The 57,067-nt window shown below is 61.2% G+C and carries 52 protein-coding genes (2 of these 52 running past the window's edge); 27 read left to right on the top strand and 25 right to left on the bottom strand.

Annotation, left to right across the window (positions count from 1 at the left end; all coding sequences use genetic code 11):
- The 13 genes from HDE80_RS04750 to HDE80_RS04690 all read right to left on the bottom strand — a co-directional run.
- Positions 1-1,055, bottom strand: partial view of a DegT/DnrJ/EryC1/StrS family aminotransferase gene (locus HDE80_RS04750; protein ID WP_184668373.1) — the 5' portion only. It extends 157 nt beyond the left edge of the window; the window shows 1,055 of its 1,212 coding nt (coding positions 1-1,055); its start codon is at positions 1,053-1,055; its stop codon lies beyond the left edge, outside the window.
- Positions 1,056-1,078: 23 nt separating this feature from the next.
- Positions 1,079-1,504 (bottom strand): DMT family transporter, encoded by a 426-nt coding sequence (locus tag HDE80_RS04745; RefSeq protein ID WP_184668371.1) that lies wholly within the window; start codon positions 1,502-1,504, stop codon positions 1,079-1,081.
- On the bottom strand, positions 1,501-1,878 hold the full coding sequence (locus tag HDE80_RS04740; protein WP_184604948.1) for an EamA family transporter: 378 nt from the start codon (positions 1,876-1,878) through the stop codon (positions 1,501-1,503). The genes HDE80_RS04745 and HDE80_RS04740 overlap by 4 nt, the downstream gene beginning before the upstream one ends.
- A gap of 31 nt (positions 1,879-1,909) precedes the next feature.
- Positions 1,910-2,746 (bottom strand): alpha/beta fold hydrolase, encoded by an 837-nt coding sequence (locus HDE80_RS04735; protein WP_184604950.1) that lies wholly within the window; start codon positions 2,744-2,746, stop codon positions 1,910-1,912.
- 81 nt (positions 2,747-2,827) lie between these two features.
- Complete coding sequence (locus tag HDE80_RS04730) at positions 2,828-3,835, bottom strand: biotin/lipoyl-binding protein (protein ID WP_184668370.1); 1,008 nt, start codon at positions 3,833-3,835, stop codon at positions 2,828-2,830.
- On the bottom strand, positions 3,832-4,596 hold the full coding sequence (locus HDE80_RS04725) for an ABC transporter ATP-binding protein (protein ID WP_184668368.1): 765 nt from the start codon (positions 4,594-4,596) through the stop codon (positions 3,832-3,834). The genes HDE80_RS04730 and HDE80_RS04725 overlap by 4 nt, the downstream gene beginning before the upstream one ends.
- A 5-nt stretch (positions 4,597-4,601) precedes the next feature.
- Positions 4,602-5,732, bottom strand: coding sequence for an ABC transporter permease (locus HDE80_RS04720; RefSeq protein ID WP_184604955.1), 1,131 nt, complete (start codon positions 5,730-5,732; stop codon positions 4,602-4,604).
- Positions 5,732-7,177 (bottom strand): TolC family protein, encoded by a 1,446-nt coding sequence (locus HDE80_RS04715; protein WP_255483580.1) that lies wholly within the window; start codon positions 7,175-7,177, stop codon positions 5,732-5,734. Before HDE80_RS04715 ends, HDE80_RS04720 begins: the two co-directional genes overlap by 1 nt.
- A gap of 188 nt (positions 7,178-7,365) precedes the next feature.
- Positions 7,366-8,775 carry a sensor histidine kinase gene (locus HDE80_RS04710; RefSeq protein WP_184668364.1) on the bottom strand — a complete coding sequence of 470 codons (1,410 nt, stop codon included), beginning with the start codon at positions 8,773-8,775 and terminating at the stop codon, positions 7,366-7,368.
- Entirely contained in the window at positions 8,772-9,461 is a 690-nt protein-coding gene (locus HDE80_RS04705; RefSeq protein ID WP_184604960.1) for a response regulator, read from the bottom strand. Before HDE80_RS04705 ends, HDE80_RS04710 begins: the two co-directional genes overlap by 4 nt.
- A 332-nt stretch (positions 9,462-9,793) precedes the next feature.
- The gene (locus tag HDE80_RS04700) at positions 9,794-10,333 is read right to left on the bottom strand and encodes a GNAT family N-acetyltransferase (RefSeq protein ID WP_184604962.1); all 540 of its coding nucleotides are present in this window, start codon (positions 10,331-10,333) and stop codon (positions 9,794-9,796) included.
- On the bottom strand, positions 10,326-10,811 hold the full coding sequence (locus HDE80_RS04695; protein WP_184668362.1) for an SET domain-containing protein: 486 nt from the start codon (positions 10,809-10,811) through the stop codon (positions 10,326-10,328). The genes HDE80_RS04700 and HDE80_RS04695 overlap by 8 nt, the downstream gene beginning before the upstream one ends.
- Before the next feature lie 135 nt (positions 10,812-10,946).
- A complete protein-coding gene (locus HDE80_RS04690; RefSeq protein WP_184668355.1) occupies positions 10,947-11,321 on the bottom strand; it encodes a helix-hairpin-helix domain-containing protein in 375 nt (124 codons plus the stop codon).
- A gap of 244 nt (positions 11,322-11,565) precedes the next feature.
- Here HDE80_RS04690 and HDE80_RS04685 point away from each other — a divergent pair, with 244 nt between their 5' ends.
- From HDE80_RS04685 to HDE80_RS04670, 4 genes are all read left to right on the top strand, one after another.
- Positions 11,566-12,990 (top strand): M20 family metallopeptidase, encoded by a 1,425-nt coding sequence (locus HDE80_RS04685; protein ID WP_184668886.1) that lies wholly within the window; start codon positions 11,566-11,568, stop codon positions 12,988-12,990.
- 16 nt (positions 12,991-13,006) lie between these two features.
- Positions 13,007-13,717: a YggS family pyridoxal phosphate-dependent enzyme gene (locus tag HDE80_RS04680; protein ID WP_184668353.1), complete on the top strand. Its 711-nt coding sequence runs from the start codon at positions 13,007-13,009 to the stop codon at positions 13,715-13,717.
- Between the two features lie 241 nt (positions 13,718-13,958).
- Positions 13,959-14,672 (top strand): C40 family peptidase, encoded by a 714-nt coding sequence (locus tag HDE80_RS04675; protein WP_184604972.1) that lies wholly within the window; start codon positions 13,959-13,961, stop codon positions 14,670-14,672.
- 206 nt (positions 14,673-14,878) lie between these two features.
- Complete coding sequence (locus HDE80_RS04670; RefSeq protein ID WP_184668351.1) at positions 14,879-15,544, top strand: rhomboid family intramembrane serine protease; 666 nt, start codon at positions 14,879-14,881, stop codon at positions 15,542-15,544.
- A 272-nt stretch (positions 15,545-15,816) separates the two neighbouring features.
- Here HDE80_RS04670 and rapA read toward each other — a convergent pair whose 3' ends face one another.
- On the bottom strand, positions 15,817-18,672 hold the full coding sequence (rapA, locus tag HDE80_RS04665; protein WP_184668350.1) for an RNA polymerase-associated protein RapA: 2,856 nt from the start codon (positions 18,670-18,672) through the stop codon (positions 15,817-15,819).
- Positions 18,673-18,934: 262 nt separating this feature from the next.
- Between rapA and HDE80_RS04660 the strand changes: the two genes are divergently transcribed.
- From HDE80_RS04660 to HDE80_RS04635, 6 genes are all read left to right on the top strand, one after another.
- Positions 18,935-19,585, top strand: a complete 651-nt coding sequence (locus tag HDE80_RS04660) for a GspH/FimT family pseudopilin (RefSeq protein WP_184668348.1) — start codon at positions 18,935-18,937, stop codon at positions 19,583-19,585.
- Positions 19,582-20,064, top strand: coding sequence for a type IV pilus modification protein PilV (pilV, locus tag HDE80_RS04655; protein ID WP_184668345.1), 483 nt, complete (start codon positions 19,582-19,584; stop codon positions 20,062-20,064). The genes HDE80_RS04660 and pilV overlap by 4 nt, the downstream gene beginning before the upstream one ends.
- Positions 20,061-21,128, top strand: a complete 1,068-nt coding sequence (locus HDE80_RS04650) for a PilW family protein (protein WP_184668343.1) — start codon at positions 20,061-20,063, stop codon at positions 21,126-21,128. Before pilV ends, HDE80_RS04650 begins: the two co-directional genes overlap by 4 nt.
- A 1-nt stretch (position 21,129) precedes the next feature.
- Positions 21,130-21,720, top strand: coding sequence for a PilX N-terminal domain-containing pilus assembly protein (locus HDE80_RS04645; protein WP_221437424.1), 591 nt, complete (start codon positions 21,130-21,132; stop codon positions 21,718-21,720).
- Between the two features lie 95 nt (positions 21,721-21,815).
- Positions 21,816-25,628 (top strand): PilC/PilY family type IV pilus protein, encoded by a 3,813-nt coding sequence (locus HDE80_RS04640; protein WP_184668341.1) that lies wholly within the window; start codon positions 21,816-21,818, stop codon positions 25,626-25,628.
- Positions 25,629-25,630: 2 nt separating this feature from the next.
- The gene (locus tag HDE80_RS04635; RefSeq protein ID WP_184668339.1) at positions 25,631-26,137 is read left to right on the top strand and encodes a type IV pilin protein; all 507 of its coding nucleotides are present in this window, start codon (positions 25,631-25,633) and stop codon (positions 26,135-26,137) included.
- 3 nt (positions 26,138-26,140) lie between these two features.
- Here HDE80_RS04635 and HDE80_RS04630 read toward each other — a convergent pair whose 3' ends face one another.
- The 5 genes from HDE80_RS04630 to HDE80_RS04610 form a co-directional block, all read right to left on the bottom strand.
- The gene (locus tag HDE80_RS04630; RefSeq protein ID WP_184668337.1) at positions 26,141-26,827 is read right to left on the bottom strand and encodes a Fe2+-dependent dioxygenase; all 687 of its coding nucleotides are present in this window, start codon (positions 26,825-26,827) and stop codon (positions 26,141-26,143) included.
- Positions 26,828-26,840: 13 nt separating this feature from the next.
- Positions 26,841-29,045 (bottom strand): TonB-dependent siderophore receptor, encoded by a 2,205-nt coding sequence (locus HDE80_RS04625; RefSeq protein ID WP_184668336.1) that lies wholly within the window; start codon positions 29,043-29,045, stop codon positions 26,841-26,843.
- Between the two features lie 382 nt (positions 29,046-29,427).
- On the bottom strand, positions 29,428-31,569 hold the full coding sequence (locus HDE80_RS04620; RefSeq protein ID WP_184668334.1) for a M13 family metallopeptidase: 2,142 nt from the start codon (positions 31,567-31,569) through the stop codon (positions 29,428-29,430).
- Positions 31,570-31,841: 272 nt separating this feature from the next.
- Positions 31,842-33,638, bottom strand: coding sequence for a M14 family metallopeptidase (locus tag HDE80_RS04615; protein ID WP_255483605.1), 1,797 nt, complete (start codon positions 33,636-33,638; stop codon positions 31,842-31,844).
- A 23-nt stretch (positions 33,639-33,661) separates the two neighbouring features.
- On the bottom strand, positions 33,662-34,339 hold the full coding sequence (locus HDE80_RS04610) for a DUF502 domain-containing protein (RefSeq protein ID WP_184604999.1): 678 nt from the start codon (positions 34,337-34,339) through the stop codon (positions 33,662-33,664).
- A gap of 195 nt (positions 34,340-34,534) precedes the next feature.
- Here HDE80_RS04610 and HDE80_RS04605 point away from each other — a divergent pair, with 195 nt between their 5' ends.
- From HDE80_RS04605 to HDE80_RS04595, 3 genes are all read left to right on the top strand, one after another.
- Positions 34,535-35,062: a sigma-70 family RNA polymerase sigma factor gene (locus tag HDE80_RS04605; RefSeq protein WP_184668330.1), complete on the top strand. Its 528-nt coding sequence runs from the start codon at positions 34,535-34,537 to the stop codon at positions 35,060-35,062.
- A gap of 2 nt (positions 35,063-35,064) precedes the next feature.
- Complete coding sequence (locus HDE80_RS04600) at positions 35,065-35,724, top strand: hypothetical protein (protein WP_184668328.1); 660 nt, start codon at positions 35,065-35,067, stop codon at positions 35,722-35,724.
- 115 nt (positions 35,725-35,839) lie between these two features.
- Positions 35,840-37,051, top strand: coding sequence for an acyltransferase family protein (locus HDE80_RS04595; protein ID WP_184668326.1), 1,212 nt, complete (start codon positions 35,840-35,842; stop codon positions 37,049-37,051).
- 6 nt (positions 37,052-37,057) lie between these two features.
- On the opposite strand, the gene HDE80_RS04590 is transcribed toward HDE80_RS04595, so the two are convergent.
- The gene (locus HDE80_RS04590) at positions 37,058-37,510 is read right to left on the bottom strand and encodes a DUF4442 domain-containing protein (RefSeq protein ID WP_184668324.1); all 453 of its coding nucleotides are present in this window, start codon (positions 37,508-37,510) and stop codon (positions 37,058-37,060) included.
- A 34-nt stretch (positions 37,511-37,544) separates the two neighbouring features.
- Positions 37,545-38,414 carry a thioredoxin gene (trxA, locus tag HDE80_RS04585; protein ID WP_184668323.1) on the bottom strand — a complete coding sequence of 290 codons (870 nt, stop codon included), beginning with the start codon at positions 38,412-38,414 and terminating at the stop codon, positions 37,545-37,547.
- A 169-nt stretch (positions 38,415-38,583) separates the two neighbouring features.
- On the opposite strand from trxA, the gene HDE80_RS04580 reads away from it, so the two are divergent.
- From HDE80_RS04580 to nadD, 8 genes are all read left to right on the top strand, one after another.
- Positions 38,584-39,201, top strand: a complete 618-nt coding sequence (locus HDE80_RS04580) for a paraquat-inducible protein A (protein ID WP_184668321.1) — start codon at positions 38,584-38,586, stop codon at positions 39,199-39,201.
- 14 nt (positions 39,202-39,215) lie between these two features.
- On the top strand, positions 39,216-39,845 hold the full coding sequence (locus HDE80_RS04575) for a paraquat-inducible protein A (RefSeq protein WP_184668882.1): 630 nt from the start codon (positions 39,216-39,218) through the stop codon (positions 39,843-39,845).
- Positions 39,838-41,529, top strand: coding sequence for an MlaD family protein (locus tag HDE80_RS04570; protein ID WP_184668319.1), 1,692 nt, complete (start codon positions 39,838-39,840; stop codon positions 41,527-41,529). Before HDE80_RS04575 ends, HDE80_RS04570 begins: the two co-directional genes overlap by 8 nt.
- Complete coding sequence (locus HDE80_RS04565; RefSeq protein ID WP_184668317.1) at positions 41,526-42,167, top strand: PqiC family protein; 642 nt, start codon at positions 41,526-41,528, stop codon at positions 42,165-42,167. The genes HDE80_RS04570 and HDE80_RS04565 overlap by 4 nt, the downstream gene beginning before the upstream one ends.
- 115 nt (positions 42,168-42,282) lie before the next feature.
- Positions 42,283-45,105: a leucine--tRNA ligase gene (gene leuS / locus HDE80_RS04560; protein WP_184668315.1), complete on the top strand. Its 2,823-nt coding sequence runs from the start codon at positions 42,283-42,285 to the stop codon at positions 45,103-45,105.
- 5 nt (positions 45,106-45,110) lie between these two features.
- Positions 45,111-45,704, top strand: a complete 594-nt coding sequence (gene lptE / locus HDE80_RS04555) for an LPS assembly lipoprotein LptE (RefSeq protein WP_184668309.1) — start codon at positions 45,111-45,113, stop codon at positions 45,702-45,704.
- Positions 45,704-46,726: a DNA polymerase III subunit delta gene (gene holA / locus HDE80_RS04550; protein WP_184668307.1), complete on the top strand. Its 1,023-nt coding sequence runs from the start codon at positions 45,704-45,706 to the stop codon at positions 46,724-46,726. The genes lptE and holA overlap by 1 nt, the downstream gene beginning before the upstream one ends.
- The gene (gene nadD, locus HDE80_RS04545; protein WP_184668305.1) at positions 46,726-47,364 is read left to right on the top strand and encodes a nicotinate-nucleotide adenylyltransferase; all 639 of its coding nucleotides are present in this window, start codon (positions 46,726-46,728) and stop codon (positions 47,362-47,364) included. The genes holA and nadD overlap by 1 nt, the downstream gene beginning before the upstream one ends.
- Before the next feature lie 82 nt (positions 47,365-47,446).
- Here nadD and msrB read toward each other — a convergent pair whose 3' ends face one another.
- Positions 47,447-47,923: a peptide-methionine (R)-S-oxide reductase MsrB gene (gene msrB / locus HDE80_RS04540; protein WP_184668304.1), complete on the bottom strand. Its 477-nt coding sequence runs from the start codon at positions 47,921-47,923 to the stop codon at positions 47,447-47,449.
- Positions 47,924-48,112: 189 nt separating this feature from the next.
- Positions 48,113-49,981: a 3'-5' exonuclease gene (locus HDE80_RS04535; protein WP_184668302.1), complete on the bottom strand. Its 1,869-nt coding sequence runs from the start codon at positions 49,979-49,981 to the stop codon at positions 48,113-48,115.
- A gap of 180 nt (positions 49,982-50,161) precedes the next feature.
- Here HDE80_RS04535 and HDE80_RS04530 point away from each other — a divergent pair, with 180 nt between their 5' ends.
- Positions 50,162-51,352 (top strand): GGDEF domain-containing protein, encoded by a 1,191-nt coding sequence (locus HDE80_RS04530; protein ID WP_184668300.1) that lies wholly within the window; start codon positions 50,162-50,164, stop codon positions 51,350-51,352.
- 8 nt (positions 51,353-51,360) lie between these two features.
- On the opposite strand, the gene HDE80_RS04525 is transcribed toward HDE80_RS04530, so the two are convergent.
- Positions 51,361-52,329, bottom strand: a complete 969-nt coding sequence (locus HDE80_RS04525; RefSeq protein ID WP_184668298.1) for an oxygenase MpaB family protein — start codon at positions 52,327-52,329, stop codon at positions 51,361-51,363.
- A gap of 453 nt (positions 52,330-52,782) precedes the next feature.
- Here HDE80_RS04525 and HDE80_RS04520 point away from each other — a divergent pair, with 453 nt between their 5' ends.
- Positions 52,783-53,871, top strand: coding sequence for a 3-deoxy-7-phosphoheptulonate synthase (locus tag HDE80_RS04520; RefSeq protein ID WP_184668297.1), 1,089 nt, complete (start codon positions 52,783-52,785; stop codon positions 53,869-53,871).
- Between the two features lie 67 nt (positions 53,872-53,938).
- Here the strand turns inward: HDE80_RS04520 and HDE80_RS04515 are convergent, their stop codons facing one another.
- Complete coding sequence (locus tag HDE80_RS04515) at positions 53,939-54,364, bottom strand: OsmC family protein (RefSeq protein WP_184605032.1); 426 nt, start codon at positions 54,362-54,364, stop codon at positions 53,939-53,941.
- 149 nt (positions 54,365-54,513) lie between these two features.
- Between HDE80_RS04515 and HDE80_RS04510 the strand changes: the two genes are divergently transcribed.
- From HDE80_RS04510 to HDE80_RS04495, 4 genes are all read left to right on the top strand, one after another.
- The gene (locus HDE80_RS04510) at positions 54,514-54,801 is read left to right on the top strand and encodes a GNAT family N-acetyltransferase (protein ID WP_184668295.1); all 288 of its coding nucleotides are present in this window, start codon (positions 54,514-54,516) and stop codon (positions 54,799-54,801) included.
- A 315-nt stretch (positions 54,802-55,116) separates the two neighbouring features.
- Entirely contained in the window at positions 55,117-55,719 is a 603-nt protein-coding gene (locus HDE80_RS04505) for a DUF1345 domain-containing protein (RefSeq protein ID WP_255483579.1), read from the top strand.
- A 271-nt stretch (positions 55,720-55,990) separates the two neighbouring features.
- Complete coding sequence (locus HDE80_RS04500; protein ID WP_184668291.1) at positions 55,991-56,299, top strand: pentapeptide MXKDX repeat protein; 309 nt, start codon at positions 55,991-55,993, stop codon at positions 56,297-56,299.
- A 139-nt stretch (positions 56,300-56,438) separates the two neighbouring features.
- Positions 56,439-57,067: the 5' portion of a nitronate monooxygenase gene (locus HDE80_RS04495; RefSeq protein ID WP_184668289.1), read on the top strand. It continues 442 nt past the right edge of the window; 629 of the gene's 1,071 nt are visible here — the first part of the coding sequence; its start codon is at positions 56,439-56,441; its stop codon lies off the right edge, out of view.

Raw genomic sequence — 57,067 nt, 5'->3', positions numbered from 1 at the left:
AGCGCATCGATGTACAGGCGGCTGACGCCCATGCCGGCTTGCCAAAGTTGTGTGAGTGCAGCGTCGCGGCGTTCCTGGTCGGGTAGCAATAACAGTAAAAATGGCCAGGTGCCTTTTGCGCCAACGGGGTCGTCGAGCACGTCGAGGCCGGCGATCTGGCGTAGTCGCGGCAGGCGTCGCTCGGCTTGAACACTCAATTGGTCGATGAAGGCAGGCAGTCGCATCGCCGCATGTGCACCGATCGCCTGACGCCAACGGCCGACGCGGTGCAATGGAATCGTAAGAGGGAACTCGTCGCCTACAGCGTTCACCGGATCACCGCGTTTCAGCGCGCGGCGCAATGGTTCACCGTAGGCGATGCGCAAACCGGCAGGGCGGTATAGCGCCGCGTAGCCAAGCAGTTCGAGAGTGCGACGGCATTCCCAGTCGAGGCGATGCGGCACGATGCGTTTGGACGTCTGGTCCAGATGTTTGCGCAGGCCGTGGTCGCGGACCAACAGCAGGCCACCTTCGTAGATCGACAGCCCTTTGCCGGCGGCAAGGCTGAAAAAGCCGACATCGCCAGTGAGGCCAATGCTTGCAGCGTTGCGGCGCCCACCCAGCGTCTGCGCGGCATCCTCGATCACGTAGGCACCGACGCTGTGTGCCACGGCGAGTGCGTCATCGACATCGGCGATGCGACCGGCCAGATGAGTCGGGATGATCGCGAGCGTCTGTTCATCGCAAGCAGCGCGCAGCGCTTCCGAGTCCATATCGAAATGACCGGGGCGTACATCGCAAAGCTGCAGCTCGAGCCCGGCCTGATGCACGGCGATGGCGACCAATGGGCAGGTGAAAGCGGGCACCACGACGCGACGGCGTTCGGGCCGCAACTCGCGCAGTGCAATCAGCGTGATCAGCAAACACGCGGTGCCGGAACACTCCAGCTGCAGTGCGGGCACGCCGATCTGAACGGCTATATCGGCGGCCAGCGTAGCGGCACCTGGGCGCAGATCGGCCAAGGTCAGCGGCAGGCCTGCGGTGGGAGGCAGTTCATGGCGGCGGAGTGGCAGCATGCGGGCAGGGTAACGCGGGTCCGTCAGTTTCGCGTGGCCGAGTTCGTCTCATCGGCGGCAGGCTCAGGCACATGTTCGCGGCTCTCGGCGAAACCAAGACAGACGATGCCCGCGAGGATGGCCAGCGCGCCCAGCACACGCCCAATCGTCAAGTGTTCGTTGAACAGCCAGACCGACAGCAGCATGACCGAGACCACTTCCAGATGCGACGCGGCGAAGGCCGGTCCGATCGGTGCGTGCTTGAGCAGGGTCATCCAGGTGAAAAAGGCACCGATATAGCCGATGACCGCGCCATAGACCCATGGATGCGTGAAGATGCGCAGCAGCCATGCCACGTTGGCTTCGACCGGCAATGCGTGATTGCCGGCGTATTTGAAACTGATGGCGCCGATGCTGTCGAACAGCATCAGCAGCAGAAAGCCGAGCAGGTAGAACGTGCCGCGCTTCATCCGGCCGCTCCGACAATGGCGACGCCGAGGGTTACCAGCACAATGCCACTCAGCCGCAACCGGGTCAGTTTTTCGCCAAACAGGAAATGACCGGCGACCATGATCGCGACAATGTTGATCGAGCCAAGCAGAATCGCTTCGGACAGCGGCAGCAGCGACAGGAACGCGATCCATATCAGGAATTCGAACACGTAGCTGCCGATGCCGAGCCAGATCCATGGGCGTCTGGCCATGTATATCCAACGGGCCAGGCCGTCGCCGGCGGCTTGGTCGCCGGCAGCTGCCTTGAAGGCGAGCTGGCCCACGGTATCGATCACCACGTTGAGCAGCCACAACACGGCAATCAGTGGGGAGATGGTGTTGGCGACAGACATCAGTGTGGGACCATCACGATTCGGACCGTCATCAGGCAGTGACGCATGGCACTGTCTCGCCAGCAGCAATGGATTCGAAAAAGGCTGCCGAGCGCTCGATCAGGGTGCGGCGTTCCTTGTCGATGGTGATCATGTGGTAGCTGTCTTTCAGCAGCAGCAGCTCGACCGGCGCGCTGACTTCGCGCATTACCAGCTCTGCATTTTTCACGCTCGCCACATCGTCTTCGCTGGCATGCGCGACCAGGCATGGTGCGATCACCTGCGAGAGTCGCTGGCGTACGTCGGCGGCCAGTTCGTACATGTCGGCCAGCGAATACCACGGATTGCCAGGCAGTCCGGCGGCCGCGCTGTCGCCACCCAGCATGGCCGCGCTGACCTGCGCGCGCAGGCGCTCATCGCGGATGCCGTACGGCGGCGCCTCCATGAAACTGCGGTTGCGGCCGATGCCCAGTTTCTTGAACAACGGCAGCAGAAACGACAGTCGCGCCACGGCCGGGATACTCCAGCCGTCATAGCGAAAGGTAGCGCCGTAAACGCCTACACCACACACTTGTTCTGGCCTTTCAGCGGCCAGCTTCAGCGCGAGCAAGGCGCCCATCGACAGGCCGCCGACAAACAGATGATCGACTTTCTCGCGCAACGCGTCGGCGGCTTTCTCGACGCTGGCGTACCAGTCGTGCCAGCCGGTGGCGAGCAGGTCTTCGACATCGCCGCAGTGGCCGGCCAATTGCATGCCGTGTACGGTGAAACCGGCGCGGTTCAGGCCTTTGCCGAGCAGCTTCATTTCCATCGGCGTGCCGGTCAGGCCATGGATAAGCAGCACGCCGCTGCGCCCGCCTTCAAAGAAAAAGTCAGTCTGCTGGATCACGCGATGGCCCTGTACCTGGCGAAGCGCGATGGTTCAACCGCCGCGATTCTTGATGTGGCAGTCTCACAGACCGCAGTTTCCTCAGTCTTTCGAGGCCGGGCTTTTCGTCGTATCGACAGGCGCAAAGCGCACCAGCACGCGCTGGCCGATGCGCAGGTTCCGGGTCTGATCGGAGTCGGGCTGGTCGAAGGCCAGCACACATTCGACCGTGCGCGAGTTGGCGCGCACCTGCGGATCGTTCTCGAGCGTCGCCGGACCGTAGACGCTGCCGATGCGCAGCACGTGAGCACTCCAGTGATTGTTGATGGCATCGTTATTGGCGGAAACCTCCGCATGCATGCCCGGCTGGATCACGCCGATGAAGCTCTCGTTGAGTTCGGCGCGCACGATGCGTGGCTTTATCGGCAGCAGCGTAAACAACGGGCCGGATGACGGCGACACGGTGGCGCCCGGCTGCGCCGATACCTCGACCACATCGGCATCGAACGGTGCGATCAGGCTGCGCTGCTTCAACTCGTAGCGAGCCTCGGCCAGTTTCTGGTTGGCCATGCTCACCGAGGCGCGATCGGTTTCCTGTTCGGCGTCGATCTGTGCAGCCGCTTCGCGGGCATCGTCGGCGCTCTGGCCATCGCCGGCGCCGGCTGCAACGGCCGCGGTCAAACGCTGCGCGCGCTGTTTGGCCGCCGCCTGTTTGACCGCGAGCAGCTTCAGCTGCGCTTGTGCCTGTTCGAGTTGTGCTTGCGCCGCGTCGATGGCCAGCGTGGCCGGCTCGGTATCCAGCGCAGCGAGCAGCTGGCCCTGCTTGACGTGGTCGCCTTCGTGCACGGCGACCTTGGCCAGCGTGCCCTCGCGCGGCATCGACAAGGTCAGCAGACCGCCTTCGATATCCACCTTGCCACGCGCCACGGCGGCGTAGGTCGATGTGGGTGCCGCCGGTGCCGGTGCATCGGCGGGTTTCGAGCAGGCGCCGAGCAACAATGACGCAGATAGCGCCAGACCGCCGAGCCGGGCGACCTGCGCAAGTCGGGCCGAACGCCCGCGCACTGCGATGCGCGCGCGCGCGGGGGAAGGGAGTACGAGCGGTTTCATGAGGAAATTCCCTTGCTGGCGCTGATCGGCGCATGGTTGCGCTGATCGCTGAGAATGCGGCCATCTTCCATCGCCAGCACGCGATCGGCGTGGACGACGAGACGGGGATCGTGACTGACGCACAGCACGGTAGTGCCGTGCGTGCGGGCGATGCGGTGCAGGATATCGATGATCATCTGGCCGTTGGCGGCATCGAGCGCGCTGGTCGGCTCATCGGCGAACAGCAGCTCCGGTTCCTTGGCCAGTGCGCGGGCAATCGCCACACGCTGCTTTTCACCGCCGGAGAGTTCCGATGGCCGCAGCTTCATCCGATGCGAGAGGCCGACTTCTTCCAGCGAGCTGCGCGCTCGCTCACGTGCCTCCTGACGCGATAGGCCCATGTGATTCAGCGGTAGCTCGACCTGCTCGAAAGCGCTGAGCGCGGGAAACAGGTTGAAGCCCTGGAACACGAAACCGGTATGTTGCAGGCGGAAGCGCTCCAGCGCGTGCAGATCCAGCTGGCCCAGCTCGCTGCCCAGCGCCAGCACGCGGCCGCCGTCGATTTTTTGCAAGCCACTGAGCACCGCAAGCAAGGTACTTTTGCCGCAGCCGGAGGGGCCGGAAATCAAGGTCAGCTCGCCGCTGTCGATATGCAGCGAAAGACCGTCCAGCACCTGCGTGCGCTGCTTGCCGGAGACGAAAGCCTTGCTGATGCTTTCGGCCTGCAGGGCAATCGTGGGCGCTGCAGCGGTCGACGGAGTAACGAGGTTGGCGGGATGCATCGCGGCTACCTCAACAATGTGGCTGGGTCGGCAGCGCGCAGACTGCGCATCGCGGCCAGGCCGGAAACCGCCGCCAGCCCCATCACCAGCACGATGCAGCCCAGGGCGGCCGGCAAGGTTAGTACCACGGGTACATTCTGGCTGCGTGCCAGCAATAGCAGCACGACGCCCAGCACGCTGGCGCCGAGCAGGCCAAGTGCGCCGACCCAGAAGGCCTGCTCCAGCACCACACGTCGTAACGCACCGACGCCCACGCCCAACGCGTTCAGCGTCGCGTACTCGCGCACCGAGCCGTTGACCGCAGCGATCAGGGTCTGACTGGTGATCACCGCACCGACCAGGAACACGATGCCGGCCAGAAACAGCACGCCAGCGCCGGCACCGGTGTCGAACATCCAGTAACGCACCGAGAGGCGGGCGAAATGATGGGCACTCCATGTGGTGTATGGACCGAATGCCGTATCACCACGCAGGCGTATGGCGACGGCGTCAGCCTGGGTCGGATCTCGCAGTTTGGCGACCAGATAGGTGGGACCAATATCTTCCGCATCGCTATCCAGACGGCGCGCGGTATCCAGCGAGCACAGCACATTGACGCCGCCCAGCGCCCGCAGCCCGCTGCTGATGCCGACCACGCGTACTTCATGACCGTTGATGGTGGCGGTTTGGCCGATACCGACGCCTAGTTGATCGAGATCGGAACGATCCACGACCACGGCATCGGGCTGGGCCAGGCGCGCGCGCAGGTCAGGCGGCAGCGCTTTCGAAAACATCAGGCCGTCGGCGCGTGGATCGATGCCGGAAACGAATACCGAAACACCGCCGGTTTCGGTGGTGCCACGCCAGTCGCCATCGACCCAGATGTAGGGCTCGACGCGTTGCACGGCGGGGTCCATCAGGATGCGGGATTCCACATCGCCATCGATCGATCGACCCTGGCCCACGCTCTGCGTACCGGGATAGCCAATCCAGACGTCAGCGGACGAGCCAGTGATATAGAGGCTGGTGCTGCCGAAGATGCCAAGCACCAGCGCGAGTTGCAGCAATTGCAGCAGCCCGGCAAAACCCACGGCCAGGATCGCCGGCAGGAAGCGTCGCCATTCGTAGACCAGCGTCTTGCGAGCCAAAGCCACCATTAGCGGAGTGTCCCGTCAGTGGTAGCGGGTGCGGCCGGGGTTTTCGGCGCGGCTGAGCCCAGTACAGCGGCCGACGGTAGTGGCGCGCCACCAAGCGCCTTGAACAGCGCGACATAGGCAAGACTGTGTTCGGCGCGGGCATCGACCAGTTGTGCGTCGGCCTGGTCGGCGGCGATCTGACTTTCTATCTGATCGAGTGGACTGTTCAGATGCAGTTGGACGCGACTTTGCACAGCATGATCGGCGCGTTGTAACGCCTGCCAGGCGATCGTGCTTTGCTGTTCACGGAGCTGCTGTTGCTGCAGCGTGCCGAGTGCGGTTTCCACTTCGGTAATGCCTTGCAGGACCGCCTGCCGATAGGCCAATACGCTGGCCTGCAGTTCGTGTCCCTTGGCGTGTGTCGCCGCGATGCGAATGCCCCAGTCGAACAGGGGGATGTTCAACAGCGGGCCGAGCGAAAAGATGCCGCCGGGTGTTTTCGAACGGGGCGAGGTGTCGTTGATGGTAGCCGCCCACACCAGCGAGGTGCCCAGGCCGATGCTGGGATACATGTCGGCATGGGTGAGCGCCAGTTCACCGGCCGTGCGCAGAACATCGGCTTGCGCGCGGGCAATTTCGGGCCGCGTGCGTAGCAGATCGACGGGCGCAGCATTGAGCTGGAATTCCCCCAAATCAGGCTGAGCGCCCGGCTCGAGCCAAGCCGAATCAGGCTGGTTTTGTCCTAGCAGCATGGCCAACTGCTGCGCGCTGGCATTGATCGCCTGGCGTGGCGCGGCTAGTGCGGCCTCGGATTGTGCGGACAGGGCCTGCGCCTGGTCCACTTCCGCTGGCGCCACCAGTTGCAGGCGCTGACGCACTTTCAGCAGTTGCCAGTTGTGCAGGTGTGCCTGGTTGATCTGCAGTAGCAGCCGCTCCTGCTGCTGCGCAGTGCGCAGCTCGATCCAGTCGCGCACCACCTCGGCGACCAGCGATACCTGTGCGATGCGCAAATCCGCCACGCTGGCGTCGAGTGCGCCCTGCGCCTCGCGACGCGTACCTTCGCTACGGCCAAATAATCCGAACTCCCAGTTGGCGTCGAAACCCGCAACGAAATATGAAGCATGGGCGTCCGGATCGATCGCATCGTCAGTGCGTCCCACCAGCGATGGCAGATACTTGGCACCGGCTCGACTGTGGATGGCTCGTGTGGCGAGCATACGTTCGACCGCCTGCGCCACATCGAGGTTGTTGGCCAGCGCGCGATCGACCAGTGCGTTGAGCTGTGGATCGTTGAAGGCATGCCACCAACCCTGCAGATCGCTGGGTTTGGCTGGATCAGCCGCCATCGCATGCTGCCATTGGGCGGGTAGCGGCGCTGCCACCTTGGGTACCGGCGCGGCGCAGCCGAGCAGCCCACTGAGCAAACAGCCGCACGCAAGATTGCGCAGGGCAGCACGATTCAGCATGCGGAACGGCATGATGCGTTTTGTCTCGTGGCAGTGGCCCGACGATGGTGCATGGAAGTATCCGGGGTAGTCATTGCCGCGATCGTCGCGGCAGCATCGGCGTATTGTGACGGCAAGGCGGCTTGCGCGATACCTGAATGGGCAGGGCGTACAGGTCGCATGCAGCCACCACTGTGGGGCTGAACGCTTTAATCTCGCTTAGTGGCCGGCGGGAAACGCACCTCGACGGTAAGGCCACGTTTTTCGCCGAGCTGATACACCACTTCGGCGTGATGTCGTTCCGCAATGCGCTGAACAATCGCCAATCCCAGCCCGCTGCCCTCCTCGTTGCTGCCGGGCGCCCGGAAAAAACGCTCGCTCAGGCGCGGCAGCAGTTCCGGTGGAACGCCGGGACCGTCGTCTTCCACGCTTAATCTTGCGCCACCGTCCGGCGAGGGTTGCAGATTGACGGTGACGGTACTGCCGCGGCCGGCGTAGCGAATGCTGTTGTCGATCAGATTGTCGAGCAGATCCTGCAAGCTGGCGACATCGCCGAGAATATACAGTGGCTGTCGTGAACCAGGCCCCTGATAGCCCAGGTCGACTCCAGCGCCGAGCGCCTCGTGCACTCGTAGCGACACGGCTTCGGGAATCAGTCGGGTCAGATCGAGCAGGGCGCGATCGACGGTGTCCACTGGCGATGCCTGCGCGCGGGTCAGTGCCAGCAATTGTGATGATGTGCGCGCAGCGCGCTGAGTCAGGCGACGGATGTGCGAAAGCGCATCGGCCATCGTCTCGGGCCGTGAATCGGCCAGCGCGCGATCGACGTGCAGGCTTAGTCCAGCCAGCGGCGTGCGCAACTGATGTGCGGCATCGGCGATAAAGCGATCGTGCAGGGCCAGCATGCTGCGCAGGCGTGCGAACAGCGCGTCGATCGTGCGGGTCAGCGGCAGAATTTCCTGCGGCACGTCGGCACCACCGATCGGCGTCAGCTCATGCGAGCGTCGGGCCAGACGTTCGGTCAGCGGGTTGAGCACGCGCAGCCCGTGGTTGACACCGAACCAGACCAGCGACAGCAGGCTGAGGATCAGCAGCGTCTGCATCACGGTGGCCAACACCAGAATTTCGCGCGCCTGTTGATGGCGATCACGAAAAGTCTCGGCAACCGTGATGGTCAGCGTGTCACTGGGATCGTTTTGCGATGTCCTCTGGACCGTTGCCGCGCGTACGTCGTGGTTGTCCAGTCGTGTGTTGTACAGCATCGGGCTGGCATCCGGTGCCATGGTCTGGTCGGGTGGTTCCAGTCGTCCGCTACCGGCAAGCATGCCGCGCTTCGCGCTGCGGACGCTGAAATAATCACGGTTCTCAGGGTCGTATTCGAGCAGAAATTTCGCCTGCGGCGAAAGCTCGCTGCCAAGCGCATCGTTGCTGAGCATCGTTGCCAGGGTCAGCGCATCATCGCTGAGATCACGGTCGTGTACGCGATTGGCGTACGACAACGCCACGCCGTAAGTCAGCATCGCATCGAGCAGCAACAGCGCCGCCATCGGGATCAGCAAAAAGATCAGCAGTCGACGGCGCAGGCTGGGCCGCAGCCGAACAATGCGCGGTGGGCTCATTCGGGATCGCCGTTGAATTCTTCAGCCTCTTCCAGCAGATAACCCAGCCCGCGGATCGTGCGCACGCCGGTGCCGCTGCCTTGCAGTTTGCGACGCAGGCGATGAATCGCGATGTCCAGGCCGTTATCGGTCAGCTCCTGATCCCAGTCGCACAGCGCTTCGATCAGCTGCGCGCGGCTGGTGACTCGATCGGGGCGCAGTGCCAGTGCTTCGAGCAGGCCGAATTCGCGGGCGGTAAGTTCCAATGCGGTGTCGTCGATCCATGCGCGATGTCCGGGCAGGTCCAGTCGCAAGCGGCCCAGCTGCAGCTCGGGCACGCCACGGCTGCTGGCCCGTCGCAGCAGGGCGCGAACGCGCGCTTCGAACTCGGACAGTGCGAAGGGCTTCACTAGATAATCGTCAGCGCCCAGATCGAGTACGCGAATGCGCTCTGGCAAACCATCGCGTGCGGTGACCACCAATACCGGCATGCCAGCGCCGCGACTGCGCAGGCGCTTCAGCACCTCGGTGCCATCCAGCGCGGGCAGCCCAAGATCCAGCACCAGCAGGTCGTACTCGTGATCGCGCAGCGCGACGTCGGCGAGACTGCCGCTGGCAACGTGATCCACCGCATGGCCGCCATGCCGCAGCGAGCCGCAGATGCCTTCGGCGATGGACGGATCATCCTCGGCGAGCAGGATGCGCATGATGAGTCCTTACGTTCGACAAGATGTGCAGAGCGGTTTCTTCACATCGAAGGCCGTTCGAGCATCCTGACTTTTCCATGGAGGGAAGAACAACGAATTCCCATTTTATCCCCCGTGAGATGAAGCGTATATGCGGCGGTCCGGCGTGCGACTTCGGAAGTCAGCCAAGGTGCGGTTTGATCAATTACGCATCAGAGCATTGTTGATGCCGGGGTCGTTGCTGCCTTTCTGATCGTATTTGGTGTGATTTTCTTCGGATCACAACTTGCGGAGCTGACACAACGCCGCCGGCTGGAGGCATGTTGTTCAACGGATTCAGCAACTCGTAACGCTCAGGCGGAAGCGCGGCTCAATGCAGCGCGCGGCGGGTAGTACGCGAAGACGTGGTTGTGACTGCCGTAGAAATCCATGTCGTCGATGTGTTCGCCGCCAAGACGTTCGGCGACACGATCGGATGCTTCGTTGCCGATGCGCACCAGACTGATGACGCGCGGCACATGGAGTTGGCGCCAGGCGAAATCAAGTACGGCGTTGCCGGCTTCCGTGGCGTATCCGTGGTGGCGATGTCCGGGCTTCAGCATCCAGCCCAACTCCAGATCGGGCCAGCCTTCGGGATACATCAAGCCGGCGCGGCCGATGAATTCACCCGTGGCTTTGAGTTCCAGCGCCCACATGCCGCAGTCGCGCAGCTGCCAATGGCCGAGCAGCATGGCCAGCGAGCGCCAGGCATTGGTGCGGTCCAGTGGTTGACCGTCGCCGATCCAGCGCGTGCTTTCGGCATCGCCCAGCATCGTGGCGTAATCGTTGAAGTGCTGTTCCGTCAGCGCTGTCAGGCGCAGACGCGCCGTTTCTAGGATGGGGATATCAGACATCACGATCGGCGTTGGTGGTATCCAGCAATTCGGCCAACGCTCGCGTACTGCTGGCGAGGCTATCGGACCAGGACAAGCCGGTGATTATCTCACCTGTCAGCGAATCTGCAAAATCCTCGCTTTCGCCGGGTGGCAGCAAGTGCCGGTAGTCCACCGTTATTTCGGTGCCGGGCGGCAGATCGGCCAGCGCAAATACAAAGCCCAGATGCCACAACCCATTGGGTGCGAAGCTGTGGTTGATATAGCACTCGTCCGGCCAGTCAGGCGAGAGGGTATAGCGGTCCTCGAACCACCGGGCGCTGGCGTGAAACTGGGCCTTGAGCTCCGGCGAAGTACTGATTTCGGCGTGCCGGAAGGTGCGGTCGATACCATCCGGCGCCGTGATGATGCGGCCCGCAACCACGGTTTCATCGAGAAACAGCCCTTTGCCGGCGCCTTTGATGGCGGAATCGGCAACGTGATAGCGGGGAAGGATCATGGCGACGTGGCGGCACGAGTATGGCGGCGCGCGAGTGTACCTCAGGCGGGCGCGACCATAATCTTGATGACAAGGTCGATCGCGCCCGCCGCATGGTCTCCCGCAGCATTGCTACCGAAGAAGGCTTCCGGATAATTATTCTTCGACGGCAGCCGCGGCCGCTTTTTTGCTCGCACGCCTGACTTTTTTGGCGGGTGCATCGGTCCTGGCGACGGCGGCGGCAGCTGTTCCGGGAGCCGCGTCGGCAAGCAGGATGGATGCGCGATTGCGTTCCAACGTGGCCTTGCCGATGCCTTTGACCTGGGCCAGATCGTCGGCGCTCTTGAACGGCCCGTTGGCATCACGCCAAGCCACGATGGCGTCCGCCTTCGATTGACCGATGCCATCGAGTGACTTGGCGATGGTGGAGGCGTCTGCCTTGTTGATATTGACCGGGCTGGCGGCGAAGGACAGCGCGGGAACGGCCAGAGCCAGCGCAAGGGCGATCCGTGCAGCGAGTTTGTGGAACATGGGTTTTCCTCCTGATCTTGATTTGAATGAGATGGCGGCGTCTGCAGGCCGCAATGAAAATGTGTCATGTGGCCATCGGCCGCGCAGTCGGTGTTGTCGCGGAGCCAGTGTGCGCAACGCGCGCCGATACGCGTGGGTACCGGCTGATGGCATGTCAGCGCAGGCGGTAGTAGGGGGTAAACGGCGCGTTACAATGTAAGAACCGATTTTCGCCGGAAGCTTGAAGATGGACATTGCACGCAAGATGGACACCGAACGCCTTTTCGATTTTGTCAGCGGTCTCTGGGACGCCGAAATCGTGCCGCAGCTGGTCGAGTACATTCGTATTCCCAACAAGTCGCCGATGTTCGACGCGAAATGGGCGGAGCACGGCTACATGGATGCGGCGGTCAAGCTGATGGAAGACTGGGCACGTTCCAAACTGAGCCAGTTGCCCGGTGCTACGCTCGAAGTGATCCAGCTTGAGGGCCGCACGCCGCTTATCTATATCGAAGTGCCGGGTGCCAGCGATGACACCGTCATGCTTTACGGCCACCTGGACAAGCAGCCGGAGATGACCGGTTGGGCCGACGATCTCGGCCCATGGAAGCCGGTGATCAAGGGCGACAAGCTTTACGGCCGCGGCGGTGCCGACGACGGTTACGCGATTTTCGGTTCACTGGCCGCATTGCTGGCGCTGCACGAGCAGGGCGTGCCGCACGCGCGCTGCGTCGTGATGATCGAGGCCTGTGAGGAATCAGGCAGCTACGATCTGCCTTACTACGTCGATCATCTGGCTCCGCGTATTGGTAACCCCTCACTCGTGGTCTGTCTCGACTCGGGTTGCGCCAACTACGACCAGCTATGGCTGACCACCTCGCTACGCGGCATGACCGGCGGCAACCTCACCGTGCAGGTGCTGGAAGAGGGCGTGCATTCGGGCGATGCCTCCGGCGTGGTGCCATCGAGTTTCCGGATTCTGCGCGAGCTGCTGTCGCGGCTGGAAGATCCGGTAACCGGCCAGATCAAGCCGAAGGAGCTTTACGTCGAGATTCCAGCGCAGCGGGTGGAGCAGGCGCGCGTATCGGCCGAGGTACTTGGCACGGATATCTACAATAAGTTCCCGTGGGTCGACGGCATGCAGCCGGTCACCAAGGATCTGGCCGAACTGGTACTCAACCGCACCTGGCGTCCGCAGCTTTCAGTGACCGGTGTGGGCGGCATGCCGCCGCTGGACAGCGCTGGCAACGTGCTGCGGCCGGAGACATCGGTAAAGCTGAGCGTGCGCGTGCCACCCACACTCAGCGGCGCCAAAGCCGGTGAGTTCATCAAGCAGCTGCTGGAGGCGGATCCACCCTACGGTGCCAAGGTCACTTTCAAGCTGGAGAAGGACGGCAGTGGCTGGAACGCACCGCAGCTGTCGCCGTGGTTGGAACAGGCGGTTGCCGACGCCTCACAGCATTATTTCGGTATGCCGGCGGCCTATATGGGCGAGGGCGGCAGCATCCCGTTCATGGGCATGCTGGGCGAGAAGTTCCCCAAGGCGCAGTTCCTGATTACGGGCGTGCTGGGTCCGCATTCCAACGCGCACGGCCCGAACGAGTTTTTGCATATTCCCACCGGCAAGAAGGTCACGATGGTGGTGGCCGAGGTCGTGGCCAGGCACTTCCAGGAAGGCAGCAAGGCGTGAGCTTCAGATTCCCGGCATGAGCATCGACACCGCTTATCTGGCCGCCAATTGGTTGCAAGTCCGTAGTCGTGTCGATCAGGCCTGCAGGGAAGCCGGGCGCGATCCTGCATCGGTAAATATTCTGCCGGTCAGCAAGACCTTCAGCCCCGAGCTGATCCGCGCAGCGGTGGGGCTGGGCTTGCACCGCTTTGGCGAAAACAAGGCGCAGGAAGTGCGTGAAAAATCTCCAGCCCTGGCCGACTGCGGCATCGACTGGGTGATGATCGGCCATTTGCAGACCAACAAGGCCAAGGATGTCGCCCGGCTGGCCAGCGAAGTGCAATCGCTGGACCGGCTCGAACTGGCCGAGGCGCTGCATCGGCGGCTTCAGCACGAAGGTCGGATCATTGATGTTCTGGTGCAGGTCAAGACCTCCGATGAGCCCAGCAAATACGGTCTGGCGCCCGACCAGCTGCCAGCGTTCCTCGAGACCCTGCGCGGCCTCGATACGCTGCGTGTGCGCGGTCTGATGACGCTGGCTGTGCAGTCCGACCAGGTGGATGAGGTGCGTAGCTGTTTCCGGGCGCTGCGCGAGCTGCGCGACCAGGCCACGGCACGGGGGCACGATTTGCCGAGGCTGTCGATGGGCATGAGCGGTGATTTCGCACTGGCTATTGCCGAAGGAGCGACCGAGGTACGAATCGGCTCGGCAATCTTTGGCGTGAGGTCCTATCCGGCGACCGTTTGACGTAATTAATGCGTAAAAGCTTTTCACCGGCGCCGGATCAGATGGCGTGTCCTTTCTTTTAAATAAGATAAAAATCAGTAATTTATCGAATATTTTGCCGTTTTTGTGCATTTCTGGAACGACAGAGTTTAGTTAACCCCAATCGAACATATGGCCGGCCGCTTCTTGCTAACTTCACACATCGATCACGTCGCCGACTACGAAAGCGATGGATTTTGTGTATCAAAGGGGGATAACCCGAATGCCGACCAAACGATTGACCCTAGCTGCTGCGCTCGTTTCCGTACTGCTCATGTCCGGTCCACTGCAAGCCAGCCCCAGCGCAGCCAACGACACTTCGGTCATCGCTTCAGTCACTCCCCAGCTCCTCAATCAGATGTCGGCTTTCAGCCCGGCCGCCATGCTCGCCCAGTCGGCAGCTCCGTCCTACGCCGACATCGCTGGTAGCAACGATAAGTCCGCTGCCGTCATTGCCAAGAACAGCGGCGCAGCTGACGAAGGCAACTCGGGTAAACAGAATTCGGCTATTGCCAATCTCCAGAATATTTCCGACGTGCGCAAGGCGCTGATCGGTCTGGCGATGAATCTGCGTGATATCCGCTACGTTCGCGGCGGCCGTGATCCTTCAACCGGTTTCGATTGCAGTGGTTTTGTGCGTTACGTGTTCGCCCATGCGATCGGCATGCAGTTGCCGACCAATTCCGCCTCGCAGTTTCTGTCCGGCCTCAAAGTAGCTCGTGCGGACATGAAGCCAGGTGACCTGGTGTTTTTCCGCACGCACGGCAAGCGCAATATCTCGCACGTCGGTATCTATATCTCGAACGGCCAGTTCATCCATTCGCCGACTACCGGTCAGAGCGTGCAGGTTTCCAGTCTCGATGAGGCTTACTGGGCCAAGCACTTCGCCGGTGCCAAGCGTCCGGAAGCGATTGCGATGGTGGATCGCCACGGCTGAGGCGGTTGCGCGCATCCAGCCATACAGAGAGCCGCCGCAAGGCGGCTTTTATATGGGCAACCCAGGCTTGGCGCCAGCGCTGGATGAACGAAAAAGCCTAGTAGTAGTCTGATCGCTGCCCTTGTTTCAGCGACAGTTGAGTACAACTACTGACAACGAGAACGCAGCGTCATGGCTGGGTTCGCCACATTCTTCGGAACACCTGCATGCCTACCGATGTACCTGTCGTCACGCGCAACCTGCTGATCGCCAATATTGTCGTGTTTGCATTGCAGTACCTGCTGCACGATTCGACCACCTTTGCGCTCACCCAGCACTTTGCGCTCTGGCCATGGGGGCCGGACGTCAGCGGGGCGCTGGGTGATGGTCAGAGCGTGACAGTGGGGTTCCAGCCCTGGCAGGTGGTGACCTACGCTTTCATGCATGGCGGATTCCAGCACATCTTTTTCAACATGTTTGCGCTGTACATGTTTGGCGGCACGATCGAACGTACGTTTGGCACGCGCAATTTCATCATTTACTACTTTGTGTGTGCGATCGTCGCTGCGCTGGCGCAGTTGATCGTGGTGCAGTGGTTCACCCATGGCTTCTATCCTACGGTAGGCGCCTCCGGTGCGATCTTTGGAGTCCTGCTTGCCTTCGGCATGTTGTATCCGCACGAAAAAATGATGCTGATGTTTTTGCCTATACCCATGCCGGCCTGGTTGTTCGTCACCGGCTATGCGGTGATCGAGCTGGTCATGGGCGTGACTGGCACGCAGGCAGGCGTCGCCCACTTCGCGCATCTGGGCGGCATGGTGGGCGGTTACGCACTGATCCAGTACTGGCGCGGCAAATTGCCGATCAAGCCGAAGCGTTTGCTGCTGCGCTAATCTTTAGAGCCTGTTCACGATCTCAACGTAGCCCGCGCCGGGAGCGGTTCGCGCGCAGGCCAAGGAAGAGGGAGGGAGTGTACGTCGGTACACGACCGAGTGATGACGCTGGCATGGGGGCAAACCGACCCGGCCCGAAGGGTTGAGCTGTAGCGCCCGCCCGGCAGCGGCGCGCGGCTTGACCTGACAGCCAGTCAGGCGCTGCGCCACGCACCACCACCGAACGGGCGCTACAGCACAACGCGGGCCACGTTGAGATCGTGAACAGGCTCTTAGCGCAACACCAGAAAGTCCGCGCTGACGACAAAGCGCACGGCATCCAGCCGCAACCGTGACAACGGTAGTGCGGCAAGCAGGGCGGTGCGCTCGTCGGCGACGGCGCTGATCTCCGCTTCGCTGATCGACGGATTCACCGCATGCAGGGCGAGCAGACGGGAGAGTTCGGCGTCCAGTGTGCTCGTAGCGAGCGCCAGCGCCTCGCCGATGCTGGTTTGCCCATAGGCTGCGGCCAGCGTCTCGGCGCGGCTCAGCATCGGTGGCACCAGCTTGTTGAGAAATTTGCGGTAGCGGGCTACTTCGATCGTGCGTGATGCTGCCCGCCGCAACGAGGCTTCGCTGGGCTGGAAATCGACCCGCTCGGCCAGCTTGGTATCCACCGTCACCACAATCGGCAGCGTGGGCAGGAAGCGCTCGGCATCCAGCTTGCGGTCCGCCACGCATTCGAGCACGTAGACCGCTTGCAGCAGCGCTGAGCGGGGCGACAGTTCGTCGTCGACCATGAAAGCCGCGTTGCCCTGTTCGCCGGACAACGCCAGATCCATCGCGCCGGCCACCAGCGGGTGGTCGAGCCGCAGCAACGGCAGGTCCTCGCGCGCCAGTGCGACTTCGCGCGCGAAGGTCACCGACTGCGGGCCTTCGGCAAAGCCGGGCAGGGCATCAGTGGACAGATATTGCGGATCGAGCAGCAGCACCTGGCTGCTCAGTTCCTCGGCGTGGATGCCAAAGGCCTCCAGCAGGCGCTGGATAAAACCGTCACGGCCCGGGTCGCGATCCTCGCGGGAAAACGCCTGCTGTAATTCGTCGGCGTGCAGGTCGCGGCTCGCGGCCAGTTCCAGCAGGTGATCGCGACCGGCGCGGATCAGTTCGGCCATTTGCTCGTGGCTGCTGCGCGTTTCGGCGAGCAGCACGTCAAGCTCCTGGTCGCGGTTGTCGTCGCCACGGGCATGTTCGTCCGCCAGCTGGGCCAGCGGCTCGCCATAGCGGCGAAGCAGCTCGCGGCCGTCGGCTGGGCTGATCCGGAACGCATCCACGCCTTCGTCGTACCAGCGCGCCAGCACATGCTGGGCGCTGTCGGCGACCACCAGAATATGGATCTGAATATCGTGTTGCTGGCCAATGCGGTCGAGTCGGCCGATGCGCTGTTCGAGCAGGTCGGGATCGAGCGGCAGATCCCACAAGATCAGATGATGCGCGAACTGGAAGTTTCGCCCTTCCGAACCGATTTCCGAACAAAGCAGCAATCGCGCGCCGTCGGGCTGCGCAAAGTACGCCGCATTGCGGTCGCGCTGGATGATGCCCAGGCCTTCGTGGAAACGGGCGACGCCGACGCCACTTTTGGTGCGTAGTGCTTCTTCCAGCGCCAGCACCTTCGCCTGGGTGCGACAGATCAGCAGGAACTTGTCCTGCGGATGTTTTTCCAGCAGCGTGATCAGTGCATCAATACGCGGATCGTTCGCGTAGTTCACCTCGATCAACACCGGCGGCTGCTGGATGTCCGCATGGAATTCGGCCAGCAGCGATTGGCGCGTGCCTTCCTCGACCGTGTCGGCGTCGAGCACATGCCACTCGGGCACGCGATTGGGGAAACCACCGATGCCGGCGCGGCGATTGCGAAACATCGCGCGACCGGTGCCATGACGGTCGATCAGTGCGGCGAGCAGCTCGCGCGCGTGGGTCGGTTTGGTGGAGTCGTCCAGATAGGCAGTGAGCGTCTCGTCGCCGTGAAAGGCCTTGATCAAGGTATCGCGTTGCGCATCGTCCAATGCTTCAGCATCCAGCAACCGGTCGGCAATGGCCGACAGCGCCTGATAGTCATCCGCTTCCGCCAGATAGCCGTCCAGATCGTGATAGCGCTGCGGATCGAGCAGGCGCAAACGGGCGAAGTGACCGCTGCGGCCAAGCTGCTCCGGCGTCGCCGTGAGCAGGATCACGCCGGGAATGGCCGCAGCCAGTTTCTCGACCATCGCATAGCGGGGGCTGGTTGCTTCCGGTGACCACGCCAGATGATGCGCTTCGTCGACCACCAGCAAATCCCACGGCGCAGCCAACAACTGCGCCGCGTATTTCGGTGAATTTTCCAGAAAGCCAAAATCGGCGATGACCAGCTGCTCGTCTTCGAACGGATTGCCTTCGTCACCGGCAGCATCTTCAGTGGAGGATTGCAGCGCTTCGCAGCGCTCCTCGTCGTAGATCGCAAAGCTGAGATTGAAGCGGCGCAGCAGTTCGACAAACCACTGGTATACCAGCGTGTCAGGTAACAGCAGCAACACGCGCGAGGCGCGACCGGTGGCAAGCTGGCGGGCGATGATCATGCCTGCCTCGATCGTCTTGCCCAGCCCCACTTCATCGGCCAGCAGCACGCGCGGCGGTCGGCGCGCGGCGGCGATACCAGCGACGCGCAGCTGATGCGGCACCAGTCCGATACGCGCTGCGCCCAGACCCCACGCCGGCGATCGTCGTGCTTCGGCACGGCGCTGCAAACCTTCCAGCCTCAACTCGAACTGGGCGACGGAATCCGTGCGTCCACCGATCAGACGATCATCGGCCTGGCTGACGCTCTGCTCGTCGTCGAGCTGGCCTTCTTCCAGCTCGCGACCTTCGCCGCGATAGATCAGCAGCTCGTCGCGAATCTCGACGCGCTCCACCAGAAACGCAATGCCCTTGCCGGCAACGCGCTGGCCCGCACGGAACTCCGCGCGCAGCAGCGGAGCGGAATCGATCGCGTAGGGACGGAGGATGCCGGCCTTGGCAAACAGTACCTGCACACCGCGTCCTTCGACGCGTAAAACAGTGCCGAGCCCAAGCTCAGGTTCGGTAGAAGAGATCCAGCGTTGACCAGGTACGAACATTGCACAGCCGCTTAGCGTCGAAGGTCGTCGATTATCCGCTCCCCGCCACGGAGAGGAAACCTCTATCGCGTCAGGCGCGCCCGGGTCGGGTAGGTGACCGTGATCTCAGTCCGCCTGTGAAGACGCGCATATTTGGCACGATGCAGATAACCACTTATCGGAAAAATTCCGCCGCTAGTCAGAAAAGACTCGCATTTTGTGAGCCCAAGACTAGTAATGGTTACCTGGTTGAGCAGAATCAACGCCCAGGGGGAAACACTCCATGCACAGTTTTATCGCGCCAGCGAAGCATTGTGGTGGGCGTACCAGCGCAGCAGCGCGCTCGCGCGCTTTGCTGTACGGCCACGCGTCCGCGCCGTGCAGCCGCGGCTTCACCCTCATCGAGCTGATGATCACCATTGCCGTGGCAGCGATCCTGTTGATGATCGCCGTGCCGAGCTTTAGCTACATCATCAATTCCAACAGGCTCACGACTGCGGCAAACGCCTTGATCGGCTCGCTCAACACCGCGCGGATGGCGGCGATCCAACGCAACGCATCGGTCCAGTTCTGCAGCAATTCCGCGACCAGCAATACTACCGATGCTCTGGGCACAGCATGTGGCACGACCACTGGCGCAGTCCTTGCTCTGACCAGCCCCGGCGCCGCGACCACCACGCCGGTACTGACGGCACCGCCTGAACTGGGTATTTCCTCGATACAGATCCACGGCACGATCCAGGCGATCCGTTTCAACGGGCTTGGGCTGGGCCTCACTCCCGGCACAGCCACGCCTTTCGGCACCGGCACCGGGAGCCTAGTTGTGGATGTTTGTTCAACCGCGCTCAGTACCAACAACCACATCCAGGTGAATATGGCTGCCGGCAGCGTCATCACCACCACCACCAGCACCATCACCGGAGCCTGCCCATGATGCGGCGTTCGGGTTTTCGTAACGTACCGGTCAGCCAGCGTGGCGTGGGCCTGATCGAAGTGCTGGTCGCCGTGCTGGTGTTGTCCATCGGGTTCCTCGGCATGGCCGCGCTGCAGGCGCGTTCGCTGTCGATGAACAACAGCGCGATGGCACGCAGCATGGCTACCATGGACAGTTATTCCATCCTCGATGCCATGCGTGCGGATCTCGTTTCCGCCCAGAGCGGTACCTACAACGGCCTGGTCACGGCCAGCGCCTGCCCCACGGCTACCGGCACGCTGGCCGATGCGCAGCTCACCCAATGGTGTAGCCAGTTGGCTCTCAACCTTGGTGCGTCTGCCAGTACCACCGGCACGATCAACTGCGTAGGCAGCCAGGGCATCTGCACCGTTACCGTGACGTACGACGACAGCAAGTCGGTGTCCGCTGCCACGGATACCTCGGGCACGCAGACTGTCATCACCCAGGCTATGTTATGAATCGCCGCCCCACGAAAGCTGTTGCCGGCTTCACCCTCATCGAGTTGATGGTGGCCATGTTGCTCGGCCTGATCGTCATCGCTGGTGTCATCAGCGTTTTCCTTGCCAACCAGCAGGTCTATCGCACTAATGCCGCGCTAGGCGATGTGCAGGACGGCACGCGCATGTCGTTCGAGATGCTGGCGCAGAACATTCGCGAAGCAGGGCTGACAGGTTGCGGCAATATCGGCCAGGTAGCCAACCTGCTGCCGGAAGGTCCCAATGGCTCCAGTTACAATGCTGTCACAGACTGGTGGACCAACTGGAGCAACGCCCTGGTGGGTTATGGCACGGGCACTTCGACCGCCAACCCGGCGCTTACCGTAGGCACTGCAATTGGGAACCAGGTGTCGGGCACCGATTCGCTGATGATCCTGAGCGCGGCGGATGTCGGTCTGAGCGTCAAAACCCAAACCACTTCAGCCACCACGTTCACCCTCAACGGCACCAGCAGCGACCTTGCCGCCAACACGGTCATGATCGTGTGCGATCCGTGGCTTGCTACCATTTTTCGCGCCAGCAGCTACATCGCGGGCACCAACCCCGTCATCGGTTATGGCAGCCCGGCCAATTTCTCCACCAATTTGAGCTACGGTTACGCCCTCCCTGTGGGGGTCAGCAATTACACCTACGTTGCCAACGCGCCCATCGCGACCTTGGCGGCGGGTGTGTGGTACATCGGCTACAACCCGCTCTTGAACAAAAGCACTTCGCTGTATCTGGCCAGCGTAAACACGACCACAAACCCGGCCACGGTCACGCAGCAGGAGATGGTGCGTGGCGTCACAGCCATGCACATTACCTACAACATGGCCAACGCGACGAGTTTCGTGGCGGCATCCGCGGTGACCAGTTGGTCTTCGGTTGCGGCGGTGCAGGTTAGCCTGACTGTGCAGCAGACCGGCGCCGCGAACGCGGGCGTCAGCACAAACGCGGGTACCTACACCGGCGCTACTTCCGCTGCTGCTGCGCCGATCCAGCGCATTTACACCGTTACCTCCACCGTGCGCAACCGGGTGCAATGACATGAGCCGATTTTCCGTGCGTGGCTTGCCCACCCGACTCCCTCAGCGCTCCCGCCAGCGTGGTGTGGCGCTGGTCGTGGCGCTGCTCCTGCTGTTCGTGATCACTCTCGTTGGCCTTGCCGCCGTGAGCGGAACCTTCATGCAGCAGAAGATGTCCGCCAATTTCTACGACCGCCAAATCGCTTTCCAGGCGACCGAGGCGGCGATGCGTCAGGCGGCGTTGGCCATCCAGGCCAGTACGACGGCGGCGCCAGCCGGCTATGACGATTGCTCGCCTACGGCGTCCACTCTCATAAATTGCCAGTCCAATCCGTTCACCGATACCGGTCATTCGTTTAGCCCCACTAGCGTTAAAGGGACCACGTTCACCGGCACTCTGCAGGCCAGTGCACCGCAGTACATCATCCAATACATGGGCAATTTCCAGGTGCCCGTACCCAATGTGAAGCAAACCAGCTGCCCACCGGGGCAGTACGGATGCAAAACGGCCACGCAAACAGCGGATTTCTACCGCATCACCGCGCGCAGCGGCGACCCGACAGCAATCAGTGGTCGCGCCTACGTGTTGCTGCAATCGATGTTCCGGAATTGAGCGATGCAAACAGTCAGCCAACCTGATTCATCTGCGCATGGAATGAGCGTGCCCGCGCGTATCGGGTGCTTGAAAGTCTTGAGGGGGGCATACCCATGAACAAACACATCAGCGTGGTCCTGTTTGCGTTGGCTGCCATGTTGGCAGGCGCCAACGTGTTTGCCCAAAGCAGCTCCAGTTCTTCGTCCACTACGACCACCACCTGTGGACAGGCGGGTGGCACGTGCAGTGAAGACTTCACGGGCAAGTCAGCCAGTTTGCAATGGACGACCTTGGGAACGAACAACGGAAGTGCGTCGTCCAATGCTTGCCTTACGGCGGGTACCGGCTCCGGTTCCATACAGGCATGCCCAAGCACGCTTGCTGGCTACACGATTCCGACGAATGAAACAACGACGGGGCAGGGTGCCTTGTTGCTCACGCCGCCGGAAAATGATCAGACCGGTGCCATCCTCTCGGCATTCGCTCCGTTCCCGTTGAGCCAAGGCATCAATATCACCTTCACCACCTATACATTTGGCGGCAGCGGTGATGGTATAGCCAGCAACGGTGCGGACGGCATAGTGTTCTTCATGACCTCCGCACAGAATGCGGGCAGCTCCACCATCAATCCCACACCCACCACGACTGGCGCGGAAGGTGGCAGCATGGGTTACGACTGCTCCAACGGCAACGGCGTGTACGACGGTGTTGCCAATGGCTACCTTGGCTTGGGTATCGACGAATACGGCAACTTCCTCAATACGGGTGACAACGGTAGCGTTGGTATCTACAACTCCAACGATCCCAATGGCAGCACGGCTAACGGGACGAACGGCTACTACACCAGCAACGGTGGGACCATTGCGGCGGGTACCGGGCCGCAGTACCAGCCGGAACGAATGGGTTTGCGTGGTGCGGGTAACACCAATTGGGCATGGCTGACAGCAAACGGCGATCCTACTTATTACACGGGGGCGTCCAGTGCGAGCTTGGTGCAGGCGGCTTGCTCGAGCGGGACGTATGTTTCAAGCCACACAACAACAACAACAACTAATAAGTATGGCCAAACGACGACGAATACGACATGGAACTACTCACCCATCCCTTACAACTACAACGCCATCGCCGGCGGCTATGCAGTGCTGCCTGGCAGCCTTGTATGCACAGCAACCAATAAAAGAGGTAGCTGTACTGCCTATGGCTATGCGCCGGGTAGCGAGCCGATTGCGAACAACTCCAAAAGCGCCACCCGCAACCCGACCTCGAGCACGACGACCGCAAACATCGCGTGGCCGATTACCTACCAGTTGAGGATTTCGTCCGGGGGCCTGCTCAGCTTTTCCTACAGCTACAACGGCGGCGCCATGACGCCGGTGTTGACCAATACCAACATCACTTCGAGCAATGGCTCGTTGCCGACTTCGTTGCGCTTTGGCTTCTCGGCAGGTACCGGCGGCAGCAACAACGTGCATGAAATCACCTGCTTCAAGGCCTCGCCGCTGACCTCCACCAGCAGTGCGGCGGCCAATACCATCCAGTCCGGCCAGTACAAGACGGGTACGCAGATCTATCTGGCCAGTTATTCCGCCAGCCCTTGGTGGGGCAGCATGCAGGCCATCCCGCTGGTGGTGGACAGCAGTGGCAGCCTAGCGGCCAGCAACACGGCCACCTGGGACGGCAAGTGCACGCTGACCAGCGGCTGGTGCGACAGCATGGGTACCGACAGCAACAGCAATCCGGTGGATAAGGTTACCGCTGCCAACGGATTCGTGGCGCCCGAAAACCGCGTGCTCGTGACCGCGAAGAGTAACGACGTGACCACGAGCGGGTCTGGCGTGGGCTTCTCGATGCAGACAGCGTTGACCAATTATCCCTCAGCCGTGCAAACCGCATTTGCTACGGGAGCCATCGTTGACAGCACCACCACCACCACTCCCCCTCCTATCACCATGACCGGCCAGAATCTTCTGGGCTGGCTGCTTGGTCAGCGCTGCAACGAGCAGTTGTACAGCACCACGCAATCCAGCAATGGTCCGTGGATGTACTCAGGCGGCGCCTGCAGCACTACAACAGCAGCGGGAAATCTGAATCCACGCACCTATGTGCTGGGCGATATCATCGATTCCAGCCCCACGTGGGTAAGTGCGCCAGTGGTGGGCCAGTACAACAATACCTTCAGTGATGGCTTGTACGGCACCACGGTCTCGCCACCGGAAAACCAGAGCACCGCGCAAACCTACGGCACTTACGCCACCAACAATGCGACGCGCCTCAATGTGGTGTACGTGGGCAGCAACGATGGTTACCTGCATGGTTTCGAGGCCGGCAGCTTCACTAACAGCGGCAGCTTCAGCGACCCCAACGCCACGGGTGCCGGCAGCAATGACGGCAAGGAAGTGATCGGCTACATGCCGTACAACGTGTTGCTCACCCAGGCAGCCCAGCTAACCAATCCGCTTGGCGCGCACCAGTATCTGGTGGATGCCACGCCAGGCGCGGGCGACCTGTTTTATAACGGCGTTTGGCACACTTGGTTGGTGGCTGGCGTGGGCTCCAACGGCAAGGAAATCTATGCGCTGGACGTCACCAATCCGGGCAATTCGACCACCCCGCAAGGCCCCAGCTTCTCCGAAGGCAATGCCGGCGCACTGGTGATCGGCGATTGGACCAACGCCACCATGTCGCATCTTGGCAACACGGTGGGCACGCCTTCCATCGTGCGCATGCATAACGGCCAGTGGGCGATGATCTTCGGCAATGGCCTGAATAGCGGCACCAGCGCAGGCATCTATATCGGCCTGGTCAACCAGAGCACAGGTGCGGTGACGTTTCTGTTCCTGAATACCGGCGTGGGCTCGAGTACCGTCAAAAACGGCATTGCCTACGTCACCCCGGTGGACCTGGATGGCGACGGGATTATGGATTACCTCTATGCCGGCGATCAGCAGGGCAACGTGTGGCGCTTTGACGTGACCAGCAACAGTTCCACCGGTTGGAGCGTTTCCAGCTTCCCCGGTAGTACGGCATCCACCTGCAGCAACAGCAGCAATGTCAGCAGCGGCAGTGTGGTCACTACGACCTGCTCGCCCTTGTTCACGGCAACGTCCGCGACGACTACCGGCGGCACCGTTCCACAGCCGATTACTACGAGTATTGTCACAGCTACCATCCAGACCAATGGCGCGAGCCGCAACATGCTGTATTTCGGCACCGGTCAGCAGACGCCGCAAACCGGCAGCGGGGCCGCGCAGTATGCACCCACGTCTACTGGCTCCAGCGCCACCACCCAACAGCAGACGTTCTATGGCATCTGGGACTGGAACATGGGTACGTCAGGGTCGAGCGGATCCGGATGGAACAGCCTTTCGAGTGCCCAGTTCGCATCAGAAACGGGTAGCAACACCATTTCAACCAGCACCCTGCAAGCGATAACTTCCACGAGCACGACGGTAAGCGGCCAGGGCCAGATCACGGGTTATCGCACCTTGTCCGCGGCCACCACCATTTGCTGGGCCGGCAGCACCACCTGTTCGTCGGGTAATACGCAGTATGGCTGGATGTACAACCTACCGAGCACCAACGAGCAGATCATTTACAGCCCCACCATCATCCAGGGTGCGGTGGTGGTGAACACGGCCATTCCGCCTGCCACGTCGACCACCCAGTGCACGGCGAATACCCAAACCGGCTGGACGATGGCTTTCGATCCGACCAGTGGCGGTGGCCTGTCGGCAAGCTTCTTCCCGACCCCCAGTGGCACCAGTGGCGTGCAGGCTAACGCCGTGGGTACGCCGACTGCCGTGATCTACAACGGCCAGACCTATCTGGTGTCCCAGACTGTCACGGGTGGTGCGTTCGTCCAACGCGTGGTCCCGCCGACCGGCAACAGCCCGGCCCGCGTCTCCTGGCGCGAAATCAGGAATTGAGCATGAGCATCCAGCAACCATCTAAACCGCAGCGCGCCATTTCGTTCGGCTACACCCTGATCGAATTGATGACCGTGGTGGCTATCATTGCGATCCTCGCGGCGATCGCGATCGCCGCGTACAGTAAATACGTGGTCAAGACGAATCGGGCGGCGGCGACGGGTTGCATATCCGAGTACGCGAGCTACATGGAGCGCTACTACACCACCAACCTGCGCTATGACGAGATTCCCGTCTCCGGATCCACTGCCGCCGTGGCGAACCCGGCGACGGGTACGCCGTCTCCCATGGTGCTGGATTGCGCATCCACGACGCAGACCGGTAACAACTACACGTACTCGGTGCCAGCACCTTCGGCGACGGGCTATATCATCAACGCCACGCCAATCAATTCACAGCTCACGCGTGATACGCAGTGCGGCGCGCTCTCGTTGAACCAGCTTGGCGTGCGTAAGGCCTTAGGCAGCAGCACGAGCACCACAGTCGTGGCGCAGTGCTGGGGCGGGTGAAACTCAGGTCTCCGCCCACTGCCTGAGCAGGTTGTGATAGACGCCGGTAAGTTGCACGCGCGCCAACTCGTCGGCGTCGGTGGCAGTGAGTCGTTGGATCGCATTGTCCAGATCAAACAGCAGGGCGCGCTGGCCATCGTCGCGCACCATGCTTTGCACCCAGAAGAAACACGCCAGGCGCACGCCTCGGCTCACCGGCGCGACACGGTGCAGGCTGCTGGCGGGATAAAGCACCATATCGCCAGCCGCCAGCTTGATTGCCTGTGAGCCGTAGGTGTCCTCGATCAGTAACTCGCCACCGTCATAGCTTTCCGGTGGCGCTAGGAACAGCGTGGCGGAAAGATCGGTGCGGATCTTCGCGCCACTGCCGGGCATGAGCCGCACCGAGCCGTCCACGTGATTGCCGAAGTGCATGCCGTTTTTGTAACGGTTGAACATCGGCGGATAGACGCGGTTCGGCAATGCCGCGCTGATGAAGAGCGGCAGCCGTTCCAGTGCCGACATCACGATGCTGCCGAGCTCGGCCGACATGGCCGAGCCTTCGGCAATCTGCTGGTTCTGCTTGACGTGGATGCCCTGATGACCCGCTGTGACGCGACCGTCGACCCACGGGGCATCCGATGCGGCAAGCCGCTGGCGGAAGTGGTTCAATTGCCCGCTATCGAGCAGGCCCGGCACATGCACCAGCATGATCGATGACTCCTCAGAACTTGTAGGTAAATGTCACCATCGACGTGCGACCAATGGCGGGTACCGAGCGACCGCCGTCCGACTGGATCAGCGCATCGAAGTATTGCTTGTTGGTCAGGTTGAGTATGTTGAGGCGTATATCGTATCTCGGCTGATGCCAGGCCAGGGTGGCGTCCCAGCGCGTATAGCCACCGACGCTGACGGTATTCGTATTATTTGCGAAGCGCTGCGACATGTAAGTGGCGCCGCCGCCGACCTCCCAGTTGCCGCCGAAAGTGTAGGTGGACCAAGCCGTTGCCGTATTGCGCGGCGTGTTGGCCGGCACGTTTCCTTGCGTTCCGTCGGCCGCCTTGATCACCTTGGCGCTCATGTAGGTGTAGCCGGAAAACACTTGCCAATGTTCGCTGATATGGCCACCGACACCGACCTCGCCACCGCGCACGCGAATATTGCCGTCCAACACATATTCGCCGGCCGAGGTCTGCGTGCGCGCGTTGGTCTGCTCCAGGTTGAACAACGCTGACGTGATCTGCAAGGTGTCATTGATCAGATTCCACTTGCCACCGAGCTCGTAGGAGTAGTTCTTTTCCGGTGCCAGATCCTGCGTGCCACTGGTGAGGGTCAGCGATTCAAGCGAAGGATCGAACGACGTGCCGTAGGAGACGTAGTACGACTGCTTATCGCTCGGCTGGTAGATCACACCGCCGCGCACGCTGGTGAAGTAGACGGTCTGCGACGCGTAGGCGGGTGCGGGCAGACTGGTTGATCCGGGGCTGACCGTTGATATCGAGTTGCGGATGTCTGCATCGAAGCGGTCACGGCGCAGGCCGGCGACCACGATCCATTGATCATTCAAATGGATCGTGTCGTTGGCGTAGACGGCTGCCGTGTTCGCGCTGGATTGCGCATAGTTGCCGACGCTGGTGGTGACATTGGCCGGCGTTGATTCCTGGACTGGATTGACCAGCGACAGTAGAGGTAACCCGTTCCGGGTATAGCTCTGGTTATTGTAGTTTTCGTGCGACAGCTCGATACCGGTGATCAGCGTGTGCTGAATGCTGCCGGTGTCGAACTTGGTGATCAGGTCGGTCTGACTGTCCAGATTCTTTTGATGGATGACGCGATCGTGGCTGGCCAGCTGAACGTACAGGTCTTGCAGAGGCAGCGTGGTGGGATTGCCGGCATTCTTGTTCAAAGTCACGCCGGCGGCAGTCACCACGCTGTTTGCGGCTGTTTCGCGCGCATTGGTGGTGTACTGGCTGTATTGCAACTGGCTGCGCAGGCTGACATCCGGGCTGAACGTATGCTCCAGGCGTGCATTGAAGCTGTCGACGTCCTGGTTGGTATGGTCGTCCGTCAGGCCGTAGAAATTGTCATGGCTTACATGCGCCGGGCGACCGTTGATCGGCGGAAAGCCGTAGTCGGGTTGATCGTGATTGCGTTGCAGCAGCGCCGACAGGGTGATCTGGGTTGGTGTGCCGATGCCGAAGCGCACCGACGGCGCAAAACCGTAGTCCTTGTTTTTCAGAACATTGCGGGTGGACTGCATGTCCTGCCCGAAAACATTCAGGCGTACAGCGGCCGTATCCGACAGTGGCTGGTTGAAATCCGCCGTGGTGCGGTAGCGATCATCGGTTCCTACGGTGGCGGATACCTGGCCAAATGCCTTCAGCTCCGGCTCCTTGCTCACCTGATTGATCACGCCGCCAGTGGAGCCGCGGCCGAATAGCATCGACGACGGACCTTTGAGTACCTCGATCGCCGAAAGATCAAACGTGTCACGGTAGTACTGACCGGCATCACGAAAACCGTCGAGATAAATATCGGTACGTGCCGAGAAACCATGCAGATTGATGTTGTTGCCGATCTGGCCGCCCTCGGCACCGCCGATCGTGATGCCAGGCACGTTGCGCAGGGCATCCTGAAACGAGGTTGCTCCCTGCGCGTCGAGCAGATCGCGGTTGACCACCACCACCGACTGCGGAATATCGCGCAATGCCGCGGGAATCTTGGCGCCTACGCTTGAGCTGTCCGCATCGTAGTGATTGCCGATCACACTGCCGGTGACCGTCACGGTCTGCAGAGTCTGCGCCTTTTTGGGATGGCTGGTCTTCGAAGCATCATCGGTCGTGGCGCTTTGCGCGAAGGCGGAGACGGGGAGAGCGAGCACCGTCAGAAGCGCTGCGTGCAGCGATGTGATTCGGAATTGCGTAGGCATTTTTATGAAACCTTGTTGGAAAAGCGGCTAGCTAGCGCTGCCAGAGGGTCGGAGAGAGGCTGGCAACGGCTGCTTGCGTCTTTTCCTTGCTTCTTTGCATCAAAAGACAAATACGAATCATTACTATTATCGCATTTAGTTACAGCATTGTGAAGTTACGTATCTGCTGCCATGAGCTTGCGCACGCACTTTCAATTCGCGGTGTAGCCACAGTTTTCGATGCTGTTGCTTATGAGGCGGCAAGGATCGATGCGGACGTGATGCATCGATAGCCGGCATTGCATCGAAATCAACCGGTCAATCGGCAATAAAAAGCCCCGCATTCGCATGCGGGGCTTTCCGTTTTCGTGCCGCTGGTGTCAGCGGTGTTCGATGGTGTGGCTTACCAGATCTTCACCTGCGTATCGGCTGGACGCACCATCGCGTCGCCGGCCTTGCACTCGAACGCCGCAGCGAATGCCGGCATGTTTGACGGCGCACCCATCGCGCGCAGCCCCATCGGTGCATGCGGGTCGGTGTTGATGCGCAGGATCGAGGTTTTCTCGCGCATGTTGCCGCGCCAGACGCGGGCCCAGTTGAGGAAGAAGCGCTGGTCTTCGGTATAGCCGTCGATCTTCTGGCTTGCCTCGGTCGGGTTGGCTTTCAACACCGTCTGCAAGGCGTCATAGGCGACGTTGAGGCCGCCCAGATCGGCGATGTTCTCACCCAAAGTTAGCTTGCCGTTGACGTGCAGGTCCGGCTTGTCCTTGAGCGGCGCATAGTCATCGAACTGCTTGACCAGTTTGTCGGTGCGTGCCTCGAACTTGGCCTTGTCATCCTTGGTCCACCAGTCTTTCTGATTGCCATCGCCATCGAACTGAGCACCCTGGTCGTCAAAACCGTGGCTGGATTCGTGACCGATCACGGCACCGATGCCGCCGTAGTTGATCGCATCGTCGGCCTTGGCATCGAAGAACGGCGGCTGCAGGATCGCGGCCGGGAAGTTGATCGTGTTGTCGCTCGGGTTGTAATACGCGTTGACCGTCTGCGGGGTCATGCCCCATTCCTTGCGGTCGGTCGGCTTGCCGATGTGGCCGATATCGTAGTCGTAGTTGAACTTGCCGGCGGCCAGAATATTGGCGTAGTAGTTGTCCGGCTTGATATCCAGGCCAGACCAGTCACGCCACTTGTCGGGGTAGCCGATCTTTGGCAGGAACTTGTTCCACTTGTCGATCGCCTTGGCCTTGGTGTCGGCGCTCATCCAGTCGAGGTTCTCGATGCGTGCCTTCAGTGCGTTGCGTATGTTGGTCACCAGCTCCTCGGCGCGCTGTTTGGCTTCCGGGGTGAACTCCTTGGCGACATACAGCTGGCCCAGGGCTTCGCCCATGCTGGCGTTGACGGCGCCCAGCACGCGCTTCCACTGCGGCTTTTGCTGCGGCTGACCGGCCAGGGTGGTGCCGTAGAAGGCAAACTTGTTGTCCTGGAAATTCTTGCTCAGGTACGGCGAGGCATCGTCGATCGCGTGGAAGCGCAGGTAGGCCTGCCACTGATCGATCGGGGTGCTGGCCAGCATCTTGTCGAACTGGGCGAAGAACTTCGGCTGCGATAGCGAGAAGCCGTTGTCGATCTTCAGGCCCTGGGCGTCGAAGAATTTTGCCCAGCTGAAGTGTGGCGTGACCTTGTCGGCTTCCTTGACGCTGACGAAGTGGTACTCGTTCTTGATGTCGCGCTCTTCCACCGGCGACAGTGAGGCCGCGGCCAGCGCGGTTTCGAACTTCAGCACGTCATCCGCCTGCTTCTTGGCGTCGGCTTCGGACACGCCGGTCAGCTCAAGCGTCTTGGCGATATAGGCGACGTAGGCGTCGCGGATGTCCTTGTATTCCGGCTTGGTGTAATAGTCCTTGGTCGGCAGGCCCAGGCCGGCTTCGTTGGCGAAGCCGATCTGCATGTCGGCGTGCTTGAAGTCGCCGCCGGAACCGAACTGGAACACCTGCATATCGCCATCGGCGTAGCTTTTGGTGATGAAGTCCGCTACATCGGTACCATTCTTGAGGGCGGCAATGGCATCGAGCTTCGGCTTGACCGGATCGAAGCCGTTCTTCTCGATGGTCGCCTCGTCCATGCCGGAGTGGTACAGCCAGCCGATCTTCTGCTCGATTGAACCGGCCTTGGCAGAATCGGCGTTCTTGCTGGCGTCATCGACGATGTCGTGCTGGGTTTTCAGGCTCTTCTCATTGAGGATATTGAACGCGCCCCAGCTGCTCTGGTCGGCAGGAATCGGATTAGTCGCGATCCATTTGGCGTTGACGAAGCCGTTGAAGTCCGCGCAGGCTTTGAGGCTTGGGTCGAGTTCGCTGACGTCGAAGACGCTGGCGACTGCCGTGGTTGCGGCCGCAGCCGGCGCGGCGCTGGCACTTGGTGCTGGCGTGGTAGCTGCCGGAGCAGGGGCGGGTGCGGCGGCCTGTTCGTCGTTCTTGCCGCAGGCGCTGAGTGACAGGGCGAGGCTTACGGCCAGAGCCAGGGGCTTCAAGTACTGCTTCGTCATGGATTTCCCTCTGTAGTGGTATCGCCCGTGGGCGAATAGCGTGGTGATTCACTGGCGGCGGGTTGCCTGATGTCTCGCAAAACGCAGCCGTAACTGCCGACGCTAGGCTAAACGTCATGGACGAGACAGTGTCAAAGGTCAGGGGTGGTCCCCTACCTATCAAAAGCGGCACATATTGGTGCTTTTTACGCTTTGGCCATCTGGCTGTTGCCGCCCCCCCCCTGTCATTTTGGGGTCTTTAATACCTGGTGTTGTCATTCGCATGCTCGGAGTCAGTGCTGGCTGGCAGCGAGTTTGGCCCTCTGACCTGGATCAAGCCGTATTACCGGATACGCGCCGACGTACTGCACGGCGTACCACGGTGAGCGTTCGAAGAAGAATTCCAGACGCTCCGTGGAGTCGGCTGCAAAGACCGGATCGTCGTGCAGTTTCTTGTCGAACTCGGCTTTCAGCGCCGGATCTTTTGCAAGCATCTCGCGCGCCAGTTTTTCGACCACTCGCGGCTCGCCATATTCCTTGGTTTCGAAGATCGCGTTGAGAAATCCCCAATGCAGCAGCGAATCCGGTGCCTGCGGTTCGAGCAGGTTGATCGCCACGTTGGCAGTGCGCTGGTCCAGCGGCACGATGACTGAGCCAACTGGCAGCGTCACGTCGCGGACTACGGTGCGCAGAGAGAAATCGCGCAGCATCAAATGCCCTTCGAACGGCTTGTCCGCCCACTTCGGATGATCAAGCTGATAGCTCTCGGCGTGGATCGTCAGCGCATGATCGAGGCGCTGATAGCGAATGCCGTGCGCGTCGAGCTTGTCGATGATCGCGGTCCACTGTGCGGGTATCGCATAGGCGGCTGGTGGCGTAATCGAAAGATCAGGTAACAGGCTGTTCCAGTTCTCGATGGCATACGTTTTTGGCTGGCTCGGGTCGTACTGGATCCAGTTGCTGTTGGAAATGTCGCTATGCGTGATGCTGAACGCGTAACCCTTCAGCTCGAACGGCGTGGGCTGCGGGTCGGGCTTGAAAGTCAGCGGTACGCTGGCTTTCGCCTCGTGCGCACGCGCGACGACATTCGCATCCGCTTTTGCTGTCGCGGCCAAGAGCGCGGAGGGGTGCTGGTTGATCTGCTCCAGCATCAGTTCGACCAGGTCGATGGTTGCCTGCACGCGGTTGCCGTAAGGCTTGAGCATGTGGGTTTCGATCAGTAGCGCAGGGCGGTTCTGCAGCGCTGCGTAGCCGGTGGAAAAGCGCGGACCCGAACCGAAGTTGGTGATGCCCTTGCGCGGATCGCGGCCGTCCTTGAACTCCAGGTAGATCGAGGCGAGGTGACCGTGCTTCTCGTACGCCGGCATCGCGTGATCGACAATGGCGTCGTGCTGCCAAGTGCTGATTGCCGGGTCGAGTTTGTGTGGGTCTTCGGTATACCAGGTCAGGTCGTACTGATAATCGGCACCGTCGGTAGTGTGCACATCGATCAGGAAATCAGGCAGCCACGTCTGCCACAGTTTCAGCCATGCCAGCATTTCCGGTGCGTCGGCCTTGATGTAATCGCGGTTGAGGTTGAGATACTGCGACTGGCCGCGAAAGCCCATGCTCGCCGGGCCGTTCTGGTTGATGCGGTTATACGGCGTCGAGTTCTCATGGCCGTCCACGCTGAATACCGGGATATAGACCAGCACCAGATGATCGAGCAGGTGCGGGTACTTGTGCGCGATCGCGATATCGCGCAGCAGCATCAGGCCGGCGTCCTTGCCCTCGATCTCGCCGGGATGGATGCCGGCCTGCAGCAGCACTACCGGTTTGTCGGCCTTGCGCGCGGCAGCGGGATCGAACGTGCCGTCGCCGCTGGCGATCACCACCGTCATCGGTCGACCTTCCGGCGTGGTGCCAAAGGTCTGTAGACGGATCACACCTGGCGCTGCCTGCTGCAGGCGCTGCAGGTAGGCCAGCGTGTCGGCGTAGCTCGGCGTCGTGTGGAACTTGGCGGCTTCGGCCGGCGTGGTCCAGTCGCCCGCATTTGTACGCGTGGCGTGCGTGGTCATGGTGACAATTCCCAACAGAATGGATAGCAGCATCAGACGTGCAGGCATGCGCGACATCATGGGTACTCACGTGCATCGTCATGCGGCAACGTGGCTGGTGACGCAGGCAGGGTCTCCGGGGCTACGGCACCGCCGGAAATGATGAAAGCCATCGCCTGATCCATCGTCCAGTCGGTCGGCGTCAGCTCGTCCAATGGCACCACCACCAGATAGCCGCCGGTGGGGTTGGGCGTGGTCGGGATAAAGACCGAGGCCATTTCACGACCGCTGCCGTCCTCGGCCATCACCCGGGTAACGAAGCCGACAACCTTCATGCCGCGGCGGGGAAACTCCACCAGTACCACGCGCTGCACGCCGGAAGGTTTGTTCTGCAGTACCGCCATCAGTTTCTTGGTGCCGCCGTAAATCGTCTGCACGACCGGGATTCGTGCCAGCAGTCCGTCGAAGGCGTTGATGAAGCGCTGGCCAATCACCCGGTTGGCCACAAAGCCCAGCAAGTAAAGCGCGCCCAGCGTGATCAGCAACGCGACGATGAACACCAGCCACTCGGCGTTGAGCGCGGTCGCGGCTTTCGGCGCCACCAGCGCCAGCGCGCCGAGCAAGGCGCTGACCATCGGTGCGCCGATGCCGGCCAAAAGGCTCAACACAAACTTGAACACCAGCCAGGTCACCCACAGCGGGATAAAGGTAAGCAGGCCGGTCAGCAGGTAACGTTTGACGCGCAGAGGGGGCATCGAAGGATTCGGTTAGCGGACGAGACTGGCATTGTAAGGGAGGTGCGCGTCCGGCACCGGCCATGCGTTTTCGATTCAATCAACGTCATGAATAGCGCCGCGGGTCGCAGGTCGCGTCAGAATTCCTGCCGTGCGCTGTGATTTTTTTTGCGCTCTCGCGAATCATGGATGGAACCTTGGGGAATATCCGCGTCGATGACCGCCAGACACCACCAGCAACGCTTTGAATTCCTGCTGCAACAGCATCGCGGCATCGTATTCAAGGTGGCAGCGCTTTACAGCCGCAGCGTGGTCGATCGCGATGATCTGATGCAGGAGATCAGTACGCAGCTGTGGCGCTCTTTCGGCAGCTACGACGAAGCGCGAGCGAAGTTCTCCACCTGGATGTATCGCATCGCGTTGAATGTGGCCATTTCGCAGGCGCGGCGCGAGCGTTGGTCCGAAGGCGAACGTTTCGAACCACTGGAGGCGCGCCATCTGGAAACGGTCGGCGGTGGTGAATCGATCGCGGAACCGGACGAACGCTTGACCGCGCTGTATGCCTTTATCGGCCAGCTCGATGAACTCAACCGCGCGCTGATCCTTCTGTATCTCGAAGACCGCAGCTACGACGAGATCGCCGACGTGCTCGGCATCAGCGAAACCAACGTGGCGACCAAGATCAATCGCATCAAACACAAGCTGCGTGGACAGATGACCGGCGCGGCAATCACTGGAGCATGACCATGGAACTCGACGAGATGAAATCGACTTGGCAGGCGCTTGATCGCAGGCTTGGACAGCAGCATGCGCTTAACCTTCAACTGTTTCGCGAGAGCATGCTGGACAAGACTCGGCGAGGGCTAAGGCCGCTGATCCTCGGTCAGATGATGCAAATCGCGGTAGGTGTCTGGGTGATGATACTTTTTGCGTCTTTCTGGGTTGCCCATCGTGACAGCGGGCACCTGATGTTTTGCGGTTTGCTGGCGCATGCCTACGGGTTACTGCTGGTGGTTTTTGCGGCACGCAATCTCCACCTCATCAATCGCATCGACTATGACGCGCCGGTGGTAGAAATTCAGCGACGTTTGGGCGAATTGCGAGCGTGGAGGATGTCCATCGAGGCCCCGGTTTTTGCTGTCAGTGGCTGCTTTATATGGATACCCGCCGTATTAGTGCTATTCCGAATGGCGGGTGCCGATGTGTGGATGAACGCGCCATCGGTCGTCTGGATTTTTATCGCCAGCGGGTTCGTTTGTCTGGCAGCCGTTTACGGCGTGGTGCACTGGTCTCGCCGGCCCGGTCGCGAGCGCATCAGGAAAGCGCTGGACAATGGCAATGTCGGTAGCAGCATCCGCCGCGCGCAGGCCGCAGCGGAGAACATTGCACGCTTCGAACAGGAATAGTTGCAACAGGGTTTCTGTTGACCGCCTCGCGATACGTACTTGCATCCCTCAATCACCGCGCGATCTGGCGTACGGCCGGTGAATCCTGCTGTCCGGATTTCGCTTCGAGACCACCATGACTTACTACTCTGCAACCGTCGTGGTTGCGCAACCCGCCTCGCAACGGAACATATCGCTGGGCTACCTGAGAGCCTTCCTTACCCTGCTCGTCGTGCTGCATCATTCGCTGCTTGCTTACATGCAGTTTGGACCGCAGAGGCAGCCGGCGATGGACGCGAGCTTGCTGTGGACGGCCTTTCCCATTGTAGATAGCCAACACTGGTCCGGTGCTGACCTAGTCGTCGGTTTCAACGATACATTCTTCATGTCGCTGATGTTTCTGATCTCCGGTGTATTCGTGTGGCCGAGTCTTCAACGCAAAGGTGGTCGCGCGTTCGTGCGTGATCGGCTTTTGCGACTGGGCTTGCCGTTTTTAGTGGCGGCCATGCTACTGGCGCCACTGGCATTTTTCCCGACATGGCTAGCATCGCCCACGCACGCTGGTTCGTTTTGGCAGCAGTGGCTGGGATTGGGTGTATGGCCTGCCGGGCCGGCATGGTTCCTGTGGGTGTTGTTGGCGTTCGGCATGATCGCCGCACTGATGTCGCTGGTCATGCCGACATGGGGGACTGTTCTGGGAAACATCGCGACACGCCTGGGCGAACGGCCGGTCCTATTCTTCATGCTGCTGCTGCTTATTTCGGCGGTTGTCTATTTGCCGATGGCGGCGGTGTTCGGTTCTTCGCGCTGGGTCAAGTTTGGGCCGTTTTTTGTGCAGATCAGTCGGCTGCCGCACTATCTGGTCTATTTTCTAGTTGGCGTCGCGATCGGCGCGCATGGGGCTTCGGGTGGTTTGCTGACGATCGATGGCCGCCTGGCCAGGCGTTGGCCGCTGTGGGTGCTGCTGACAATCGTGATGTTCGCTATGTCAGTGCTGGCCGCGATAACCATCGTTGGTACGCTGGCCCACGGAGGCCCCAGCGTGGGACTTGTTGCAATTAGCAACCTTACCTATGTGTTGACCTGTGCCAGCGCATCGCTCGCATTGCTGGCGCTGTTCACACGCTTTGCGCGCCGCGCCCGTAAAACAATGGATTCGCTGAATGCCAATGCTTATGGCATCTATCTGCTGCACTATATAGGCGTGATCTGGATGCAATACGCTTTGCTTCAGACGCATCTCCCTACGATTGCGAAGATTGTGCTTGTCTGGGCCGGGGCGGTTGGATTGAGTTGGGGCATTACTGCGATGTTGCGCCGTGTGCCTGCGGTTTCACGGATACTGTAGGACCGGTCAACGTGCTTTCGGTTTCAGCCGCACGTAGACCTGCTTGCGCACGCGGGCGATCACCTCGCCTGACGCGGTAACGACATCGGTCTCGAACCAGTGCAGCACCTTGCTGCCGTCGACGGCTTCGGCGCGCAGTTGGTCGACCACAGCCGGATCGAGTTTGAAATGGGCGTAGACGTCTTCACGACCCGGTGCGACGAAGTCGATCGCACCGGCCTTGTCCCAGACGAAGTAGTCGTTGCCGAGCTGGTGCATCACCAGCAGCATCCAGAACGGGTCGGTCATCGCGAACAGATTGCCGCCGAACTGGCTGCGGACGTAGTTGCGGTTCCACGGGCGCAGGCGCAGCACGACTTTAGCCTCGCTGTAGTCAGCGCTGATGCTCTGCACGCGGATGCTGTTGAAGAGGAACGGCGGCCACAGGTTGAGCACGCGGCGGAAGGTGGATGCTTTCATCGGGCCGTTCCAGGCAGATCATCGTGGATCGCCATCAAAACAGCATCGACGCCATCTTGCGACGATAGCGGCTGACCAGCTCGGCATCGTCGAGTGTGGTGAATGCGGCGATCAGACGTTTCTTGGCCTGATGGTCGTTCCACTCGCGCGCCCCCTTGAGGACGATCAGAAATTCGTCGAGCCCTGCTTCCGGATCATCTTCCAGCAGCAGGCGCACGCCGAGCAGATCGTGCGCGGCCCAGTCGCTGGCATCGGTGGCGATGCGCTGGCGCAGTTCCGCCATCGCTGGCGCTCCTTCCAGCGCGCGTGCCAGATCGAGCTGGCTGCGCAGGCGTTGTGCACGTGGGTCGATGGCCAGGTTGGCCGGCAGGGCGGTGAGCTCGGTTTCGGCGGCGTCGGCCTGGCCAGCGCCCATCAGCGCCAGCGCCAGTTCGAGTTTCAACTCGGCCTTGTCGGGCTCGGCGGCGATGGACTGCTGCAGTCGGATAAGAGCCTGCTCGGGCGTTTCCTGCTCGGCGTCATCGATGGCATCCGGTTCCGGCGAGGCCTCGAGCGGCTGCACGTGGCGTGAGAGGAATTCGCGCAGCTGGCCTTCGGGCAGCGCGCCGGCAAAGCCGTCCAGCACCTGGCCATCCTTCACCAACATCACGGTAGGGATACTACGGATGCCGAACATCCCGGCGAGTTCCTGCTGCGTGTCGACGTCGACCTTGCCCAGCCGGAACGCACCGTTGTATTCGACGGCGAGCTTTTCCAGCATCGGGCCGAGCGTCTTGCACGGCTCGCACCAGGTGGCCCAGAAATCCACCAGCACCGGCGTGGTCATGGAGGCTTGGAGCACCTCGGCCTCGAAGCGTTGCTGATCCACATCGAAAACATGGGAAGAGGCAGCAGTTTCAGTCACGGGAATTTCCATCTCGGCGGATACAGTTCAGTCAGTAGTAGTGTCAGATCGGGGCACCGCCAAGCATATCAAGCCCGTTGGGCGGTGCTTGCGGTTCAGCGCGAGTGCGCCAGATTTGCGAGAATCAGTCAGTCCACCAAGTCCAAGTCATGGCAAGAGCATCGAGTGCATGAGCACGACGTCACCTGAAGCACTGCAAATCTGCGAGGAGTGCGATACGGTCCACCGCCGTCGCGCGATGACGCATGGCGAAGTGGGCAAGTGTGCATGCTGCGGGGCGACGCTGGAGCATTATCACAGCCTCGATCCGAACACGATGCTGGCGTTGGTGCTGACGGCTTTTGTCGTATTCATCCAGGCCAACCTATGGCCGATCGTCACGCTGGGCCTAAACGGTCGTCAAAGCAGTACCACGCTGTGGGGCGCGATTATTGCGATGTGGCAGGAGCAGGCGCAGGTCATCGCGGTGATAGCTGCGGCCACGCTGTTCTTTTTCCCACTGGTAAAGATGCTGTCGATCGGCTGGCTGCTGTGGTTCGCACGTCAGCATCGCTGCGCACCGGGTTTTGTGCCGATCATGGTGACCTTGCATTACATCGGACCCTGGACCATGAGCGAGGTGTTCGTTCTTGGAGCGCTGGTGGCGATCGTCAAGGCCAAGGTCTATTTCGACGTGATGGCGGACCCGGGCATCTACGCTTACGCCGTGTTGACGGTGTTGATCACCATCTTTGCCCGGGTCGATATGCGCGAGCTGTGGAATATGCGCATGAAGGAATCGGTATGAGCGCACCCGAAAAGGTGCCCGCGCTGCCGCGTGCGGCGGATCTGGGATTGATCGGCTGCCACGTCTGCCGGCTGGTTTGTCGTGAGGCGCCAGACGATGACGGCGGTATGGAATGCCCGCGCTGCGGCTCCGCACTGCATCGGCGCAAGCCGGCCAGTTACACGCGCACCTGGGCGCTGCTGCTGGCCGCCTTCATGATGTATGTGCCAGCCAACCTGCTGCCGATCATGCGTACGGCCAGCCTCAATGACGTGGACGACAACACCATCCTCAGCGGCGTAAAGGAGCTGTGGGTCAACGGTTCGGGGGATCTTGCGGTTATCGTCTTTGTCGCCAGCATCATGGTGCCCATGCTGAAATTCCTGGTGCTTGGCACGCTGCTGATCAGCAGCCAGCGCCGCACCGACTGGGCGCAGCTTCAGAGGGCCAAGTTGTACCGGCTGGTGGAATTCATCGGCTACTGGTCGATGCTGGATGTTTTTGTGGTGGCGCTGCTGTCGGCGCTAGTGCGTTTCAACGTGTTGAGCCGGGTCGAGCCTTTGCCTGGCGTGATTTTTTTCGGCCTGACCGTGGTATTGACCATGCTGGCTTCGATGAGCTTCGACCCCCGGCTGATATGGGATAGCAGAGATAGCGATGACTGACGAAAGCAGCAACGAACTGGGCAAGCCCGAACGCGATGAGCTGCCGCGTCCGGTGGTCAAGCGCCGCCGGCGCTTCAGCGCATCGCTGATCTGGCTGGTGCCGGCGCTGGCGGCGGTGATCGGTATTTCATTGATCATCAACAGCCTGCTGCAGGCCGGTCCGGAGATCACCATCACCTTCCTGACGGCCGAAGGCCTGGACGCCGGCAAGACGCCGGTGAAATACAAGAATGTGGTGATCGGCAAGGTCGACAAGATCAGCCTCAGCGAGGACCGTTCCCATGTGAAGGTTCGCGTGGCACTGGAGAAAAGTGCCAAGAGCTTTGCCACCGATGGCACGCGTTTCTGGGTTGTGCGGCCGCGTATCGGCATCGGTGGCGTGTCCGGCATTGATACTCTGCTGTCGGGTGCCTTCATCGGTGCCGACGTCGGCGATTCGCAGACGTCGCAGGAAGACTTCCAGGGCCTGGAGACACCGCCAGCGGTAAACCACAACGCGCCTGGTCGCAGTTTCGTGTTGCACAGCGATGATCTGGGTTCAATCGATATCGGTTCGCCGGTTTATTACCGGCGGATCCAGGTCGGTCGTGTCGTGTCGTATCGGCTGGACGTGGACGGCAAAGGCGTCTCGATGCAGATATTTATCGATGGGCCTAACGACAAGTTTGTAACGACTTCCACGCGCTTTTGGAATGCCAGCGGCGTGGATGTTTCGCTCGGTGCCGACGGGTTGAAACTCAATACCGAGTCGCTGGCAACCGTGATCGCCGGTGGCATGGCGTTTCAGGACCCCGCCGGCCCGCACGACAGCACGCCCGCGGGCCAGGATGCCCAGTTCCAGCTGTTTGCCGATCAGGGCACCGCCATGGCGCCGCCCGATGGCACGCCGCGTTACATCCGGATGCGCTTCGAGAAATCCATGCGCGGGCTCGATGTCAATGCGCCAGTGGAGTTCCTTGGCGTGAAGATCGGTAACGTGGTGTCGGTCCGCCTCGATTACGACGAGAAGACGCAGAGCTTCCCGCTGATCGTTGGCGCAGTGGTTTATCCGCAGCGCCTGGGCAGCGCGTACGACAAGCTGCAGGCGCTGGCAAAGGCACAGGGAGACAACCCGGACATGACGCAGATGATGAGTCGACTGGTCGATCACGGCCTGCGGGCGCAGGCGCGCACCGGCAACCTGCTCACCGGCCAACTCTATATCTCGATGGACTTCATAAAGAACACGCCCAAGGTGGCTTTCGACATGAATGCCCGGCCGTTGATGATCCCGACCGCAGCCGGCAGCTTCGACAAACTGCAGGAGCAGGCAGCCGAGATTGTCGACAAGATCGACAAGATCCCGTTTGAGGCGATCGGCAACAACCTCAACCAGACCCTGGCCGGGCTCAGCGCGACACTGAAACAGGTCAACGGCAAGACGCTGCCCGAGCTCGACACCACCATGAAGGGTGTGCAGAAAACCGTTAACACAGCAGGTGACGCACTCTCCGGCGATTCGCCGTTGCAGCAGAATTTGGGCAACACGCTGGAAGAAGTGCAGCGGACGGCGCGTTCATTGCGTGTGCTGGTCGATTATCTGGGCGATCATCCCGAGGCGCTGATCCGCGGGCGTCGCCCCGATGCGAAGCCAGCCCCGTCGACCACGCCTACCCATCCACCGCAGCAAGGGAGCAAGCCATGATTCGTCCGGGTCTTATTCGTACCGGCCAGCGTCTGCTTGGCTTTGCCGTCGTGCTGACGCTGGCGGCCTGCGCTTCGGCGCCGCTGCATTACTACACCCTCGTCACACCGGCGACTGATCCAGTTGACGCTGCGTCGAACCCGGCGACGGCTTCGTTGCCGTTCGAGCTGCTGCCGGTCAGCGTGCCGGCGCAGGTCGACCAGCCGCAGCTGGTGGTGCGCGAGGGTAGTCAGGGCGTGGCGCTGCTCAACGGCGAACGCTGGATCGCGCCGCTTGGCGACGAGCTCCGCAGTGCGCTGTCGGCCGACCTTGCGCGCCAGCTGCATAGCCAGGATGTCAGCGGATTGCCGAGCAACGACAAACCGCTGTTGCGGATCAAGCTGGACGTGCGCCGTTTCGATTCGCAGCCCGGCAGCTATGCGCTGATCGATGGTGCCTGGAGCGTGCGGGTGATGCGCGGCGCCAATGCAAAGGGTGGCACACTGTCGTGTACCAGCCGCGTCAGCGAGACGGTCGGCGCCGGTTACGATGCTCTGGTCCAAGGTCATCAGCGCGCGATCGGTCAGCTGGCCGCGCAGATCGCGGCGGCGGCGCAGTCGCTTGGCAACGGCCAGACGCCGGTGTGTCCCAGCTCTTGATATAGGTCCATGAACTCGTCAAGGCTTGGCGCCGGGGCCGCGCTGGGCTAGTCTGATCCGTTAACCGCAGCCGGCTCCCGCCGGCTTGCGCTCACCGCACCACGGCGCCGGAATCATGCAGGACATTCAAGACCCCAACTCCCTGTCACAGGGGGCTGCCGAGTCGGGCCAGTTGCCGGAGCAGGGCTACGCCGCTGCGGCCGTAGAAAGCGCCGCGCAGCAGTACTGGGGCGAGCAGCACGCTTACGAGGTGAAGGAGGATTCCTCCAAGCCGAAGTTCTATTGCCTGTCGATGTTGCCGTATCCGTCCGGTGCGTTGCATATGGGCCACGTGCGCAATTACACCATCGGCGACGTGATCAGCCGCTTTCAGCGCATGCAGGGCAAGAACGTGCTGCAGCCGATGGGCTGGGACGCGTTCGGCCTGCCTGCCGAAAACGCCGCGATCAAGAACAAGACCGCACCAGCCAAGTGGACCTACGCCAACATCGAGCATATGCGCAGCCAGCTGCAGTCGATGGGCTACGCGATCGACTGGACCCGCGAGTTCGCCACATGTCGCCCCGACTATTACGTGCACGAACAGCGGATGTTCGTGCGACTGATGAAAAAGGGCCTGGCTTACCGTAAGAATTCGGTAGTGAACTGGGACCCGGTCGACCAGACCGTGCTGGCCAACGAGCAAGTGATCGACGGCCGTGGCTGGCGTACCGGCGCGCTGGTGGAGAAGCGCGAAATTCCGCAGTGGTTCCTCAAGATCACGGATTACGCGCAGGAACTGCTGCAGGGTTTGGACACGCTGCCGGGCTGGCCCGACGCGGTCAAGACGATGCAGCGCAACTGGATCGGCCGCAGCGAAGGTCTGGAGATCCGCTTCGCGGTGAAGGACGTGGATGGCCAGACGGTTGAGCTGCTGGATCAGCTCTCATTGGACGTGTTCACCACGCGCCCCGACACGCTGATGGGCGTCACCTTCGTATCCATCGCGGCCGAACACGCGCTGGCCGTGCATGCGGCGCAGAACAATTCGCAGCTGGCGGCGTTCATCGCCGAACTGCGCCAGGGTGGCGTGTCCGAAGCCGAGCTGGAGACACAGGAAAAGCGCGGCATGGACACCGGCCTGCGCGCGATCCACCCGATCAACGGCGAAGAGCTGCCAGTCTACGTGGCCAATTTCGTGTTGATGGGTTACGGCACCGGCGCGGTGATGGCTGTGCCGGGGCACGATCAGCGCGACTGGGAATTCGCCAAGAAATACAGCTTGCCGATCCGCATGGTGATCGTCGATGCGTCGGTGATCGATGCGCTGGGCGAAATTCAGCACGATCTGTCATTGGGCGTTGGTGTCGATCCGATGCAGGCCGCATTGAGCGGCCGCGATCTGAACGCGCAGGACATCTCCGCGCCGCTGCGCGTGGTCGAGGAATTCGAGCGTCGCATTCTTGAGGATGCCGCCTGGGGCCCGCGCGGCATCCTGGTCAATTCCGGCGAATACGACGGCATGGATTTCAGCCAGGCGCTGAATGCACTGGCCACGCGCTTCGAGCGTGACGGTACCGGTTCGCGTCGGGTCAATTACCGCCTGCGCGACTGGGGCGTCAGTCGCCAGCGTTACTGGGGCTGTCCGATTCCGGTGATCCGTTGCGAACATTGCGGCGACGTGCCGGTGCCCGAAGATCAGCTACCGGTGATCCTGCCGGAAGACGTGGCGGACGCGTATTCGAAAGTCGGCACTGTGCAGTCGCCGATCAAGGCTGATCCGGAGTGGCGCAAGACCATTTGCCCGCAGTGCGGCGGCGCGGCCGAGCGCGAAACGGATACCTTCGACACCTTCATGGAGTCGAGCTGGTACTACGCCCGTTACACCAGTCCAGGCGCCAGCACGCAGGTCGATCAGCGCGCCAATTACTGGTTGCCGGTCGACCAGTACATCGGTGGTATCGAGCACGCGATCCTGCACCTGCTGTACTTCCGCTTCTATCACAAGCTGATGCGCGACGAGGGGCTGGTGCTGAGCGACGAGCCGGCGACCAATCTGCTGTGCCAGGGCATGGTGATTGCCGAAACCTATTATCGCGACAACGCCGACGGCTCGAAGGACTGGATCAATCCGGCCGACGTCGAGATCGAGCGCGACGAGCGCGCACGGGTGATCGGTGCCCGCTTGAAAACGGACGGTCAGCCGGTGCAGATCGGTGGCATCGAAAAGATGTCCAAGTCCAAGAACAACGGCATCGATCCGCAGACCATGGTCGGCAAGTACGGCGCCGACACCGTGCGCCTGTTCTCGATGTTTGCCGCGCCGCCGGAGCAGTCGCTGGAATGGAGCGAGGCCGGTGTCGAAGGCATGTCGCGCTTCCTCAAGCGTGTATGGCGCGAAGTGACGTCGCACGTGGCCAATCCCGATCATCCGGTGGTCGATCCGGGCGCGCTGGATGCGGGGCAGAAAGCCATGCGCCGGCAGGTGCATGAAACCATCCAGAAGGTCAGCGACGATTTCGGTCGACGCCACGCGTTCAACACTGCCATCGCCGCGCTGATGGAGCTGCTGAACGCCCTGAACAAGTTCAGCGACCAGAGCGATCAGGGCCGTGCCGTGCGGCATGAGGCGCTGGAAGCGATGGTGCTACTGCTCAATCCGGTGGTGCCGCATATCAGCCACGCGCTGTGGCAGGTGCTGGGCCATCCGCAGACCGTGCTGGAAGATCAGCGCTGGCCGCAGGCCGACTCCGCGGCGCTGGTTCGCGATACGCTCACGCTCGCCGTTCAGATCAATGGCAAATTGCGCGCTACCATCGAGCTGCCGACCAATGCCTCGAAGGAAGAAGCCGAGGCGATGGCGCGGGCGCAGCCGCAGGTAATGCATTTTCTCGAAGGTCTGAACGTGCGCAAGGTCATCGTGGTACCAGGCAAGATCGTCAACATCGTCGCAGGATGAAATCCATGAGCTTCATGAAAATCGGCCGTCCGTTTCAGATTTCACTCGTCCAGGTTTCGCTGCTGCTGGTTTCCGCCGTTGCGCTAGCGGCATGCGGTTTTCATCTGCGCGAAAACGTGAAGCTGCCGGCGTCGGTCCAGAAGGTGCACATCACCACCGGTGTCGGCGATTTCCAGCGCATGCTGGCGCGGGCGCTTGAGGTTGCCGGTGTTGACGTCAAGGATGAGAGCGGCCCGGGCATCGCCGAGCTACGCGTACCGGTGGCCACATTCTCGACCGATACGCTGACCGCCGGCGGCTATGCGCGCATCACCGAGTACGCGGTGCGTTACAACGTGCAGTTCAGCGTGATCGATGAGGTTGGCAACGTGATCATAGCGCCCCAGACCATCAGCATGCAGCGCGAATACAGTTATGACGCGACCAATACCATCGGTAACGCTTCAGAGGTAAGCCAAATCCAGCTAAGCCTCAATCAGGACATGGTACAAGCGATCCTGTTCCGGCTGCAGGCGGTCACCAAGCACCAGATGGCAACGCAGGCTGCTGCCGCGAGTGCGACGAACGCTGCACCTGCGGCAGCCTCCAGCACGCACTGATGCCGCTCAGCTCCGGCCAGTGGCAGAAGGCGTTGGCGGCCGAGAGTCTGGCTTCCGTCTATCTGCTGGCGGGTGAAGAATTGCTGGTGCTGGAAGCGGCCGATGCGCTGCGCGCACGGGCAAAAAAACTCGGTTACCCCGAGCGCGAAGTACTTGAGGTCGGCCAGCATTTCGACTGGGATGATCTGGCTCGTGCCGCCGCCGGCATGTCGCTGTTTTCCGCGCGGCTGTTCATCGATCTGCGACTGCCCACCGGCCGGCCGGGCATAGATGGCGCCAAGGCGATCAATGCCTTTTGCGCCGATCCACCGCCCGATGTGACCCTGCTGATTACCGCGATGGAATGGAGCAGCAAGCACGACGGTGCGTGGAGCAAGAAGCTCGATGCCAGCGGCAACATGGTGGTATTCAACGCGCCGCGCGCGAACGAGTGGGGTGCCTGGATCAGCGCGCGGCTTGCTACGCGCGGACTGTCCGCCACGCCTGACGCGGCCGCGCTGCTGGCCGAACGCGTCGAAGGCAACCTGCTGGCCGCGGCGCAGGAAATCGACAAGCTTGCCGTGCTGCACGGGCAGGGCCGCATTGATGCCAGAGAGATCGAGAGTCTGGTCGCTGACAGCGCCCGCTACGACGCCTTCAAGCTCACCGACGCGGCGTTTGCGGGTGAGGGTGCCCGTGCGCTGCGTATTCTTGCTGGCTTGCGCGCCGAGGGCGATGAGCTGATCGCCCTGATGGGCTGGCTGGTCAACCAGCTGCAGCTTGCGCTGCGTCTGGCCAACGCCAACGATTTTGCGGCCCAGGCCAAGACCGAGCGGCTGTGGCAGGCGCGCGAACAGCTCTTTCGCAAGGCCCTGCGCCGCGCGCCGCGCGAGCACTGGCTGCAATGTCTCGCCCGCGCTGCGCGCATCGACCGCATGGCCAAGGGGCGCGAAGCCGGCAATCCGTGGCAGGAAGCCGAGCGGCTGATCGCCGCCATCGCCGAGCCACGCGCTGCTGCGACGCTGGCGCAGAGTCTGGCCTGATGGCAGCGCGACCGCTCGCGATTTTTGGCGGTACCTTCGATCCCGTGCATATCGGTCACCTCAGCGTGGCCTGGGAAGCGTCCGAGTTGCTCGACGCCGACGTGCATCTGATGCCGGCCAGCGTGCCACCGCACCGGCCGCCACCGACAGCAAGCGCCGATCAACGCGTCGCGATGCTGAGTGCCGCACTACAGGGCCAGTCACGGTTGATACTCGATAGCCGAGAGCTGCAGCGCAGTGGACCGTCCTACACCATCGATACGCTGATCGAACTGCGCGCGGAACAGGGTGATCGCCCGCTGGTACTGCTGATTGGCGCCGATGCTTTCGCCGGACTGCCCAGCTGGGATCGATGGCTGGAGATCTTCGATGTCGCTCACATTGGCGTACTGAGTCGGCCGGGTATCGATGCCACGTTGCCCGATGCTCTGCTTCAATTCATCAACGACCGGCGTGTGGAATCCAACGCTGAATGGCGTGGCACCCCGGCGGGCAAAGTCATCGAACTGACCGTCACCCCATTGGAAATTTCCGCCACCCGCATCCGCGAACTGCTCGCTGCGGGGCGCGATCCGCGTTATCTCTTACCCGCGGGTTTGTTTGATGATGCGCAGCTGCTGGCGCCGTATCGTTCGTGAGATCGGCCGGCATTTTGCGTTGAACGGTTGAACGTAGGTTGGGGTTCACTTGCGCTCATCCCAACCTACGCAAAAGGCATGATCAAGCTTTGGTGGAAGCGGGCTGACCTTCGGGAGCGCCGCGTTCAAGCACATCCGGTAGTGCGTGGCCGTTCTCGGTAAAGCTCAGCGAGATGGAGTTTAGGCAGTGGCGGTCGCCGGTAGGTTTGGGGCCATCGGGGAAGACGTGGCCGAGATGGCTGCCGCAGCGGGTGCACACTTCCTCGGTACGGATCATGCCGTAGCTCGTATCGCGGATCAGCGTGATGTGCGCATCGTCATACGGCTGGAAGAAGCTGGGCCAGCCGGTGCCGGAATCGAATTTGGCATTGGAGCGGAACAGCGGCAGGCCGCAGAAACGGCAGGTGTAGACGCCATCTTTCTTGTTGTCGAGAAAAACCCCGCAGAAGGCTGCCTCAGTGCCGTGTTCCAGCAACACGCGCTTCTCGTCGCGATCGAGTCCGGCGGTGATTTGCTTGCGCTGTGCGTCGGTAGGCGGCGTAAGGTCAAAGGCAGTCATGGCAGCTCCCAGGCATAGGATGACGAAGGCGTAAGTCGCCTCTTTCGATGTTGGGATGCGTTGCGCTCGATCCAACCCATGCGCTTACAAAGCCGGCTATGCATCGGGACACGATACCCAGCCTGTGCTTCGATGTCTCCGTTTCCCGCTAGAGCAACCCGGATAGTTCTACGTTCCCCAAATACCGGATTACATCGAACTCAACTGCCCACGGACGTCATTGATCGAGGCCCGAATCCGGGCGCTGAAAACCGAGTCCTCGTGATGGATCAGCAGCAGCCGCTCGGTAGCGCGGGTCATGGCGACATAGAGCAGACGTGCTTCGTGGGATTCGTCTTCGCCGGGTGCGGGCATCTGGCCGAGGCCGGGAATGATCACGACCGGAAATTCCAGGCCCTTGCTGGATTTCATACTGACGATGCGAAGGGCATCCTTGACCAGGAACAGCGAGGCCTTGCCCTTGTCATCGGCCAGCCGGCAGCTGATGCCGGCATGGTCCAGTGCGTCACGCCACTGCTCGCCCTGCTTGTTATGGCGAAACAGTATTGCGATATCGTCGAGGCGACGGCCATGCGCCTGTTCGTCGCGGATCTGGCTGATCAGGGTGGCGATCTCTTCGCTGGCGCTATTGACGCGGATCAGTTCGGGCACGGCGCCGCGGCGGCCAGCGCTTTCCGGTGCGATCAACGGCACGCCGTCGTCATCGCCGGCGTGTGCATCGAGCAGTTCGCTGGCGAAGCCGCGTGCGACAGCGAGAATTTCCAGCGTATTGCGATAGTTGAGCTTGAGGATGGTGGTGCGGCCCTGCGCCTGTACGCCGAGGCTTTTCCAGGTGAATTTGCGACGGTCAGTGCGGCCATTGATGTTCTGCGCATCGTCGTACAGCACCAGCAGCGAGTTGGTATTCGGATCGATCATCTGCACGATCAGCTTGTACCAGTCCGGCTCGAAATCATGGCCCTCGTCGATCAGCACAGCACCGTACTGGAAGCGTGGAATCTGGCCTTTCTCGACGCCGTTGATCACCTTCTGCACCATCTGTGCAAAGAAATCCTTGCTGCCTTGGGCCGGCCGGTCCACGTGGTAGGCCGTGAGCATCTTGTGGCACCACTTGTGGAAGTTGTACACCTGTACTTTTTCGCTGAGACCGCGCTCGCCAATCAGCTGGTCGAGCCGCGCGGCCAGCGTCTTGTTGTAGCAGAGCACCAGGATGGGCTTGGCCAGCTCGCGTGCCAGTTGCATTGCGCGAAAGCCCAGGATCATCGTTTTGCCTGATCCGGCGACGCCATGGATAACCCGGTGTTCGTCGCCTAGCGAGCGCGCCAGTTGCTCCTGCTGCGCATCCATCACCTTGACCAAGTCGGGAATCTCCAGCGGTCGCGTGATTGTGCCAGTGTTGTCGAACAGGCCGAATTGCCCCTCGCCCGGCGCTACCCGAATTTCCGGAAACAGGTGCCAGCGCACGCGATCGATCTGCGGCAGTGTGAGGGCGGTGGGAAACACCTGCGGAAACATCGCCCACAGCCGCTCCTGAAAGGCCTCGGAGTCGACTGTGTCGTAGATCTCGTCGCGGCAGATCGTCAGGTGGGCGGGGATCACCGCATCCAGACCGCCGTCGATGAACTGCTTGCGGCCGATATTGGCCAGCACCACGCCGTAGGCCCACGGCATGACCAGCTTGCCGGCATGGCGGCTGCTCGGCGGATGTCGCAATGCGGGGTCGCGCTCCAGTACCACGCCGATCTCCAGCGCATAGGCACGCGCCTGCAGCAGCGGGTTGGCTTCCTTCACCAGGCCGCGATCGGTAATCAGGGTGAACTGGGTGCTGTCGGCGTGCTGGATGGTTTCGGCTTTCCAGTCCTTGACCTCCAGCACCAGCATGCCGCGACGTGGATGGAACACCACGAAATCCGGGCGCCGCTGCTTCAGGCCGATCGGTACGTCGTACCACAGCAGGTAATCGTCTTCGAGCTTGCTTTCGAGTCGTTCGGAGAAGCGCTTTTCGCCGCCGGTCATTCGGGGCAGACAGCCATTGCGGGTCGGAGTAAGTGTGGCCATCCTGCGTCCAGAAAGTGTCTGTCGTCGAAAGTAGCGAAAAGCGCCGGCGTGTCAACGCTCACCTTTACGTGTCGCCGATCCCGTATCTTAGTACCCGCCAGGTTCGGGGGCGGTAGGAGTGGTACAAGGGGCAGGGGCGGCGCTTGAACATCGTGCGGTGATTTGGCCAAGGAATGATTGATGCCGTTTCAGATTGAAACGCTTTCACTGATAAGCGCTCTGCAGACGGCGTTTATGGCGCTGATGCTTTGGGCTGGGACTTACGGAGAGCCGGGTCGTGTCCGCCGTAGCCTGCGTATCCGGTCGGCGGCGCTGGCGGTGGAGGCGTTAGGTTGGGGGACTCTGGCAGCGCACGCTTATCTGCTGCCCACGATGCTGCTGCTGGGCGGCAATGCGTTTAATCTGCTTGCGCAAGGCATGAGTGTGATTGCCCTGCGCATGCTGCTTGGCGAAAGCCTGCGCGGTCGGCTGGTGCTTGCAGTGGGCGTGTTCGGCTGGCTTGGTGTGGCCTGGTTTGGCCTGATCGAGCCAAACTACCAGGCACGGGTGCTTTGGGGCTCGCTGGCCATTGCGATAAATATTCTGCTCAGCGTCGAGGCGCTGGTGGGCGTTACGGTGCGCCGCGGTTCGCGCGCGCGCTTCGTGCTGCTGAGCGTCTTTGCAATGGCGGCCGCGTTGTTGATATGGCGCAACGTCCAGCTGTGGCTGAACGACTACCCGTTGCATGGCATCACCGCGCCGAACAACACCAATTTCCTCTACGTGCTGCTTTCCGGCTTGCAACCGCTGTTTGCCGGTATCGGTTTTCTGCTGCTTTACAACGAAATCCTGCAGCAGGAACTGCATTTGCTGGCGCGTCTTGACCCGTTGACTGGCGTGAGCAATCGGCTGGCGATCAACGAGGCAACGACGCTGATGCTGGCCCACTCGTCCCGGTACCGCCAACCACTGGGTGTGCTGATGCTCGACGCCGACCACTTCAAGAGTGTCAACGATCGCTTCGGCCACAATGGCGGGGACAAGGTCTTGCGTTCGCTGGTATTGAGTATCCGTACCACGTTGCGTGAGTCTGACTTGATAGGCCGTGTTGGCGGCGAAGAGTTTGTGGTGTTGTCGCCTGGGGCGGATCTTGCGGGAACCCTGATGCTCGCCGAACGCGTCCGTGCCACGGTCGAAAAGACGCCGTTGACGATTGACGGCCAATCGGTGACGCTGACTGTGTCAGTGGGCGTAGCCAATGCGGCGTCAAGTGATCGCGACGGCAGTACATTGCTGCAGCGGGCCGACGCCGCACTGTACGCCGCCAAGCGGGCAGGCCGTAACCGGGTGGAAGCGGCGATGGCGGAAAAAAGCGTCGAGCCATCGAGCTGACTGCAATTTCAGGAGGCGACGCGCGCTTCGCCGGGCCAGTGGGCCAGCGTGCTCGCAGGTACGCCCACGCGTCGGCATGAGCGGCTGGCGATACCGTCTTTCAATGCGGCGCGGAATACCGGTGCGATCGACCACAAGGCATGCGCGGCCAGCTTCGCCTGTCGTTGCTGCCACGGGGTGTGGCACAGCATCTGGCTGGCCCAGTCCGGCAACAAGGCGGCGCCGGCCAGCAGGAATAGATCGCGCGACAGTCCGGCTGCAGGTACCGGTAACTTCACCTGCGAAAGCAGCTGCAGCACTTCGCGCGACCGATCAGTAAAAGCCAGTTCCGGCTGAATACGTTTGAAGTAATCGGTGACGTCTTGCTCCGATGCGGGTACGTCGCGAGCCCCCAGTGCTTCGGCAATGCGGCGCACTTCGTTGTAGTAGCGGTCGGCGGCACCAACGGGCAGCGTGACGTGGCTATAGCGGCGATAGCCCTGCAAAAAACTGTACGCCTCCGTGACGTGAACCCACGTCAGCAAATGTGGATCATCCGCAGCGTATGGACGTCCATCTTCGCCATGGCCTTTGACGTAGGCATGAATGCGGCGGACATGTGCGATCAGTGCGTCGGTGGCTGCCAGCGGCGCGTACGTTGTGGCACCTACAAACAGGGTGGTGCGTCGGAGTCGGCCAATCAGATCCTCGCGAAAATTGGAGTGGTCCCAGACGCCGGCGAGCGCCAGCGGATGCAGCGTCTGCAAGGTCAGCGCGGCGAGGCCACCGGACAACATGCCCGGGAAATCCGAGTGCACGCGCCACGTCGCGCTGTCCGGCCCGAACAAGCCAGGATCGCCGAGCGGCTGGTCATAATCGATACGGCTGCTGCCTTCGCTGGGCGGAAATGCACTGAGCACCCAGTGCCGGATCGCTGCGCGAACCGGACTGAGCGATCCGCCGGCGGCGCGGGCGAGTAGATGAAGAGAAGGTGGCATGTCTGAATCTTAGAGCCTGTTAGCAAGCTGCGCGTGGCCGGCATGGTCCATCGATAGCGTGTCGTTTACATCCGTAACGCGTTGGCTGCCGTTCTTCTCCAGGTCATTCCGGTGCAAGCTGCAATCCGGCTTGCAGTTGGCTCAAGTAGTCAGCGTCGTCGGATATTTGTTTGGCGCAGACGGCCGGAGCGGCATCGGATCCGGCGTCGTCCCGGGCAGGCAGGGTTTGATTTGGCTGCCTGATGTGCTATTTCTATAAACCCATGACATTTCCTTCCGCCCGCCTCTATTTCTGGTTTTATGGCTATCAGATGCCGCAGGCGGAGCCAAGGGTGCGATCGTAAGTTACCGATTAAGCGAATCCCGAAAGCCGCCAGCTCACCACTGGCGGCTTTTTTCATGGCCGCCAGTGAATCTCGATCAACCATATCTGGATCACCAAGGAATCACCGCATGAACGCTGCCATCACGAACAACCACAACGACGATCTTCGCATTCGCGAACTCAAGCGTCTGAGCACGCCCGCTGAGGTTATCGGTGACTGCGGCGGTAGCGACAGCGCCAGTGCCACCGTGGCGCAGACGCGGAGCAGGCTGCACGCCATTCTCGAGGGAAGGGACGACCGGCTTGCGGTAGTCATTGGCCCGTGTTCCATCCATGACACCGCTGCTGCGCTGGAATATGCCGAACGATTGCGGCAGCAGCGCGAGCTGCACGCCGACACGTTGGAAATCGTAATGCGCGTCTACTTCGAAAAACCGCGCACCACGGTGGGCTGGAAAGGCTTGATCAACGATCCCGGTCTGGACGGCAGCTTCCGGATCGATCGCGGCCTGCGCCTGGCGCGCGGTCTGCTGATCGGCATCAACGCGATCGGTGTGCCGGCTGGCTGCGAATTCCTCGACATGATCACGCCGCAATACATCGCCGATCTGGTCAGCTGGGGCGCGATCGGCGCACGCACCACGGAGAGCCAGGTGCATCGCGAACTGGCGTCGGGTCTGTCGTGCCCGGTTGGTTTCAAGAATGGCACCGACGGCAACGTGAGGATCGCCGCCGATGCGGTGCAGGCGGCGTCGCAGCCGCATCATTTCCTGGCCGTGACCAAGGATGGCCGCACCGCGATTGCCGCCACCGCCGGCAACGAGGACTGCCACGCGATTCTGCGCGGCGGCAGCTCACCCAACTACGACGCCGACAGCGTCGAAGCGGCCTGCGCGGTGCTCGTCAAGGCGGGTTTGTCGCCGCGGTTGATGATCGATGCCAGTCACGCCAACAGCAGCAAGAAGCCGGAAAATCAGCCAGCAGTGATTGACAATATCGCCGGCCAGGTCGCGGCGGGTGAATCACGCATCATGGGCGTGATGGTGGAGAGTCACCTGGTCGGTGGCAGGCAGGATATCGAATCAGGCCAGCCGTTGGTTTACGGTCAAAGTATCACCGATGGATGTATCGACTGGGACAGCTCGGTGACGGTACTGGAGCGTCTTGCCGACGCGGTAAGACAGCGTCGCCGTCTCCACGCGAGGCACGCTGCTTGATTCAAGTGCTTGATGCCAAGATGAAGGTGGCGCCGGTGCGGGCGCCACTTCTACTTCGTCGGAAAGCTCAGCTCTCCAGCGTCGCATCCAGCGTGATCGTCGCCTTGAGTACTTTGGAAACCGGGCAACCCTCCTTTGTCGCCTGTGCAATCTTGGCAAAGGCTGCAGCATCGGCACCTGGCACCCTGGCTTTGCAGGTCAAATGCACGGCGGTGATCGAAAAGCCTTCGCCGTCTTTGTCCAGCGTCACCACGGCCTTGGTGTCGATGCTGTCAGCGGTCAGCTTGGCTTTGCCCAGCTCAAGCGACAGCGCCATTGAGTAGCAGCCGGCATGGGCTGCACCGATCAATTCTTCGGGATTGGTACCGGGACCGTCCTCGAAACGGGATTTGAAGCCATACGGCGCCTCGCGCAATACGCCAGTCTCGGTCGAAATACTCCCCTGGCCGTCCTTGATGCCGCCAGACCAGTGGGCGGATGCGGATTTCTTCATGGTGCTCTCCTGTCGGGTTGAATGCTTTGAGGAGGCAGCGTGTCAGACCATTCATGCAGATGGCGCGAATGGATTGATGGTCAGGCTTAACAAGCTGTTTCGGCTTTCAGGCCGTATGCTCGGGCATCAGGTGCAATGCCGAGGTTCTTATGCTGTTCGATATTCATCACGATCACGCTGCGCGACGCTTCGAAACAACGGTAGATGGTGTGCATTGTCTGTTGGACTACACCCTGGCCGATGGAGTCGCTACATGCGTAATGACGATTACCCATACCGACGTACCGGTCGAAGTCGGTGGTCGCGGTATTGCATCGGCCTTGGTAAAGGCGGCAATGGATGCTGCCCGCACCCGGGGGTGGAAGGTGATACCAGCCTGTTCCTATGCGGAGAACTGGATGAAGCGCCACGCCGACTACCACAATTTGCGCGCATGACGATCCAGCGGATCGCGGCGTCCGGCTATCATCGGACCGTCCGCGGCAATGACGTCGCGCGTGCTGGAGCTATCCTTTGTCTGCATTCCCTGATGATTTCCACGGCTGGATTGCCAGCAGTTCATCCATCGCTATGTTGAAGCTGGCACGAGAATGAGCACGATGTCATCGAAATCCGCAAAAAGAACTTCGGCAAAAGCATCGTCGCCAATGCCTCCCGATGACACATCATCGCCGTCGAAGTCGTTCGAGCAGACGAGGCATCCGGTGAAACACCGATGGCGACCACTGCATTTCATCAGGGCACGGCCGCGAATGCTTATTGCGCTGGCGATTTTCGTTATCACCAGCGGCGTGCTGGTAGAAACCGGAGCGCGCGTCTCCAATGCGGTTCTGTTGGGTTTTGACCTTGGTGCCGTGGTGTTTCTGAGCATTTTGGCGCGTCTGTTCAACCAGTCCTCGCCGACACGCATGCGTCGGCAGGCACGTGCACAGGACACCGGGCGCTGGGGCATTCTGTGGAGTGGCATCGTGCTGTCATCAGTGGTGTTGGTGGCATTGAGCAACGAGTTGCACGCGGCGAAGAGCGGCGGCTTGCCGTCGCTGGTGGTTGGTGTGCTGAGTGTGGTGCTGACCTGGTTGTTCCTCAACGTCATGTTTGCCATGCATTACGCGCACGGGTTCTACGGCGACTATGGCGAGAAACATACCGGGCTCGATTTCCCCGATACGCCGGAGCCGGATTACTGGGATTTTGCGTATTTCGCGATTGTGATCGGCATGACATTCCAGGTCTCCGACGTGCAGATCACCAGCCGCTATCTGCGGCGGGTAGCGCTGCTGCACAGCATCATCGCGTTTTTTTTCAACGTGTTCATCATCGCGATCACGGTGAATATCGTGGCGGGGCAAAGCTAGGACCGTGCGCCAGGCTTCATCTAAGAAGCTGTTTAAAAACCTACTGCGCTCGGTATTTCGGGCGCGTACGGTGCTCGGAATCCTCATGTACCTCTACGTACACTCCGGTTCCTGCGCTCCGTGCGCACCCGAAATCCCTTCGCTCGCTACGGTTTTTAAACAGCTTCTAAGAAACGTTCGGCGGCGATGTAACTGTCGGCAAGCCATCGGCGAATAAGGTTATGGAGACATGACAAAACGTCTCCATCCCTCTTAATTCAAGGACTTTGCCATGAACGTACGTCTCGCAACCCTTCTTCTCGCCGGCATGACCTGTGGTTTTGCCGCCACCTCTGCGTTTGCGCAGGATGCGATGGCTCACAGCTCCAGCTCGGCGATGTCGCATGACTCGATGAAAGGTGACGCCATGAAAAGCGATTCCATGAAGCACGATTCAATGAAGAGTGATTCGATGAAGAATGGCGCCATGAAAGGTGATTCGATGAAACATGACTCCATGTCACACGATTCGATGAAAAGCGACTCGATGAAGCATGATTCAATGAAGGCTCCAGCCAGCGGCAGCAGCTCGGGCCACTAATCGCCGAGTGGGCTTGTTTTCGAGGGGTGTGCGATGACGACGCTCCTTCGCTGTGATGTGCGGTATGCGTTGTTACGCGCTCAACAGCCGATGATCAACCGCGCATAATGGCTGGATATCCCGCTGGAGGCGGTCAGCCGTGAACGACTCGTTTGTCCGTGATCTTGGCATTCAACATCCACTGATCCAGGCACCTATGGCGGGTTCGACGACGCCGGATCTGGTCGCGGCCGTATCCAGTGCCGGTGGTTTGGGTTCGCTCGGCGCGGGTTACCTGGAGCCGCAGGCGATTCTGGATCAGGCGGCGCAGATTCGACGGCTCACCGATCGCCCGTATGCGATCGGTTTGTTCGTCCTGCCAGACGAGTTCGTCGTCGATATGGCCGCGGTGATCAAGGCGCGCGAGCAACTCGATGCGTTGATGGAACGAGAAGGTCTCGCGGTACGCACCAGTCTGCCGACGCGCTGGGCTCCGCGATTTTCCGATCAGTTGGCGGCTCTATATGAGGCGCGGCCCGCAGTGGCGATTTTCGCTTTCGGATTGATCGAGGCCACGCAAATACGCAAATTGAAACAACGCAACATCATCGTGATTGGCACGGCGACCACGGTGGCTGAGGCGCGTGCCTGGGCAGAATGCGGCGCCGATGCGGTAAGCCTTCAGGGGGCAGAAGCCGGTGGCCATCGCGGCACGTTTCTGCATGATGTCGACGCTGCGATGATCGGCCTGTTTGCTCTGTTGCCCATGGCGGTGCGCGCGATAGACAT

It is taken from the genome of Rhodanobacter sp. A1T4, assembly GCF_014207185.1.
Lineage (GTDB): Bacteria > Pseudomonadota > Gammaproteobacteria > Xanthomonadales > Rhodanobacteraceae > Rhodanobacter.
This window is presented reverse-complemented; position numbering and strand designations above follow the sequence as displayed.

Excerpts from the sequence above, each read along its gene's own strand:
- HDE80_RS04745 (WP_184668371.1), bottom strand. The coding sequence starts at position 1,504 with ATGAAGCGCGGCACGTTCTACCTGCTCGGCTTTCTGCTGCTGATGCTG.
- HDE80_RS04740 (WP_184604948.1), bottom strand. The coding sequence starts at position 1,878 with ATGTCTGTCGCCAACACCATCTCCCCACTGATTGCCGTGTTGTGGCTG.
- HDE80_RS04730 (WP_184668370.1), bottom strand. The coding sequence starts at position 3,835 with ATGAAACCGCTCGTACTCCCTTCCCCCGCGCGCGCGCGCATCGCAGTG.
- HDE80_RS04725 (WP_184668368.1), bottom strand. The coding sequence starts at position 4,596 with ATGCATCCCGCCAACCTCGTTACTCCGTCGACCGCTGCAGCGCCCACG.
- HDE80_RS04720 (WP_184604955.1), bottom strand. The coding sequence starts at position 5,732 with ATGGTGGCTTTGGCTCGCAAGACGCTGGTCTACGAATGGCGACGCTTC.
- HDE80_RS04715 (WP_255483580.1), bottom strand. The coding sequence starts at position 7,177 with ATGCTGAATCGTGCTGCCCTGCGCAATCTTGCGTGCGGCTGTTTGCTC.
- HDE80_RS04710 (WP_184668364.1), bottom strand. The coding sequence starts at position 8,775 with ATGAGCCCACCGCGCATTGTTCGGCTGCGGCCCAGCCTGCGCCGTCGA.
- HDE80_RS04705 (WP_184604960.1), bottom strand. The coding sequence starts at position 9,461 with ATGCGCATCCTGCTCGCCGAGGATGATCCGTCCATCGCCGAAGGCATC.
- HDE80_RS04700 (WP_184604962.1), bottom strand. The coding sequence starts at position 10,333 with ATGTCTGATATCCCCATCCTAGAAACGGCGCGTCTGCGCCTGACAGCG.
- HDE80_RS04695 (WP_184668362.1), bottom strand. The coding sequence starts at position 10,811 with ATGATCCTTCCCCGCTATCACGTTGCCGATTCCGCCATCAAAGGCGCC.
- HDE80_RS04690 (WP_184668355.1), bottom strand. The coding sequence starts at position 11,321 with ATGTTCCACAAACTCGCTGCACGGATCGCCCTTGCGCTGGCTCTGGCC.
- HDE80_RS04685 (WP_184668886.1), top strand. The coding sequence starts at position 11,566 with ATGGACACCGAACGCCTTTTCGATTTTGTCAGCGGTCTCTGGGACGCC.
- HDE80_RS04680 (WP_184668353.1), top strand. The coding sequence starts at position 13,007 with ATGAGCATCGACACCGCTTATCTGGCCGCCAATTGGTTGCAAGTCCGT.
- HDE80_RS04675 (WP_184604972.1), top strand. The coding sequence starts at position 13,959 with ATGCCGACCAAACGATTGACCCTAGCTGCTGCGCTCGTTTCCGTACTG.
- HDE80_RS04670 (WP_184668351.1), top strand. The coding sequence starts at position 14,879 with ATGCCTACCGATGTACCTGTCGTCACGCGCAACCTGCTGATCGCCAAT.
- rapA (WP_184668350.1), bottom strand. The coding sequence starts at position 18,672 with ATGTTCGTACCTGGTCAACGCTGGATCTCTTCTACCGAACCTGAGCTT.
- HDE80_RS04660 (WP_184668348.1), top strand. The coding sequence starts at position 18,935 with ATGCACAGTTTTATCGCGCCAGCGAAGCATTGTGGTGGGCGTACCAGC.
- pilV (WP_184668345.1), top strand. The coding sequence starts at position 19,582 with ATGATGCGGCGTTCGGGTTTTCGTAACGTACCGGTCAGCCAGCGTGGC.
- HDE80_RS04650 (WP_184668343.1), top strand. The coding sequence starts at position 20,061 with ATGAATCGCCGCCCCACGAAAGCTGTTGCCGGCTTCACCCTCATCGAG.
- HDE80_RS04645 (WP_221437424.1), top strand. The coding sequence starts at position 21,130 with ATGAGCCGATTTTCCGTGCGTGGCTTGCCCACCCGACTCCCTCAGCGC.
- HDE80_RS04640 (WP_184668341.1), top strand. The coding sequence starts at position 21,816 with ATGAACAAACACATCAGCGTGGTCCTGTTTGCGTTGGCTGCCATGTTG.
- HDE80_RS04635 (WP_184668339.1), top strand. The coding sequence starts at position 25,631 with ATGAGCATCCAGCAACCATCTAAACCGCAGCGCGCCATTTCGTTCGGC.
- HDE80_RS04630 (WP_184668337.1), bottom strand. The coding sequence starts at position 26,827 with ATGCTGGTGCATGTGCCGGGCCTGCTCGATAGCGGGCAATTGAACCAC.
- HDE80_RS04625 (WP_184668336.1), bottom strand. The coding sequence starts at position 29,045 with ATGCCTACGCAATTCCGAATCACATCGCTGCACGCAGCGCTTCTGACG.
- HDE80_RS04620 (WP_184668334.1), bottom strand. The coding sequence starts at position 31,569 with ATGACGAAGCAGTACTTGAAGCCCCTGGCTCTGGCCGTAAGCCTCGCC.
- HDE80_RS04615 (WP_255483605.1), bottom strand. The coding sequence starts at position 33,638 with ATGCTGCTATCCATTCTGTTGGGAATTGTCACCATGACCACGCACGCC.
- HDE80_RS04610 (WP_184604999.1), bottom strand. The coding sequence starts at position 34,339 with ATGCCCCCTCTGCGCGTCAAACGTTACCTGCTGACCGGCCTGCTTACC.
- HDE80_RS04605 (WP_184668330.1), top strand. The coding sequence starts at position 34,535 with ATGACCGCCAGACACCACCAGCAACGCTTTGAATTCCTGCTGCAACAG.
- HDE80_RS04600 (WP_184668328.1), top strand. The coding sequence starts at position 35,065 with ATGGAACTCGACGAGATGAAATCGACTTGGCAGGCGCTTGATCGCAGG.
- HDE80_RS04595 (WP_184668326.1), top strand. The coding sequence starts at position 35,840 with ATGACTTACTACTCTGCAACCGTCGTGGTTGCGCAACCCGCCTCGCAA.
- HDE80_RS04590 (WP_184668324.1), bottom strand. The coding sequence starts at position 37,510 with ATGAAAGCATCCACCTTCCGCCGCGTGCTCAACCTGTGGCCGCCGTTC.
- HDE80_RS04580 (WP_184668321.1), top strand. The coding sequence starts at position 38,584 with ATGAGCACGACGTCACCTGAAGCACTGCAAATCTGCGAGGAGTGCGAT.
- HDE80_RS04570 (WP_184668319.1), top strand. The coding sequence starts at position 39,838 with ATGACTGACGAAAGCAGCAACGAACTGGGCAAGCCCGAACGCGATGAG.
- HDE80_RS04565 (WP_184668317.1), top strand. The coding sequence starts at position 41,526 with ATGATTCGTCCGGGTCTTATTCGTACCGGCCAGCGTCTGCTTGGCTTT.
- leuS (WP_184668315.1), top strand. The coding sequence starts at position 42,283 with ATGCAGGACATTCAAGACCCCAACTCCCTGTCACAGGGGGCTGCCGAG.
- lptE (WP_184668309.1), top strand. The coding sequence starts at position 45,111 with ATGAGCTTCATGAAAATCGGCCGTCCGTTTCAGATTTCACTCGTCCAG.
- holA (WP_184668307.1), top strand. The coding sequence starts at position 45,704 with ATGCCGCTCAGCTCCGGCCAGTGGCAGAAGGCGTTGGCGGCCGAGAGT.
- nadD (WP_184668305.1), top strand. The coding sequence starts at position 46,726 with ATGGCAGCGCGACCGCTCGCGATTTTTGGCGGTACCTTCGATCCCGTG.
- msrB (WP_184668304.1), bottom strand. The coding sequence starts at position 47,923 with ATGACTGCCTTTGACCTTACGCCGCCTACCGACGCACAGCGCAAGCAA.
- HDE80_RS04535 (WP_184668302.1), bottom strand. The coding sequence starts at position 49,981 with ATGGCCACACTTACTCCGACCCGCAATGGCTGTCTGCCCCGAATGACC.
- HDE80_RS04530 (WP_184668300.1), top strand. The coding sequence starts at position 50,162 with ATGCCGTTTCAGATTGAAACGCTTTCACTGATAAGCGCTCTGCAGACG.
- HDE80_RS04525 (WP_184668298.1), bottom strand. The coding sequence starts at position 52,329 with ATGCCACCTTCTCTTCATCTACTCGCCCGCGCCGCCGGCGGATCGCTC.
- HDE80_RS04520 (WP_184668297.1), top strand. The coding sequence starts at position 52,783 with ATGAACGCTGCCATCACGAACAACCACAACGACGATCTTCGCATTCGC.
- HDE80_RS04515 (WP_184605032.1), bottom strand. The coding sequence starts at position 54,364 with ATGAAGAAATCCGCATCCGCCCACTGGTCTGGCGGCATCAAGGACGGC.
- HDE80_RS04510 (WP_184668295.1), top strand. The coding sequence starts at position 54,514 with ATGCTGTTCGATATTCATCACGATCACGCTGCGCGACGCTTCGAAACA.
- HDE80_RS04505 (WP_255483579.1), top strand. The coding sequence starts at position 55,117 with ATGCTTATTGCGCTGGCGATTTTCGTTATCACCAGCGGCGTGCTGGTA.
- HDE80_RS04500 (WP_184668291.1), top strand. The coding sequence starts at position 55,991 with ATGAACGTACGTCTCGCAACCCTTCTTCTCGCCGGCATGACCTGTGGT.